59 protein-coding genes and 1 pseudogene (2 of these 60 only partly in view) are annotated in these 56,886 nt (G+C 60.9%); 13 read left to right on the forward strand and 47 right to left on the reverse strand.

Annotation, left to right across the window (positions count from 1 at the left end):
* Positions 1-172, reverse strand: partial view of an arylformamidase gene (gene kynB / locus J4D25_RS07155; RefSeq protein WP_057715846.1) — the 5' end (the start) only. It extends 494 nt beyond the left edge of the window; only the first 172 of its 666 coding nucleotides appear in the window; its start codon is at positions 170-172; its stop codon lies beyond the left edge, outside the window.
* A gap of 223 nt (positions 173-395) precedes the next feature.
* On the reverse strand, positions 396-836 hold the full coding sequence (locus J4D25_RS07160; protein ID WP_057715847.1) for a heme-binding protein: 441 nt from the start codon (positions 834-836) through the stop codon (positions 396-398).
* Between the two features lie 268 nt (positions 837-1,104).
* On the opposite strand from J4D25_RS07160, the gene gcl reads away from it, so the two are divergent.
* The 10 genes and pseudogenes from gcl to J4D25_RS07210 all read left to right on the forward strand — a co-directional run.
* Complete coding sequence (gene gcl / locus J4D25_RS07165; protein WP_057715848.1) at positions 1,105-2,880, forward strand: glyoxylate carboligase; 1,776 nt, start codon at positions 1,105-1,107, stop codon at positions 2,878-2,880.
* Positions 2,881-3,011: 131 nt separating this feature from the next.
* Positions 3,012-3,794 (forward strand): hydroxypyruvate isomerase, encoded by a 783-nt coding sequence (gene hyi, locus J4D25_RS07170; protein WP_057715849.1) that lies wholly within the window; start codon positions 3,012-3,014, stop codon positions 3,792-3,794.
* Positions 3,795-3,950: 156 nt separating this feature from the next.
* Positions 3,951-4,844, forward strand: a complete 894-nt coding sequence (locus J4D25_RS07175; RefSeq protein ID WP_057715850.1) for a 2-hydroxy-3-oxopropionate reductase — start codon at positions 3,951-3,953, stop codon at positions 4,842-4,844.
* Positions 4,845-5,006: 162 nt separating this feature from the next.
* Complete coding sequence (locus J4D25_RS07180) at positions 5,007-6,287, forward strand: glycerate kinase (protein WP_057715851.1); 1,281 nt, start codon at positions 5,007-5,009, stop codon at positions 6,285-6,287.
* Entirely contained in the window at positions 6,277-7,692 is a 1,416-nt protein-coding gene (pyk, locus tag J4D25_RS07185; protein ID WP_057715852.1) for a pyruvate kinase, read from the forward strand. The genes J4D25_RS07180 and pyk overlap by 11 nt, the downstream gene beginning before the upstream one ends.
* Positions 7,693-7,837: 145 nt before the next feature.
* Positions 7,838-8,752 carry an urea transporter gene (locus tag J4D25_RS07190; RefSeq protein ID WP_057715853.1) on the forward strand — a complete coding sequence of 305 codons (915 nt, stop codon included), beginning with the start codon at positions 7,838-7,840 and terminating at the stop codon, positions 8,750-8,752.
* 21 nt (positions 8,753-8,773) lie between these two features.
* The gene (locus J4D25_RS07195; RefSeq protein WP_057715854.1) at positions 8,774-9,598 is read left to right on the forward strand and encodes an ion transporter; all 825 of its coding nucleotides are present in this window, start codon (positions 8,774-8,776) and stop codon (positions 9,596-9,598) included.
* Between the two features lie 91 nt (positions 9,599-9,689).
* Positions 9,690-10,688, forward strand: coding sequence for a sulfate ABC transporter substrate-binding protein (locus J4D25_RS07200; RefSeq protein WP_057715855.1), 999 nt, complete (start codon positions 9,690-9,692; stop codon positions 10,686-10,688).
* 388 nt (positions 10,689-11,076) lie between these two features.
* Positions 11,077-12,282: an MFS transporter gene (locus J4D25_RS07205; RefSeq protein WP_057715856.1), complete on the forward strand. Its 1,206-nt coding sequence runs from the start codon at positions 11,077-11,079 to the stop codon at positions 12,280-12,282.
* A 60-nt stretch (positions 12,283-12,342) separates the two neighbouring features.
* A pseudogene (locus J4D25_RS07210) lies at positions 12,343-12,627 on the forward strand (LysR substrate-binding domain-containing protein); the annotation flags it as partial.
* A gap of 14 nt (positions 12,628-12,641) precedes the next feature.
* Here the strand turns inward: J4D25_RS07210 and phnN are convergent.
* The 11 genes from phnN to ccmA all read right to left on the reverse strand — a co-directional run bounded on the left by phnN (position 12,642) and on the right by ccmA (position 20,964).
* Positions 12,642-13,193: a phosphonate metabolism protein/1,5-bisphosphokinase (PRPP-forming) PhnN gene (gene phnN / locus J4D25_RS07215; protein WP_057715858.1), complete on the reverse strand. Its 552-nt coding sequence runs from the start codon at positions 13,191-13,193 to the stop codon at positions 12,642-12,644.
* 404 nt (positions 13,194-13,597) lie between these two features.
* Positions 13,598-14,005, reverse strand: coding sequence for a hypothetical protein (locus tag J4D25_RS07220; protein WP_079246789.1), 408 nt, complete (start codon positions 14,003-14,005; stop codon positions 13,598-13,600).
* A gap of 14 nt (positions 14,006-14,019) precedes the next feature.
* A complete protein-coding gene (gene ccmI / locus J4D25_RS07225; RefSeq protein ID WP_057715859.1) occupies positions 14,020-15,222 on the reverse strand; it encodes a c-type cytochrome biogenesis protein CcmI in 1,203 nt (400 codons plus the stop codon).
* Complete coding sequence (locus J4D25_RS07230; protein ID WP_057715860.1) at positions 15,215-15,688, reverse strand: cytochrome c-type biogenesis protein; 474 nt, start codon at positions 15,686-15,688, stop codon at positions 15,215-15,217. Before J4D25_RS07230 ends, ccmI begins: the two co-directional genes overlap by 8 nt.
* The gene (locus J4D25_RS07235) at positions 15,685-16,221 is read right to left on the reverse strand and encodes a DsbE family thiol:disulfide interchange protein (RefSeq protein WP_057715861.1); all 537 of its coding nucleotides are present in this window, start codon (positions 16,219-16,221) and stop codon (positions 15,685-15,687) included. Before J4D25_RS07235 ends, J4D25_RS07230 begins: the two co-directional genes overlap by 4 nt.
* Positions 16,218-18,206 (reverse strand): heme lyase CcmF/NrfE family subunit, encoded by a 1,989-nt coding sequence (locus tag J4D25_RS07240; protein ID WP_057715862.1) that lies wholly within the window; start codon positions 18,204-18,206, stop codon positions 16,218-16,220. Before J4D25_RS07240 ends, J4D25_RS07235 begins: the two co-directional genes overlap by 4 nt.
* Before the next feature lie 3 nt (positions 18,207-18,209).
* Entirely contained in the window at positions 18,210-18,665 is a 456-nt protein-coding gene (ccmE, locus tag J4D25_RS07245) for a cytochrome c maturation protein CcmE (protein ID WP_008052305.1), read from the reverse strand.
* Positions 18,662-18,838, reverse strand: coding sequence for a heme exporter protein CcmD (ccmD, locus tag J4D25_RS07250; RefSeq protein ID WP_057715863.1), 177 nt, complete (start codon positions 18,836-18,838; stop codon positions 18,662-18,664). The genes ccmE and ccmD overlap by 4 nt, the downstream gene beginning before the upstream one ends.
* The gene (locus tag J4D25_RS07255; protein WP_057715864.1) at positions 18,835-19,590 is read right to left on the reverse strand and encodes a heme ABC transporter permease; all 756 of its coding nucleotides are present in this window, start codon (positions 19,588-19,590) and stop codon (positions 18,835-18,837) included. The genes ccmD and J4D25_RS07255 overlap by 4 nt, the downstream gene beginning before the upstream one ends.
* A gap of 73 nt (positions 19,591-19,663) precedes the next feature.
* The gene (ccmB, locus tag J4D25_RS07260) at positions 19,664-20,332 is read right to left on the reverse strand and encodes a heme exporter protein CcmB (RefSeq protein WP_007983326.1); all 669 of its coding nucleotides are present in this window, start codon (positions 20,330-20,332) and stop codon (positions 19,664-19,666) included.
* Complete coding sequence (gene ccmA, locus J4D25_RS07265; RefSeq protein ID WP_057715865.1) at positions 20,329-20,964, reverse strand: cytochrome c biogenesis heme-transporting ATPase CcmA; 636 nt, start codon at positions 20,962-20,964, stop codon at positions 20,329-20,331. The genes ccmB and ccmA overlap by 4 nt, the downstream gene beginning before the upstream one ends.
* Before the next feature lie 199 nt (positions 20,965-21,163).
* On the opposite strand from ccmA, the gene J4D25_RS07270 reads away from it, so the two are divergent.
* The gene (locus tag J4D25_RS07270) at positions 21,164-22,738 is read left to right on the forward strand and encodes a flagellar hook-length control protein FliK (protein ID WP_057715866.1); all 1,575 of its coding nucleotides are present in this window, start codon (positions 21,164-21,166) and stop codon (positions 22,736-22,738) included.
* Positions 22,735-23,064, forward strand: a complete 330-nt coding sequence (locus J4D25_RS07275) for an EscU/YscU/HrcU family type III secretion system export apparatus switch protein (RefSeq protein WP_057715867.1) — start codon at positions 22,735-22,737, stop codon at positions 23,062-23,064. Before J4D25_RS07270 ends, J4D25_RS07275 begins: the two co-directional genes overlap by 4 nt.
* A 614-nt stretch (positions 23,065-23,678) precedes the next feature.
* On the opposite strand, the gene J4D25_RS07280 is transcribed toward J4D25_RS07275, so the two are convergent.
* From J4D25_RS07280 to flhA, 14 genes are all read right to left on the reverse strand, one after another.
* Positions 23,679-24,071: a DUF2802 domain-containing protein gene (locus J4D25_RS07280; RefSeq protein WP_057715868.1), complete on the reverse strand. Its 393-nt coding sequence runs from the start codon at positions 24,069-24,071 to the stop codon at positions 23,679-23,681.
* On the reverse strand, positions 24,072-24,557 hold the full coding sequence (locus J4D25_RS07285) for a chemotaxis protein CheW (RefSeq protein ID WP_007980742.1): 486 nt from the start codon (positions 24,555-24,557) through the stop codon (positions 24,072-24,074). It abuts the gene before it with no gap.
* A gap of 76 nt (positions 24,558-24,633) precedes the next feature.
* A complete protein-coding gene (locus tag J4D25_RS07290) occupies positions 24,634-25,575 on the reverse strand; it encodes a CheW domain-containing protein (protein ID WP_057715869.1) in 942 nt (313 codons plus the stop codon).
* A 126-nt stretch (positions 25,576-25,701) separates the two neighbouring features.
* Positions 25,702-26,490, reverse strand: a complete 789-nt coding sequence (locus tag J4D25_RS07295; RefSeq protein WP_008000390.1) for a ParA family protein — start codon at positions 26,488-26,490, stop codon at positions 25,702-25,704.
* A gap of 43 nt (positions 26,491-26,533) precedes the next feature.
* Positions 26,534-27,424: a flagellar motor protein MotD gene (gene motD, locus J4D25_RS07300; protein ID WP_056721611.1), complete on the reverse strand. Its 891-nt coding sequence runs from the start codon at positions 27,422-27,424 to the stop codon at positions 26,534-26,536.
* A 12-nt stretch (positions 27,425-27,436) separates the two neighbouring features.
* Positions 27,437-28,177: a flagellar motor protein gene (locus tag J4D25_RS07305; RefSeq protein ID WP_057715870.1), complete on the reverse strand. Its 741-nt coding sequence runs from the start codon at positions 28,175-28,177 to the stop codon at positions 27,437-27,439.
* Positions 28,177-29,301, reverse strand: coding sequence for a chemotaxis response regulator protein-glutamate methylesterase (locus J4D25_RS07310; RefSeq protein ID WP_057715871.1), 1,125 nt, complete (start codon positions 29,299-29,301; stop codon positions 28,177-28,179). Before J4D25_RS07310 ends, J4D25_RS07305 begins: the two co-directional genes overlap by 1 nt.
* 48 nt (positions 29,302-29,349) lie before the next feature.
* Complete coding sequence (locus tag J4D25_RS07315) at positions 29,350-31,614, reverse strand: chemotaxis protein CheA (protein ID WP_057715872.1); 2,265 nt, start codon at positions 31,612-31,614, stop codon at positions 29,350-29,352.
* Positions 31,615-31,660: 46 nt separating this feature from the next.
* Positions 31,661-32,449: a protein phosphatase CheZ gene (locus J4D25_RS07320; protein WP_008052267.1), complete on the reverse strand. Its 789-nt coding sequence runs from the start codon at positions 32,447-32,449 to the stop codon at positions 31,661-31,663.
* A gap of 21 nt (positions 32,450-32,470) precedes the next feature.
* Positions 32,471-32,842, reverse strand: a complete 372-nt coding sequence (locus tag J4D25_RS07325; RefSeq protein WP_003183998.1) for a chemotaxis response regulator CheY — start codon at positions 32,840-32,842, stop codon at positions 32,471-32,473.
* Between the two features lie 168 nt (positions 32,843-33,010).
* Positions 33,011-33,751, reverse strand: a complete 741-nt coding sequence (fliA, locus tag J4D25_RS07330; RefSeq protein WP_057715873.1) for an RNA polymerase sigma factor FliA — start codon at positions 33,749-33,751, stop codon at positions 33,011-33,013.
* On the reverse strand, positions 33,748-34,578 hold the full coding sequence (fleN, locus tag J4D25_RS07335; RefSeq protein WP_008001746.1) for a flagellar synthesis regulator FleN: 831 nt from the start codon (positions 34,576-34,578) through the stop codon (positions 33,748-33,750). Before fleN ends, fliA begins: the two co-directional genes overlap by 4 nt.
* Before the next feature lie 116 nt (positions 34,579-34,694).
* Positions 34,695-36,023, reverse strand: a complete 1,329-nt coding sequence (gene flhF / locus J4D25_RS07340; protein WP_057715874.1) for a flagellar biosynthesis protein FlhF — start codon at positions 36,021-36,023, stop codon at positions 34,695-34,697.
* Between the two features lie 11 nt (positions 36,024-36,034).
* Entirely contained in the window at positions 36,035-38,164 is a 2,130-nt protein-coding gene (flhA, locus tag J4D25_RS07345) for a flagellar biosynthesis protein FlhA (RefSeq protein ID WP_057715875.1), read from the reverse strand.
* 381 nt (positions 38,165-38,545) lie between these two features.
* Between flhA and J4D25_RS07350 the strand changes: the two genes are divergently transcribed.
* Complete coding sequence (locus J4D25_RS07350; protein WP_079246790.1) at positions 38,546-39,619, forward strand: RHS repeat-associated core domain-containing protein; 1,074 nt, start codon at positions 38,546-38,548, stop codon at positions 39,617-39,619.
* A 21-nt stretch (positions 39,620-39,640) separates the two neighbouring features.
* Here the strand turns inward: J4D25_RS07350 and flhB are convergent, their stop codons facing one another.
* The 20 genes from flhB to J4D25_RS07450 all read right to left on the reverse strand — a co-directional run.
* On the reverse strand, positions 39,641-40,780 hold the full coding sequence (gene flhB, locus J4D25_RS07355; protein ID WP_057715876.1) for a flagellar biosynthesis protein FlhB: 1,140 nt from the start codon (positions 40,778-40,780) through the stop codon (positions 39,641-39,643).
* A gap of 3 nt (positions 40,781-40,783) precedes the next feature.
* Positions 40,784-41,566 (reverse strand): flagellar biosynthetic protein FliR, encoded by a 783-nt coding sequence (fliR, locus tag J4D25_RS07360; protein ID WP_057715877.1) that lies wholly within the window; start codon positions 41,564-41,566, stop codon positions 40,784-40,786.
* A 3-nt stretch (positions 41,567-41,569) separates the two neighbouring features.
* Positions 41,570-41,839, reverse strand: a complete 270-nt coding sequence (gene fliQ / locus J4D25_RS07365; RefSeq protein WP_015096238.1) for a flagellar biosynthesis protein FliQ — start codon at positions 41,837-41,839, stop codon at positions 41,570-41,572.
* Positions 41,836-42,594 carry a flagellar type III secretion system pore protein FliP gene (gene fliP / locus J4D25_RS07370; RefSeq protein WP_057715878.1) on the reverse strand — a complete coding sequence of 253 codons (759 nt, stop codon included), beginning with the start codon at positions 42,592-42,594 and terminating at the stop codon, positions 41,836-41,838. The genes fliQ and fliP overlap by 4 nt, the downstream gene beginning before the upstream one ends.
* Positions 42,594-43,007 carry a flagellar biosynthetic protein FliO gene (fliO, locus tag J4D25_RS07375; protein WP_057715879.1) on the reverse strand — a complete coding sequence of 138 codons (414 nt, stop codon included), beginning with the start codon at positions 43,005-43,007 and terminating at the stop codon, positions 42,594-42,596. The genes fliP and fliO overlap by 1 nt, the downstream gene beginning before the upstream one ends.
* A gap of 30 nt (positions 43,008-43,037) precedes the next feature.
* Positions 43,038-43,484 carry a flagellar motor switch protein FliN gene (fliN, locus tag J4D25_RS07380; protein WP_015096241.1) on the reverse strand — a complete coding sequence of 149 codons (447 nt, stop codon included), beginning with the start codon at positions 43,482-43,484 and terminating at the stop codon, positions 43,038-43,040.
* A 65-nt stretch (positions 43,485-43,549) separates the two neighbouring features.
* Positions 43,550-44,518, reverse strand: coding sequence for a flagellar motor switch protein FliM (gene fliM, locus J4D25_RS07385; RefSeq protein ID WP_015096242.1), 969 nt, complete (start codon positions 44,516-44,518; stop codon positions 43,550-43,552).
* Between the two features lie 9 nt (positions 44,519-44,527).
* On the reverse strand, positions 44,528-45,031 hold the full coding sequence (fliL, locus tag J4D25_RS07390; RefSeq protein WP_057715880.1) for a flagellar basal body-associated protein FliL: 504 nt from the start codon (positions 45,029-45,031) through the stop codon (positions 44,528-44,530).
* A 233-nt stretch (positions 45,032-45,264) separates the two neighbouring features.
* Positions 45,265-46,617, reverse strand: a complete 1,353-nt coding sequence (locus J4D25_RS07395; protein ID WP_057715881.1) for a flagellar hook-length control protein FliK — start codon at positions 46,615-46,617, stop codon at positions 45,265-45,267.
* Positions 46,618-46,717: 100 nt separating this feature from the next.
* The gene (locus tag J4D25_RS07400; protein ID WP_057715882.1) at positions 46,718-47,068 is read right to left on the reverse strand and encodes an Hpt domain-containing protein; all 351 of its coding nucleotides are present in this window, start codon (positions 47,066-47,068) and stop codon (positions 46,718-46,720) included.
* A 30-nt stretch (positions 47,069-47,098) separates the two neighbouring features.
* Positions 47,099-48,805, reverse strand: a complete 1,707-nt coding sequence (locus J4D25_RS07405) for a fused response regulator/phosphatase (protein WP_057715883.1) — start codon at positions 48,803-48,805, stop codon at positions 47,099-47,101.
* A 5-nt stretch (positions 48,806-48,810) separates the two neighbouring features.
* Positions 48,811-49,110 (reverse strand): STAS domain-containing protein, encoded by a 300-nt coding sequence (locus J4D25_RS07410; protein ID WP_057715884.1) that lies wholly within the window; start codon positions 49,108-49,110, stop codon positions 48,811-48,813.
* 157 nt (positions 49,111-49,267) lie between these two features.
* Entirely contained in the window at positions 49,268-49,717 is a 450-nt protein-coding gene (fliJ, locus tag J4D25_RS07415; protein ID WP_057715885.1) for a flagellar export protein FliJ, read from the reverse strand.
* A gap of 6 nt (positions 49,718-49,723) precedes the next feature.
* Positions 49,724-51,082, reverse strand: a complete 1,359-nt coding sequence (fliI, locus tag J4D25_RS07420; protein ID WP_057715886.1) for a flagellar protein export ATPase FliI — start codon at positions 51,080-51,082, stop codon at positions 49,724-49,726.
* The gene (fliH, locus tag J4D25_RS07425) at positions 51,072-51,869 is read right to left on the reverse strand and encodes a flagellar assembly protein FliH (protein WP_057715887.1); all 798 of its coding nucleotides are present in this window, start codon (positions 51,867-51,869) and stop codon (positions 51,072-51,074) included. Before fliH ends, fliI begins: the two co-directional genes overlap by 11 nt.
* Before the next feature lie 4 nt (positions 51,870-51,873).
* Complete coding sequence (fliG, locus tag J4D25_RS07430) at positions 51,874-52,893, reverse strand: flagellar motor switch protein FliG (protein WP_007983391.1); 1,020 nt, start codon at positions 52,891-52,893, stop codon at positions 51,874-51,876.
* The gene (gene fliF, locus J4D25_RS07435) at positions 52,886-54,673 is read right to left on the reverse strand and encodes a flagellar basal-body MS-ring/collar protein FliF (RefSeq protein WP_057715888.1); all 1,788 of its coding nucleotides are present in this window, start codon (positions 54,671-54,673) and stop codon (positions 52,886-52,888) included. The genes fliG and fliF overlap by 8 nt, the downstream gene beginning before the upstream one ends.
* A 16-nt stretch (positions 54,674-54,689) precedes the next feature.
* Positions 54,690-55,016: a flagellar hook-basal body complex protein FliE gene (fliE, locus tag J4D25_RS07440; RefSeq protein WP_057715889.1), complete on the reverse strand. Its 327-nt coding sequence runs from the start codon at positions 55,014-55,016 to the stop codon at positions 54,690-54,692.
* Positions 55,017-55,250: 234 nt separating this feature from the next.
* Positions 55,251-56,636 (reverse strand): sigma-54 dependent transcriptional regulator, encoded by a 1,386-nt coding sequence (locus J4D25_RS07445; protein ID WP_057715890.1) that lies wholly within the window; start codon positions 56,634-56,636, stop codon positions 55,251-55,253.
* 5 nt (positions 56,637-56,641) lie between these two features.
* Positions 56,642-56,886: the final stretch of a PAS domain-containing sensor histidine kinase gene (locus J4D25_RS07450; protein WP_198530269.1), read on the reverse strand. The gene runs 949 nt beyond the window's last position; the window shows 245 of its 1,194 coding nt (coding positions 950-1,194); its start codon lies off the right edge, out of view — the gene reads right to left on this strand; its stop codon occupies positions 56,642-56,644.

The following is a 56,886-nucleotide window of genomic DNA, read 5'->3' on the forward strand; positions in this document are numbered from 1 at the left end:
CGTCGACATGGGCACCCGTATGAGGCGACAGGGTGATACGCCCGACATTCACCGGACACTCTGGTCCGAAGCTCCACACGCGCTCTTCCTGAAAAGGTGTGTCACCCGGCCAGGTAGGTGTAGTGGTGCTCAACGGCGGGCTGATATCCCACCACGACAGTGTTGTTTTCATTGCAAAGCTCTCGGACTGTTCCGAGAGAATGATACGAGTGATACCTGTGAATTTTCTTGCGAAAATCTTCGGTAACGCCCAAATGTTTCGCACAAAATTCTAAAAAAACGGAATTTACCGGATGGAAATCTCAACGAAAAAAGCAGACAGCTAGAAAGCTGTTTTCATCCGTAAGGCGCTTTCGCGAGCAAGCCCGCGAAAGCGGTAAATCAGACGCCGAAGATCAACCAGCCACCCCCGCATCCGCCCTCAGCCCCTGCCCCTCGATCGCGCGGATCGCACATTGTTCGTCAACATCTGACAGATCCCCGCTGATGCCCACCGCCCCCAGCACAGTCCCGTCCTGATCCCGAACCAGCACGCCGCCCGGCACCGGGACGACGCTGCCCTGCCCCAGGCTATTGAGCGCGGCGAAGAACGCCGGGCGTTGTTGCGCGTCCTGTGCCAGCAGGCGTGAGCCCTTGCCCAGCGCGATGGCGCCCCAGGCTTTGCCGATGGCGACGTGCGGGCGCAGCAGGCTGGCGCCGTCTTCGCGTTGCAGGGTGATCAGATGCCCGCCGGCATCCAGTACTGCGATGGTCAAGGGTGCCGCAGCGATTGCACGCCCGGCGGTGATGGCCTCGTTGACCAGGTTGACTGCGACTTTCAAGGTTAAAGCGCTCATGGTGCCGTCCTCATTTTGTTTTTCGGAAAGTCGGTGGACTGCGCCGTTGTGCCGCAGCCCGATGCAACAAATAGAACACAATGAATTATTTTTTTGTATACAATAATCATCGAAAGGCGCCACATGCGACGAAAAGCCACAGCAGAACCGGCTTCCGACGAATGAAACAAGCGCTTGAGAAAATGGATTGACCTGCGCCGTCCGCCGTGAATACACTCTGCGCAAAGCCACTTGTATACAATTACAAAACGTAAAGAGGCACAAAACCATGAGCAAAATGAGAGCAATCGAAGCCGCCGTTCTGGTGATGCGCCGCGAAGGGGTCGATACCGCTTTTGGCATCCCGGGTGCCGCCATCAACCCGCTGTACTCCGCCCTGCAAAAGGTCGGCGGCATCGATCACGTACTCGCTCGCCACGTTGAAGGCGCCTCGCACATGGCCGAGGGCTACACCCGCACCAAGGCCGGCAACATCGGCGTGTGCATCGGCACTTCCGGCCCTGCCGGTACCGACATGGTCACCGGGCTCTACAGCGCCTCGGCCGACTCGATTCCAATCCTCTGCATCACAGGCCAGGCACCCCGCGCCCGTATGCACAAGGAAGACTTCCAGGCTGTCGATATCACCACCATCGTCAAGCCAGTCACCAAGTGGTCGACCACCGTCATGGAACCGGGCCAGGTGCCTTACGCGTTCCAGAAAGCTTTCTATGAAATGCGCTCCGGCCGTCCGGGCCCGGTGCTGATCGACCTGCCGTTCGACGTGCAGATGGCCGAAATCGAATTCGACATCGACGCCTACCAGCCACTGCCATTGGCCAAGCCGAGCGCTACCCGCGTCCAGGTGGAAAAAGCCCTGGCCATGCTGGATCAGGCCGAGCGCCCATTGCTGGTGGCCGGTGGCGGTATCATCAACGCCGACGCCGCCGACCTGCTGGTGGAGTTCGCCGAACTGACCGGTATTCCAGTGATCCCGACCCTGATGGGCTGGGGCGCCATCCCGGACGATCACCCGTTGATGGTGGGCATGGTTGGCTTGCAGACCTCGCACCGCTACGGCAACGCCACCATGCTCAAGTCCGACGTGGTTCTGGGCGTAGGCAACCGCTGGGCCAACCGTCACACCGGTTCCGTTGACGTGTACACCGAAGGCCGCAAGTTCATTCACGTTGATATCGAACCGACCCAGATCGGCCGCGTGTTCACCCCGGACCTGGGCATCGTTTCCGACGCTGCCGCCGCGCTGACCGTGTTCATCGAAGTCGCTCGCGAATGGCAAGCCGCCGGCAAGCTGAAGAACCGCAGCGCCTGGTTGCAAGACTGCCAGCAGCGTAAAGCCAGCCTGCAGCGCAAGACTCACTTCGACAACGTGCCGGTCAAGCCGCAACGCGTTTACGAAGAAATGAACCAGGTGTTCGGCAAAGACACCTGCTACGTCAGCACCATAGGTCTGTCGCAGATTGCCGGCGCGCAGTTCCTGCACGTCTACAAGCCGCGTCACTGGATCAACTGCGGTCAGGCAGGCCCTCTGGGCTGGACCATTCCGGCAGCACTGGGCGTGGTCAAGGCTGATCCGAACCGTAAAGTCGTGGCCCTGTCGGGGGACTATGACTTCCAGTTCATGATCGAAGAATTGGCAGTGGGCGCGCAGTTCAAGCTGCCGTACATTCATGTGGTGGTAAACAACTCGTACCTGGGTCTGATCCGTCAGGCGCAGCGCGGTTTCGACATGGATTACTGCGTACAGCTGTCGTTCGACAACCTGAACGCGCCGGAACTCAACGGCTACGGTGTGGACCACGTCGCAGTTGCCGAAGGCCTGGGCTGCAAGGCACTGCGTGTGTTCGAACCGGCTCAGATCCAGCCTGCCCTGCGCAAGGCCCAGGAGCTGATCGAAGAGTTCAAGGTTCCGGTGATCGTCGAGATCATCCTGGAGCGCGTGACCAACATTTCCATGGGTACCGAGATCAACGCCGTCAACGAATTCGAAGACCTGGCGCTGGTCGGCGACGATGCACCGACTGCGATTTCGTTGCTTGATTGATCACCACCCCTGTGGGAGCGAGCTTGCTCGCGATGAGTCCGGCACATTCAACATCTATGTTGACTGACACACCGCTATCGCGAGCAAGCTCGCTCCTACAAGGGGCCTACACACATTTACAGGAGACCACCATGCCGCGTTTCGCAGCCAACCTGTCCATGCTGTTCACCGAACAGGACTTTCTTGCCCGTTTCGAAGCGGCCGCCAAAGCCGGCTTCAGTGGTGTCGAATACCTGTTCCCGTACGACTTCAGCTCCGCCGAAATCAAGGCCCAGCTCGATGCCAACGGTCTGACCCAAGTGCTGTTCAACCTGCCAGCCGGCGACTGGGCCAAGGGCGAGCGCGGTATCGCCTGCCTGCCGGACCGGGTCGAAGAGTTCCGTGCCGGTGTCGACCTGGCCATCGCTTACGCGCAAGTGCTGGGCAACACCCAGGTCAACTGCCTGGCCGGTATTCGTCCGCAGGGCTTTGACGATGCCACCGTGGAGCAAACCTTCGTCGCCAACCTCAAGTACGCGGCCGACAAGCTGCAAGCGGCGGGCATCAAACTGGTGATGGAAGCGATCAACACCCGTGACATTCCAGGTTTCTACCTGAACAACACGGCGCAAGCCCTGTCGATTCGCGAGCAGGTCGGCAGTGCCAACCTGTTCCTGCAATACGACATCTATCACATGCAAATCATGGAAGGCGATCTGGCCCGCACCCTGCAATCGCACCTGGGCGAGATCAACCACGTGCAGCTCGCGGACAACCCGGGGCGCAACGAACCAGGCACCGGTGAAATCAACTACCGCTTCCTGTTCGAACACCTGGACCGCATCGGTTACCAGGGCTGGGTCGGTTGCGAATACAAGCCGCTGACCACCACTGAAGCGGGCTTGGGCTGGCTCAAGACCCATAACGCAATCTGATGTAGATCCCTGTGGGAGCGAGCTTGCTCGCGATAGCGGTGGGACAGTCGACATCGATGCTGAATGTTATGGCCCCATCGCGAGCAAGCTCGCTCCCACAAAGAGCAGTACTCCCCTATTTGCTTGAAGCAGCAATAAAAACAAGAGGATTTTCTCATGGCTAAAATCGGATTTATCGGCACCGGCATCATGGGCCACCCAATGGCGTTGAACCTGCAGAAAGCCGGTCACAGCCTGTTCCTGTCGGCCCACCACGACCCTGCGCCTGCCGACCTGGTCGCCGCTGGCGCCGTTGCCCTGGCGAACCCGAAGGAAGTCGCCCAGGAAGCCGAATTCATCATCGTCATGGTGCCGGATACCCCACAGGTCGATGACGTACTGTTCCGCGCTGATGGCGTTGCCGCCGGTGTTGGCAAAGGCAAAGTGGTGATCGACATGAGCTCGATCTCGCCGACCGCCACCAAGGCTTTCGCAGCAAAGATCAACGAAAAAGGCGCGCAATACCTCGACGCCCCGGTCTCCGGCGGTGAAGTCGGCGCCAAGGCTGCGACCCTGAGCATCATGGTCGGCGGCGATGCCGACGCCTTCGAGCGCGCCCTGCCACTGTTCCAGGCCATGGGCAAGAACATCACCCTGGTTGGTGGCAACGGCGACGGTCAAACCGCCAAGGTGGCCAACCAGATCATCGTGGCCCTGAACATCCAGGCCGTGGCCGAAGCCCTGCTGTTCGCTTCGAAAAACGGTGCCGATCCGGCCAAGGTGCGTGAAGCACTGATGGGCGGTTTCGCGTCCTCGAAGATCCTCGAAGTGCACGGCGAGCGCATGATCAAGGGCACCTTCGATCCAGGCTTCCGCATCAGCCTGCACCAGAAGGACCTGAACCTGGCCCTGCAAGGCGCCAAGGAGCTGAACATCAACCTGCCGAACACCGCCAACACCCAGCAAGTGTTCAGCACCTGCGCGGCCATCGGTGGCAGCAACTGGGACCACTCGGCGCTGATCAAGGGCCTGGAACACATGGCGAACTTCTCGATTCGCGACAAGAAGTAAGCCCCTGCCCGAAACTGCATCAAACCTGTGGGAGCGAGCTTGCTCGCGATGAGGCCCTGACTATCAACATCCATGTTGACTGACACACCGCTATCGCGAGCAAGCTCGCTCCCACAGGAACCCGAGTTGCCCTTCAAATAACAAGAATTCCGGGAGCCCGCCATGTCGGTCGATCCGCAACAATTGCTGCGCGAGCTGTTTGCCACAGCCATCGATGCGGCGCATCCGCAACAAGTCCTCGAAGCCCATTTGCCTGCCGACCGCAGCGGTCGCGTGATCGTCATCGGTGCTGGCAAAGCCGCAGCCGCCATGGCCCAGGTGGTCGAGCGCTGCTGGCAGGGTGAAGTGTCCGGCCTGGTGGTGACCCGCTACGGTCACGGCGCACCTTGCGAAAAAATCGAAGTGGTCGAAGCCGCACATCCGGTACCGGACGCTGCAGGTCTGGCGGTGGCCAAGCGTGTGCTGGAACTGGTCAGCGACCTGAACGAATCCGACCGCGTGATCTTCCTGCTCTCCGGCGGTGGCTCTGCCCTGCTGGCACTGCCGGCCGAAGGCATCACCCTGGCCGACAAGCAGTCGATCAACAAAGCCCTGCTCAAGTCCGGCGCCACCATCGGCGAGATGAACTGCGTGCGCAAGCACCTCTCGGCGATCAAGGGTGGGCGTCTGGGCAAAGCCTGCTGGCCTGCCACGGTTTATACCTATGCGATTTCCGATGTGCCGGGCGACCTCGCCACGGTCATCGCCTCAGGCCCTACCGTGGCCGACCCGAGCACGTCGGCCGAAGCGCTGGCGATCCTAAAACGCTACGCCATCGAGGTTCCGGCTTCGGTGCGCGCCTGGTTGCAAAGCCCCGAATCGGAAACCGTCAAACCCGGCGACCCGAGCCTGGCACGCAGTCATTTCCAGTTGATCGCCCGCCCGCAGCAATCCCTTGAAGCGGCGGCGGTGAAATGCCGTCAGGCCGGGTTCAGTCCGCTGATCCTCGGCGACCTTGAAGGCGAATCCCGTGAGGTGGCGAAAGTCCACGCCGGCATCGCACGGCAGATCGTCCTGCACGGTCAGCCGCTGGCGGCGCCCTGCGTGATTCTCTCGGGCGGTGAAACCACCGTCACCGTGCGCGGCAATGGCCGTGGCGGGCGCAACGCCGAGTTCCTGCTCAGCCTGACCGACAGCCTCAAGGGCCTGCCCGGCGTCTATGCGCTGGCCGGAGACACCGACGGCATCGACGGTTCCGAAGACAACGCCGGCGCGATCATGACCCCGGACAGCTACGCCCGCGCCGCGGCAAAGGGCCTGAGCGCCAGCGACGAGTTGGATAACAACAACGGTTACGGCTACTTCGAGGCGCTGGACGCCCTGATAGTCACCGAGCCGACCCGTACCAACGTCAACGACTTCCGCGCCATTCTGATCCTTGAGAGCACTAAACATGACGCCTGATAAAAAGGTCAAAATCCTCGCCACGCTCGGCCCGGCCATCGACGGCATCGATGCCATCCGTGAACTGGTGCTGGCCGGGGTCAACATCTTCCGTCTGAACTTCAGCCATGGCGATCATGCTGACCACGCCCAGCGTTTCCAGTGGATTCGTGAAGTCGAGCGTCAGCTCAATTATCCATTGGGCATCCTGATGGACCTGCAAGGCCCGAAACTGCGGGTCGGCAAGTTCGCCGAAGGCAAGGTGCAACTGGTTCGCGGCCAGGCCTTGCGCCTGGACCTCGATGCCACGCCGGGCGATGAGCGCCGGGTCAACCTGCCCCACCCGGAAATCATCGCCGCGCTGGAGCCGGGCATGGACCTGCTGCTGGACGATGGCAAGTTGCGTCTGCGGGTGGTGACCAAGTACGCCGACGCCATCGACACCACCGTGCTCAATGGCGGCGAACTGTCGGACCGCAAAGGCGTGAACGTACCGCAAGCGGTGCTCGACCTGAGCCCGCTGACCGCCAAGGATCGCCGCGACTTGACCTTCGGGCTGGAGTTGGGTGTGGACTGGGTGGCGCTGTCGTTCGTGCAACGTCCCGATGACATCCGCGAAGCCCGTACCCTGATCGGCGACAAGGCCTTCCTGATGGCCAAGATCGAGAAGCCCTCGGCCGTCGAGCAACTGCGCGAGATCGCCGAATTGAGCGACGCGATCATGGTCGCCCGGGGTGACCTGGGTGTGGAAGTGCCGGCCGAAAGCGTGCCGCAGATCCAGAAGAACATCATCAGCACCTGCCGCCAGCTCGGCAAACCGGTGGTGGTCGCCACTCAGATGCTGGAGTCGATGCGCTTCTCACCCGCGCCAACCCGCGCCGAAGTCACCGATGTGGCCAACGCCGTGGCCGAAGGTGCGGACGCGGTGATGCTGTCGGCGGAAACCGCATCCGGCGAATACCCGCTCGAAGCCGTGCAGATGATGAGCAAGATCATCCGCCAGGTGGAAAACGGTCCGGACTATCAGACTCAACTGGACGTCAGCCGGCCGAAAGCCGAGGCGACTGTTTCAGATGCGATCAGCTGCGCCATTCGCCGTATCAGCAACGTGCTGCCGGTGGCGGTGCTGGTCAACTACAGCGAGTCCGGTGCGTCGAGCCTGCGTGCGGCGCGGGAGCGGCCGACGGTGCCGATCCTCAACCTGACACCGAACCTGCAGACCGCCCGTCGCCTGAGCGTGGCGTGGGGTGTGCACTCGGTGGTCAACGACCGCCTGCGTCAGGTCGATGAAGTCTGCTCGACGGCACTGGAAATTGCCCAGGCCCAAGGCATGGCGCAGCGTGGCGACACACTGCTGATCACCGCAGGTGTGCCCTTTGGCGAGCCGGGGTCGACTAACTCTCTGCGTATCGAGACATTGATCTAGCGCCTGTACCGGCCTTATCGCGAGCAAGCTCGCTCCCACATTGGTTTTGTGTCGTTCACGGAACCAAGACTGAACAAAGATTCAGTGTGTGAGCGAGCTTGCTCGCGATGCAGGCAACCCGGTCCCACTGACTTTCAGACCTGCCATGCCTGCCAACCATTTCAACACCCACTGCCCCGACTGGGCCGAAGCCTTGCTCAACGGCTTCAGCCAGATCTTTCTCCAGCGCAATCCGCTGTGCGGCCTGCTGTGCGTCCTGGCCATTTTGTTCACGGCGCCCGCCTTGCTCGGCGGCGCCTTGCTCGGTGGTGTCGCCGGGCTGCTCACTGCGCAACGCCGCAACTATGCCAAGGCTGATCGTCAGGCCGGGTTGTTCAGCTACAACGGCGTGCTGCTCGGACTGTTACTGAGCCTGTATTTCCCCTGGTCGGCGATGATGCCGCCACTGATTCTGGCCGCCGGTGGCCTGAGCGCGATGGTCACCCAACAGTGGCTCAAGCGCGTCCGGTTCAGCCAATACCTGCCGGCCTACACCGCGCCCTTCGTTGGGCTGGGCTGGTTGCTGCTGTGCTTCACCACGCCCTCGACAGAGCCGCACTTGATCGAAGTCAGCACCCTGAACATGCTCGCCGCGCCACTCAAAGGCCTCGGCCAGGTGATGTTCCTCGGTCATCCGCTGGCCGGTGCGATGATTGCCGCCGGTTTGCTGATCGCTGATCGCCGCGCATTCTGCTGGGCATTGTTGGCCTCAGTCGCGGGCATGGGCTGGAGCCTGCTGAACCACGATTTCTATACCGCACTGCTCGGCCTCGGTGGCTATAACGCCGTGCTGGTCGCCCTCGCCTTCAGCTCCCAGCGTCGCCAACCGTGGCTGCCGCTGGTTGGCATCGGCCTGGCGCTGCTGCTGACGCCGCTGTTTGCCGCCATCGGTCTGCCCACCCTGACCGCGCCGTTCATTCTTGCCGGCTGGCTGATTCGCAGCGTCGTGCAAATGCTCGGCAGAGCCACGGTCGAAAGCACGCCTTGCGCTACCGGGGAGAATCAACCTAGGCTGCGCTGATTTGCGGCCAAGGCGATGTGCATGATCAGCAACGACACGTGGCGAAATCGCCTGTACGTGATTATTTTCCAGACCGACACCGTCGCCGGTCGACGCTTCGACTCCACCCTGCTGCTGATCATCTTCGCCAGCCTGGTAGTCGTGATTCTGGACAGCATCGATGACGTTCACCAGCACTACGCCAGCCTGCTGGCGTACATCGAGTGGGGCTTCACGGCGATCTTCCTCGGCGAGTACATCCTGCGCCTATACTGCTCGCCCAAGCCCCTGCGCTACGCCTTCAGTTTCTATGGGCTGGTGGACCTGCTGGCCATCGTGCCCGGCATCCTCGCGCTGTACTACAGCGATGCCCAGTACCTGCTGATCATCCGGGTGATCCGGATGCTGCGGATCTTCCGCGTGCTCAAGCTCGGCCCGTACCTCAAGCAAGCTCATTACCTGCTCGATGCCCTGCGTGGCAGCAAGCAGAAGATCCTTGTGTTCCTGCTCAGCGTCTGCACCCTGGTGACGGTGTTCGGCACCCTGATGTATGTGGTCGAGGGCCCGCAACATGGCTTCACCAGCATTCCCAAGGGCATTTACTGGGCTATCGTGACGTTGACCACCGTCGGTTACGGCGACATCGTGCCCAAGACCGCACTGGGCCAAGTCATCTCGTCGATGGTGATGATCACCGGTTACTCGATCATCGCCGTGCCCACCGGGATCTTCACCGCCGAACTGGCCACGGCCATGCGTGGCGGCCAGTTGCAGCACGACTGCCCGGTGTGTGCGAAAAACAGCCACGAACAGGAAGCGTCGTTCTGTTCCCGTTGCGGTAATGCGCTATTCAGGAAACGGGAATAAGCAAAGAGCTTTTTAATCTTTAAAGGACTATACGAGCCCAGTTATAGTCGCTGGCAAATTGCCCCACTTTTAATAGAACAAGGAATGCGCAGTGAAAAAACTCTTTGGCGCCTCGCTTATCGCCGCTGGCCTCGCCCTGGGCAACATCGCCCAGGCTGCACCGACCCTGCTCAACGTTTCCTACGACGTGATGCGCGATTTCTACAAGGACTACAACACTGCGTTCCAGAAACACTGGCAAGCCGAGCATAACGAAAACATCACCCTGCAAATGTCCTTCGGCGGCTCCAGCAAACAGGCGCGTTCGGTCATCGACGGCTTGCCGGCCGACGTCATCACCATGAACATGGCCACCGACATCAACGCCCTGGCGGACAACGGTAAACTGGTCCCGGACAACTGGGTCACGCGCCTGCCGAACAACAGCGCGCCGTTCACCTCGGCCACAGTGTTCATCGTGCGCAAGGGCAACCCGAAAGCCCTGAAAGACTGGCCGGACCTGCTCAAGGACGGCGTTCAGGTCATCGTGCCAAACCCGAAAACCTCCGGTAACGGTCGCTATACCTACCTCTCGGCCTGGGGCTACGTGCTGAAAAACGGCGGCGACGAGAACAAGGCCAAAGACTTCGTCGGCAAACTGTTCAAGCAAGCGCCGGTACTCGACACCGGTGGCCGTGCCGCCACCACCACCTTCATGACCAACCAGATCGGCGACGTGCTGGTGACCTTTGAAAACGAAGCGGAAATGATCGCCCGCGAGTTCGGCCGCGATCAGTTCGAAGTCATCTACCCAAGCGTTTCCGCCGAAGCCGAGCCACCGGTATCGGTGGTCGACAAGACCGTCGACAAAAAAGGCACCCGTGCAGCGGCCGAGGAATACCTGAAGTACTTGTGGTCGCCGGAAGGTCAGGAAATTGCCGCGGCAAACTACCTGCGCCCGCGTGACCCAGCCGTGCTGGCCAAGTACACCGACCGTTTCCCGAAAGTAGACTTCCTGTCGGTCGAGAAGACCTTCGGCGACTGGCGCACCGTGCAGAAGACCCACTTCAATGATGGCGGGGTTTTCGACCAGATCTACAGCGGCAGGTAATCGACTGAAACACTGCAACTTCTATAGGAGCGAGCTTGCTCGCGATGACAATTGAACAGTCAGCATCGTCGTTGACTGCCATTACGCTATCGCGAGCAAGCTCGCTCCCACAGGTTCTGCGACATCCCGCTACATCGGCGGCGTCACGCCATCCTTGCCCGCCGAAATGGATTGGGCGGTGAGCGTGCTGTCAGCGCCCTGCGTCACAAAGGTCTTCACGAACAAGATGTAAGTGAATGTATCATTCACCCTCGATGTTCTGACGCAAGACACACGCGTTCGTCAGTCATTCCGCAATGGAATGATTGCTATCACTCCAATCCCACTTCCGCCGTTTCAGTCAGCCCATTAGCCTGCGCGCATTCCTTTCCGTACAGCGAGACCCGTTATGAACCCAGCGACCCAGGTGTCCCACGGCACCGCGACAATGACCCGAGGCATGGTGCTGCTGTTCGCCTTCTGCTGCGGCGCCATTGTCGCCAATATCTACTACGCCCAGCCGATCATCGGCCTGATCGCGCCGGACATTGGCCTGACCAACACCATGGCCAGCCTGATCGTTTCCTTGACTCAGATCGGCTATGCGCTGGGACTGTTTTTCCTGGTGCCGCTGGGGGATCTGCTGGAGAACCGCCGGTTGATGATCATCACCACGCTGGTGGCAATTGTCAGCCTGCTAGGTGCGGCGTTTACCGATCAGCCGAACGTGTTTTTGCTGATTTCGCTGTTGGTGGGGTTCAGTTCGGTTTCGGTGCAAATCCTGATTCCGTTGGCCGCGCACCTGGCACCGGAAGAAACCCGTGGTCGTGTGGTGGGCGGGATCATGGGTGGGTTGTTGCTCGGCATTCTGCTGGCCCGACCGGTGTCCAGCGTGGTGGCCGACCACTTTGGCTGGCGGGCGATGTTTGTGATTGCCGCAGTGTTGATGGCGGCCATCAGCATCGTGCTGGCCGTAACCATTCCCAAGCGTGAGCCTGATCACAGCGCGTCCTATGGCCAGTTGCTGGGCTCTCTGTGGACGCTGTTGCGCAAGCAACCGGTCCTGCGCCAGCGTGCGTTTTACCAAGGCTGCATGTTTGCCACCTTCAGCCTGTTCTGGACCGCCGTGCCGCTGGAACTGGCGCGCAATCACGGTTTGTCGCAAAGCGAGATCGCGATCTTCGCCCTGGTCGGGGCCATCGGCGCCATTGCTGCCCCGATCGCCGGTCGCCTGGCCGATGCCGGACACACCCGCATCGCATCGTTGCTGGCCCTGCTGTTTGCCAGCCTGAGTTTCATGCCGGCGTTTATCCATCCGGTCTACAGCGTTATCGGCCTGGCGGTGACCGGCGTGGTGCTCGACTTCTGCGTGCAGATGAACATGGTCCTCGGCCAGCGTGCGGTCTACGCCCTCGACGGCAAAAGCCGCAGCCGCCTGAATGCGCTGTACATGACCAGCATCTTCATCGGCGGCGCCTTCGGCTCTTCGGTGGCCAGCGCGGTGTACGAACACGGCGGCTGGTTGTGGATCGTGATCGTCGGCAGCGCGTTTCCGCTGTTGGCGTTGTTGCGGTTCTTGAGTGCTTCGCAGAAGGCTTCGCTGGCGACGGCGTAAGCCTCAAAACCCGGTCGGATCGCCGCCCGGAGCAGGCTCGCTCCCACAGTGGATCGGCCGTTCAACAAGGCCGGCGAGGAGCAATCGGTCATCGTCAGCGGCCGGATCCGCGTCAATGCCGCCGAAGGCCTGCGAGAAGCCGTGCTGGCCCACCAAGGGCTGGCCATGGCCTCGCAATGGATGTTTGCGCCGGAACTGGCCGACGGTTCGGTTCGGGAAGTGATGAAGGACTGGGCACTGCCGGACCTGGATTTGTGGACGGTTTTCCCTATGGGGAGAATGGCCAGTGCCAAGGCTCGGGCGTTCGTGAAGTATGTGCAGGGGTTGTTGGCCTGGAAGACCTGACAGGCAGCCCGGAGTTACTCGTCAATGCAGACCAGCAACCGTTCGACCGTTTGCTCAAGCGGCCCTGAGTTGTCGAGCATGTGCACGGCCGGGTCCTCCGCCAGCAATTGCTCGCAGAATCGGGCATTGCGTGCCAACCGCTGATCGATCTCGATCGGCGATTCCCGCCCGCGTTCCAGCAAGCGCTGGCGCAGTACTGCCTGATCCACAGTCAACAACAGCACCAACGCGTTCGGATAGCGCTGGCGCGTGTTCTGCAAATGCCCTCGAGAGCCATTGATCAGCACGTCCTGCCCGGCGGCCAGCCAATCGTCGATTTCCCGCGGGATGCCATAGGACAACCCGTTGGCGTGCCAGCTCAGGGCAAACGCGCCCTGGGCCTCCATTTCGGAGAACTGCTGTTCACTGACGCCCAGCGCCGCTTCGCCAACGGCTTCTGCCGAACGCGTGATGACCCGCCGCACGACGCGGCAGCCTCGTTCGGCCAACCGTGTACGCGCGGCATCCAGCAGGCTGTCCTTGCCCGAACCTGAAGGCCCGATGAGATAGATCAACCTGCCCGCCATCAAACCATCCTCTTCATTTTTCGACCTGTTTGCCGGCCCCACGGCAGACCATCCTGATTGCGCTTGCGCCAGATCAGCCCGCAGGCCCCGCGTATGATCCATCACCGACACCGGTTGCACCAGCGGGTTTTCCAGCGGGTCACGGTTACGCTGAGGGTGTCCTCGCAGCGCAGGTCAATCCGGCGTTGGAGGCTGTGGGTGCTTGGCTTGCCTGCGGTGGCGGAGTGTTTTTACCGGTGTACATATCCGTTTCTGCGGTCACGGCCATTTAGGGTTCCGCCCTTATGTATGGACTCATTCAGGCCGCCATCGCGAGCAAGCTCGCTCCCACAGAATTGAGCAGTGACCCACCCATCACATTCCAGCAGGCACAAAAAAGGCGACCCGAAGGTCGCCTTTTTGCGTTACTGCCCGAATTTCCGCCCCAGGCCACCCGGTACACCCTGGATGTCAGTATCTTCCCACGGCCCTTGCGGACTAATCGACCGACTCCAACCATTATCCCAGCGGTAATAGGTACGTTGGCGATAAAAGGTATTGGGCTGGTCATCAAGCACATACACCCCAAGCTTCGGATCCCAATGGCTATTGCCCCCCGGTGGTGGCGCGAAGCTGGCAGAAGTGCGTGGCAACGGCTTGGAGGGTTTGGCCGGGATGGTCGGCTTGCTCGGTACAGGCGACGTCGATGGCGTGGGGCTAGGCTGCGACGGCGGGAACGGTGGTGGTGCCTGATGTTCCGTTGGTTGCTGGACCGCACAAGCGCTTAACCCCAAAACAGCGCTGAGCAGGGCAATACGAGCAATGGCGGTCATGGTGGCGTTTCCTGTTATTTATCCGGGCTGTCGATGGTCAGTGTCTGCGGCGCGGTGGTGCTGCTGGCCAGGGGCTGGCTGCGACCAATCCATTCGCCGGCGGTCGGTTTGCCGGCACGGGAAATGCGCGCAACCAGTTGGACTTCAGGGAAGTTCGACAGTTTCAATTGCGGCATCATTGCGTCGGCGTCGCCCAGTTCGACGGTCACCGGCAGGTCGGCCACGGTCATGCGCTTGACCGCCAGCGGGGCCGGAGGACCGGAGATCGCACGGGCGAAGATGAACACGCTGTCGCCAGGCTGGACCTTGGATTTGAGGTCCGCGGCCAGATCGACACTGACCTTGAGCAACGCCGAGGCCTTTGCCGCCGGTGCTTGTGCAACCTTGCCGCCACTGGCCACCAGCTTTTCCGTGGCCCGGGTAATTCCGCCTTGCAGCGCCTCGCGGGACTTGTCCTCCGGCGGCAGCTGCGCCAACAGGCGATTCCAGTAATCGATGGCGTCCTGATAACGCTCGCTTTCAAACGCGGCAATGCCAAGCAAGCCAAGGCTAGTGACTTCTTTCGGATCGGTCTTGAGCGCTTCGTCGGTCAGGGCCTGGACCTTGTCCGACCACTTCTTGCCATCGGCGAAGTACTGGGCCTGGGCCCATTGACCGAGCAACTCGGGCTGGCGACCGGCCAGACTCACGGTGCGTTCGAACATTTTCGCCGCGTCCGCCGGGCGATCCTGAGCCATGTAGGTGCGACCGAGGAAATACATGCCTTCAGCGGAATCCGGTTGAGCGGCGACCGCACGTTCCAGGCGCCGCGTCATCTCTTCCATCGACTGGGGTGCCTGGGAGAATTCGCGGGTCAGTTCGACCTTGTCGCTGGCACCGAAATGCAGATACAGGCCCAGGCCCAGCACCGGCACCAGAATGGCCGCCAGCAACGGCAAGGGTTTGCCCAGACGCGACACCCGTGGCGCTTCAGCGCCTTCGGTGTCCGCCAGCAACTCACGGGCAGCTTCGGCGCGACCGGCGTCCATTTGCGCGGCATCGAGCACGCCCTCTTCCTGCTGAGTCTGCAACTCAGTCACGCGCTCCTGATACAGCGCGACGTTCAGGGCGGTACGATCCTCTTCGCGCTGGGCGCGACGGCTGCGCAGCACCGGGATCAACAGAAAACTCAGGGCAACCAGAAGCAGCAGACCTGCAGCGAGCCAGAAATCAATCATTCTTGGTTTTATCCAACAGGTGGTCGAGGCGCGAGCGCTCCTCGGCAGAAAGCGAGTCCGGGGTGCCGGCGCGTTGCACGCGACGACGGCGGACGATCACCGCGATGATCACGACACCGCCCAGCAGCAGGCCGGCGGGGCCGAACCAGAGCAAGGCGGTCTTGGCGTTCAGCGCAGGCTTGTAGCGGACGAAATCACCGTAGCGATCGACCATGAAGTCGATGATCTGCTGGTTGTCCTTGCCCTCGCCGAGCATGCGGTAAATCTCTTTGCGCAGGTCGGCGGCAATCGGTGCGTTGGAATCGGCGATGTCCTGATTCTGGCACTTGGGGCAACGCAGCTCCTTGGTCAACTCGCGGAAACGCTCGCGGTCTTCTTCCTTGGCGAACTCGTAGGTGTCGATGGCCGCGTGGGCCACGCCCGCCAGGCTCAAGCCCAGGACAACGGCAGCGAACCAGCGCTTCATGGCTTGACCTCGTCGACCAGCGCCTGGTACTTGCCCGCCAGTTTTTCACGCCAGACCTGCTCGTCGATCACGCCGACGAACTTGTCACGGATGATGCCTTTGGCGTCGATGAAGAAGGTTTCCGGTGCGCCATACACGCCGAGGTTGAGGCCCAACGAGCCTTCGTCGTCACGAATGTCCAGCGCATACGGGTTGTGGAAGTCCTTCAGCCACTTCAAGGCATCAACGTTGACATCCTTGTAGTTGATGCCGTAGATCACCACGCCCTGCTGGGCCAGTTTGTTCAACACCGGGTGCTCGACCCGGCAGGAAATGCACCAGGTGCCCCAGACGTTGACCAGCGCCGGTTTGCCCAGAATGTCAGCGCGGGTCAGGGTCTTGTCGCCCTGCACCGACGGCAGGGAAAACTCCGGGAACGGCTTGTTGATCATGGCCGAAGGCAGCTCGGCCGGATCCAGGTACAACCCACGGTAAAGGAATACCGCGACCACCAGAAAAATCGCCAGTGGCAGCAACATCAACCAACGCTTCATGCAGTGGCTCCCGACATGCCCAGTGCTTCGCGCACGCGGCTTTTGACCTTGACCCGATAACGCCGATCCAGCGCCGCCAGCAACCCGCCTGCACCTGTCAGCAAGCCGCCGAACCAGATCCAGCGCACGAACGGCTTGACGTGCACGCGCACGGCCCAGGCGCCGTTACCCAGTGGTTCACCGAGGGCGACATAGAGGTCGCGGGTGAAACCGGCGTCGATGCCCGCTTCGGTCATCACCGAGTTCTGCACGGTATAGAGGCGTTTTTCCGGGTGCAGCACGCTGATTTCCTTGCCGTTGCGGATCACCCGCACGGTGCCCTTGTCGGAGGTGAAGTTCGGTCCTTCGAAGTGTTTGGCGCCTTCGAAGACGAACTGATAGCCGCCCAGGTCCATGGATTCGCCGGGCGCCAGGCGCAGGTCACGCTCGGCACTGTTCTGGCTCGACAGCACGACACCCAGCGCACACACGGCGATGCCCAGGTGCGCGATCTGCATGCCCCAGTAGCTGCGGGTCAGGGTTGGCAGTCCTTTGATCAGGCCCTTGTGGCGAGTCTTGTCGAAGATGTCACGCACGCCGGCCAGCAACACCCAGGCAGCGAGCATGAAGGTCGCGAGCACGGCCCAGTTGAAATCGCCGTAGGCGATGCCGGCCACTACGGCCAGCGCGGCACTGCCGAGCAGGACCGGGGTGAGCATGCTTACCAGCCATTTCACCGGAGTGTCTTTCCAGCGCACGATCACGCCGACCGCCATCACCACCATCAGCAATGCCATCAACGGAATGAACAGCGCGTTGAAGTATGGCGGACCGACGGACAGCTTGGCGCCGGTCATGGCGTCCAGAATAAGCGGATACAAGGTGCCGAGCAGAATCATCGACGCGGCCACCACCAGCACCAGGTTGTTACCCAACAGCAGGGTTTCCCGGGACCAGAGGTTGAAGCCCACCTGGCTCTTGACCACCGGCGCGCGCAGGGCGAACAGCGTCAGCGAACCACCGACCACGAACAGCAGGAAAATCAGGATGAACACCCCGCGCTCCGGGTCGGACGCAAAGGCGTGCACCGAGGTCAGCACGCCGGAACGCACGAGGAAGGTACCCAGCAGGCTCAAGGAGAATGCGGCGATGGCCAGCAACACGGTCCAGCTTTTGAACACGCCACGTTTTTCCGTGACCGCCAACGAGTGAATCAGTGCGGTGCCCACCAGCCATGGCATGAACGAGGCGTTTTCCACCGGATCCCAGAACCACCAGCCACCCCAGCCGAGTTCGTAATAGGCCCACCACGAACCAAGGGTGATACCAATACCGAGGAACGCCCAGGCCACGATGGTCCACGGACGCGACCAGCGCGCCCAGGCGGCGTCCAGGCGACCGCCCATCAGCGCGGCGATGGCGAAGGCGAAGGCCACCGAGAAGCCGACGTAGCCCATGTACAGCATCGGCGGGTGAACGATCAGGCCGATGTCTTGCAGCAGCGGGTTGAGGTCGGCACCGTCGGTGGGCATTTGCGGCAGGATGCGCTTGAACGGATTGGAGGTCATGATCAGGAATAGCAGGAAACCGGTGCTGATCATGCCCATCACCGCCAGCACGCGGGCCAGCATGACCTGCGGCAATTGCCGGGAAAACACCGATACCGCAAAGGTCCAGCCGCCGAGAATCAAGGCCCACAACAGCAGGGAACCTTCGTGGGCACCCCACACGGCGCTGAACTTGTAGTACCACGGCAAGGCACTGTTGGAGTTGTTGGCCACATAGGCCACGGAGAAATCGTCGACCATGAAGGCGTAGGTCAGGCAACCGAAGGCGAACAGCAAGAACGCGAACTGCCCCCACGCGGCCGGCTGGGCCAGGCTCATCCAGAAGCGGTCACCGCGCCAGGCACCGACCAATGGCACCACGGCCTGAACCAGCGCGAAACACAGCGCCAGGATCATGGCCAGGTGGCCCAATTCGGGAATGAAGATTCCAGCTGTCATCAGTTAGCCCTCTTTCGCGGGAGTGGGTGCCGACTGGCCGCTGTCTTTCAACGCCTTGGTCACTTCCGGCGGCATGTACTTTTCATCGTGCTTGGCCAGCACTTCATCGGCCACCACGACGCCGTCAGCGTTGAGTTTGCCCAGGGCAACAATGCCCTGCCCTTCGCGGAACAGGTCCGGCAGGATGCCGCGATAAGTGATGGTCACGGATTTGTTGAAGTCGGTGACGACAAACTTCACGTCCAGCGAGTCGCCGGAGCGCTGCAAGGAACCGGCTTCGACCATGCCGCCGGCACGGATACGCGTGTCCTGCGGGGCTTCGCCGTTGGCGATCTGGGTCGGTGTGTAAAACAGGTTGATGTTCTGCTGCAGGGCACTCAGGGCCAGGCCAACGGCAGCGCCGACCCCGACCAAGATCGCGAGAATGATGATAAGACGCTTTTTACGCAGCGGATTCACTTGCCGTTCTCCCGGCGCAGACGGCGCGCCTCTTGTTGCAGATACCGCTTGCGGGCCAGGATCGGCGCCGCCACGTTGAGGGCCAATACCGCCAGGCAGATGCCATAGGCTGACCAGACATACAGGCCATGATGACCCATGGCGACGAAGTCGCCGAATGAAGCAAAACTCATCGAGCGACCTCCAGGCTGTTTTCGACTTCGGTTTTGACCCAACTGGCCCGGGCTTCGCGCTTGAGCACTTCAAGACGCATGCGCAGCAGCAGGACCGCGCCGAAGAAACAGTAGAAACCCAGCGCCGTCAGCAGCAGTGGCAGCCACATCTCGGCTGGCATCGCCGGTTTTTCGGTGAGGGTGAAGGTCGCGCCCTGGTGCAGGGTGTTCCACCACTCCACCGAGTACTTGATGATCGGGATGTTGATCACACCGACAATCGCCAGCACCGCACAGGCCTTGGCCGCGCTGTCACGATTACTGATGGCGTTGCCCAACGCAATGAGACCGAAGTACAGGAACAGCAGGATAAGCATGGACGTAAGGCGTGCATCCCAGACCCACCACGAGCCCCAGGTCGGCTTGCCCCAGATCGCCCCGGTGACCAACGCCACGGCGGTCATCCAGGCGCCGATGGGTGCCGCGCATTGCAGGGCGACGTCGGCCAGTTTCATCTTCCACACAAGGCCGACGATGCCGCACACGGCCAGCATCACGTAGATGGACTGCGCCAGCATGGCGGCCGGAACGTGGATATAGATGATGCGGAAGCTGTTGCCCTGCTGGTAGTCCGGCGGCGCGAAGGCCAGGCCCCAGACCACGCCAACGCTGATCAGCAGCAACGCCGCGACGCTCAGCCAGGGCAGCATTCTGCCGCTGATGCCGTAAAACCATTTGGGCGAGCCAAGCTTGTGAAACCACGTCCAGTTCATACTGTTTCCATCACGGTTGCTCTTTACTGTGAAGAGCCTGGGCCTTTACTGATCAAATTTTGACCAGACCTCATTATTCGCCGACGCTGATCTTCAAGCCAGCGGCTATTGCAAAAGGTGTCAGGGTTATCGCCAAGGCGGTCAGGCTGCCAAGCCATAGGAGATAACCGGTCGCCGGCATTCCCTGCAAGGCCGCCTGCAAGGCGCCACTGCCAAGGATCAATACCGGGATGTACAACGGCAGAATCAGCAGTGCCAGCAACAGGCCACCGCGCTTCAAGCCCACCGTCAGCGCCGCACCCACCGCACCGAGCAGGCTCAGTACCGGTGTACCGAGCAGCAACGAAAGCAGCAACACCGGCAGACAGGCGGCAGGCAAACCGAGCATCAGCGCCAGCAAGGGTGCGAGCAAAACCAGTGCCAGACCGGAAAAAGCCCAGTGTGCCAGCACTTTGGCCAAAACCAGAAGAGGCAGGGGGTGCGGCGAAAGGACCCACTGCTCAAGGGATCCGTCTTCGAAATCACTGCGGAAAAGCCCGTCCAGCGAGAGCAGAACCGATAAAAGTGCCGCGACCCAGACCAACCCCGGAGACAAGGTTTGCAACAATTGAGACTCGGGTCCGACCGCCAACGGGAACAAGGAAACGACGATGGCGAAAAACACCAGCGGATTGGCCAGCTCCGCGGGACGGCGAAACAGCAGACGGGCCTCACGGGCGACCAACAGGCCAAAAACACTCATACGGCCCAATTCCCCAGATCGATGTCGCGATAAGCGGCCGGCATCCGGCTCAGCGTGTGGTGGGTGGTCAACACCACCATGCCGCCACGTTCGCAGTGGCCGGCCAGGTGTTCTTCGAGTTGCGCCACGCCTTGCTTGTCGAGAGCGGTGAACGGCTCATCGAGAATCCACAACGGCGGGCTGTCCAGATACAAACGCGCCAGTGCGACGCGACGCCGCTGCCCAGCGGACAGAGTGTGGCAGGGAACATCTTCGAATCCGCGCAAGCCGACCGCCGCCAAGGCTTGCCAGATCGCCTCACGGGAGGCCGGTTGATGCAGGGCGCAGAGCCAACTCAGGTTCTCTTCCGGTGTCAGCAGATCCTTGATTCCCGCCGCATGGCCGATCCACAGCAGATTGCGCGCCAGCTCAGCGCGCTGCTCATCAAGGGGCTTGCCGTTGAGCAGCACTTGACCGGCGGTCGGATGCATCAGCCCGGAGAGCAGGCGCAACAGGCTGGTCTTGCCGCTGCCGTTGGGGCCACTGATTTGCATCATTTCGCCACTGGCCAGTCTCAAATCGAGATTTTCGAAGAGCAGCCGAAGGTCTCGCTCACAGGCAAGGGCAACGGTTTGCAGGACAGGACTGGTCAAGGGATCACGGGCCTTATACGGTTCAAGTCGGCTCTGGCGCGGCCGTTAAAGAGATGCAGCATAGATGCAATGGCGTCTTGTTCTAGAGAGCTGCGTCAAACAATTGCAAAGTTTTCGCCATTATTGGATACAACGGCGCGGCATTATACATGCCATACCTTACTCTAAAGAGTGCATTTTCCTCAGGTTGTGACCGCGTATGACAGGCGAAATGAACATCCTCCCGCTACCGCAAACCCTCCCGGCGACTTCGCGCCCGCAGGTGGTCAGCGGTGAGTTGCTCAAGTTGCTGACGCCGGTGGAGGGGCTGATCAGCGTCGGTCAAACCGCCCAGGCCGAAGTGTTGTCGCTCAAGCAGGCGGACCAGACTTTCCAGATGCTGCTCAAGGTCACCCTCGACAGCGGCCGCCAGACCACAGTCCAGACCACCAGCAATCAACCGCTGGCCCAGGGCACCACGCTGGTCGTCACCCAGCCCTCGGCGGGCAACCTGGCCGTGACGGTGCAGCAGGCCATTGCTTCCAACGTCGCCACCCTCACCCGCCTCGACACCGCGCAACTGCCCGTTGGCACCCTGCTGCAGGGCAAAGTGCTAACCTCGCAAGTGCTGCCCCAGGTGCCCGGCCAGCCCATGGTGTTTCGCTCGATGGTGGGCCTGCTAAACACCGTACTGAGCGGCAGTACCCTGAGCATCGACAGCCCGCAACCCTTGCGTATCGGCACCTTGTTGAGCGCACAGGTGCAGGACGCCCAGACCGTGAAGTTCGTGCCCCTGAGCAGCCGACAGGAACAACTGGCGGTGACCCAGCAACTGGTCGACCAGCAAAGCCGCCAGGGCTCGCTGGATAGCTTGCTCATGCGCCTGCAGAACCTTCCGCCCTCGGACCAGACATCCGTTGAATTGCGCAGCGCTGCTGCCCGTTTGCTCGCCGGCTTACCGGATGTTCAACAGTTGAGCAGCCCCAAGGGCCTGGCCCAGGCCCTGGCCAGCAGCGGCATGTTTCTCGAAAGCAAACTGCTGACCGGGCAAAACCCGACGCTCGCGCCGGACATGAAAGGCGATTTGCTCAAACTGGTTGCGCAGTTGAGTCAGGGCTTGCCAGCCAACACCAGCCTCGGCGCGATCATCGCCGCCAATACCCTGGCCCAGGCCATGCCGAATTTTGTCCGCAATGCCCTGGGCATGCTCGGTCAGGTCAGTGCCAAGCCGTCGCCGACCGGTTTCCCGCTGCCCGAACGTCTGTTAAAAGGTGCCGACGGTGAAAACGACCTCGAACACCTGCTTCGCCTGGCCGCCGCCGCGGTTTCACGCCTGCAAAGCCATCAACTGTCGAGCCTGGAACAGACCGGCGTAACCGCCGACGGACGGCTGATGAGCACCTGGCAGCTGGAAATCCCGATGCGCACAATGCAGGACATCGTGCCCTTGCAGGTCAAGTTCCAGCGCGAAGACGCCGCCGAAAAACAACAGCCAAAGGAGCGTCGCGAAGAACACGAACCCAAGCAACAGCTGTGGCGTGTGGAGCTGGCCTTCTCCATGGAGCCTTTGGGGCCGCTGCAAATCCAGGCGCAACTGGTCAAGGGCAGCCTCTGCGGCCAGCTCTGGGCCGAGCGGCCATACACCGCCAGCCTGATCGAAAGCAATTTGGCCGAGCTGCGTGATCGCCTGCTGTCCGCCGGCCTGAACGTCGGCGACCTGGACTGCCACCTCGGCACACCGCCCCAAGGCCCGCAAACCCGCCTCGAACAACGCTGGGTCGACGAAACCGCATGAAAAACCCCAACGCCCCACGCCAGGCCATCGCTCTCAAATACGACGGCACCCACGCCCCCACCCTCACCGCCAAGGGCGACGAAGAGCTGGCGGAAGAAATCCTGCGCATTGCCCGCGACTGCGAAGTGCCGATCTACGAAAACGCCGAACTGGTGAGACTGCTGGCGCGCATGGAACTGGGGGACAGCATTCCGCAGGAACTCTATCTGACGATTGCAGAGATCATTGCGTTTGCGTGGAGTTTGAAGGGGAAATTTCCGGCGGGGCAGGATACGGATGCGCTGATGGTCGAGAAGGATATTACCGAGCGCGGGGATGATTATTGAGTTTGCGAGTACGCCATCGCGAGCAGGCTCGCTCCCACAGGTGAACTCATGTTCCATGTCCGACATGGAACCATTGTAGGAGCGAGCTTGCTCGCGATGGAGGCATGAGCGCCGCGTTTCTCCAGGAAGCCCGCGTCATCGTTAACGTCCATCGCGAGCAAGCTCACTCCTACAGATGATCTGCGGTGAACACATGTTCTGTGTCCGACATGGAACCACTGTAGGAGCGAGCTTGCTCGCGATGGAGGCATGAGCGCCGCGTTTCTTCAGGAAGCCCGCGTCATCGTTGACGTCCATCGCGAGCAAGCTCGCTCCCACAGGTGATCTGCGGTGAACACATGTTCTGTGTTCGACATAGAACCATTGTAGGAGCGAGCCTGCTCGCGATGGAGGTATGAGCGCCGCGTTTCTTCAGGAGGTCCGCGTCATCGTTGACGTCCATCGCGAGCAAGCTCGCTCCCACAGGTGATCTGCGGTGAACATATGTTCTGTGTCCGACATAGAACCATTGTAGGAGCGAGCCTGCTCACGATGGAGGTATGAGCGCCGCGTTTCTTCAGGAAGCCCGCGTCATCGTTAACGACCATCGCGAGCAAGCTCGCTCCTACAGGCTGTCAGTTCTTGTGCAACTTGCTCATCAACTCCGCCTCAGCCTGGGTCAAGCCGCAGGACTGGGTCAGTTCGTTGACGCTGGCGCCCATCCCGACCAGTCGCGCCGCCTGGGCGAACGACAGGCTTGAAGGGTCGCGTTGTTCCAGCTGGGCGAGTTTGTCCGGCAAGGGCGCAACGATCGCCCGCAGTTCATGCAGGTCCTCGCCCATGCGCACATTGCCGTTCTGGTAATCCTCGACGCGCCTGGCCAGGTCCTTGATGCGCTGATCGCGCAGCGCATCACCCTGGGCCTGTTGCGCGGCGATCTGCTTTTGACCGCGAATGTACGCCAGGAACATTGCCAGCGTGCCTGCCCAAAACAGGAACAGGACAATGACCGCAACCTCGAGAATCAATCAGATACTCTCCAGTTCCGACCATTCTTCTTCGCTCATCATCTTGTCGAGCTCGACCAGGATGAGCAATTCGTTGTTCTTGTTGCATACGCCTTGAATGAACTTGGCGGACTCTTCGTTACCCACGTTCGGCGCGGTTTCGATTTCCGACTGACGCAGGTAAACCACTTCGGCCACGCTGTCGACCATGATCCCGACCACCTGCTTGTCGGCTTCGATGATGACGATACGGGTGTTGTCGCTGATCTCGGCATTCATCAGGCCGAAGCGCTGGCGGGTGTCGATCACGGTCACGACGTTGCCGCGCAGGTTGATGATGCCCAGCACGTAGCTCGGGGCACCCGGGACCGGGGCGATTTCGGTGTAACGCAGGACTTCCTGGACGCGCATCACGTTGATGCCGTAGGTCTCGTTGTCCAGCTTGAAGGTGACCCATTGCAGGATCGGATCTTCGGAACCTTTTGCCGCCGTTGCCTTGTCATTCATACCCTGCCCCCTCAAAAAACCGCCCTGGCGGTGTGTGTTCTGTGCAACATCATCAGAGTGACGTCGCCTGTTTTGTTTATTTGACTGATGTCGGTTTGTGGCCCGGCTTGTCGCCGGACATGTGCCGGGCTCCGCCGCTGGCGATCAACTCGGCCAGTGAGGCGACATCGAGCAAGGCGCACATGTGTTCAATTACCGTGCCGGCGAGCCATGGCCGCTGACCTCGGTGACTTCTCCATTTGATTTCATTCGGGTTCAGGCGCAACGAGCGGCTGACCTGATGCACTGCCAGCCCCCACTCGTAGCCTTGCACCGAAATCACGTATTGCAGACCTTGCTTGAAATCGTCGCGGTATCGGTCGGGCATGACCCAACGCGCGGTATCGAGCACCTTGAGATTGCCGGCCTGGCTCGGCAGGATGCCCAGGAACCATTCGGGCTGGCCGAACAATGGGGTCAACTCGTGGCCGGCCAGGGAGTAAATCGACCCCAGGCACACCAGCGGCACCGCCAGGGTCAAGCCGGCGACATCGAACAGCAGGCATTCGAAGGGCTCGGCAGCCCAGGACGGACGACCGTCGGTTTCCACCGGTGGCGGCGTATTGCTTGGCGGCAGATGAACTTCGACGACTGGCGGCACCAGTGCCTGAGGCACTTCGACAACAGCTGGCTCCGGTGCTGGTTGCACTTCGATGGCCTGCGGCACCAACGCCTGGAGCAACGGTGCGATGGTCGATACCGGCGCCAGCATGGGTGCCGGTGCTTCGACCACGGCTACTGGAGCCTTCGCTACCGGCGTGACCACAGGAGCGGGAGCAACTACAGTTTTTTGCGCATCGTGGGCCTGTTCTTCGAGCACTGCCGCCTGGAATTCGTCCAGCGCCGCTTCAACCTCGACCACCCGGGGAGGCGCTTCGATTTGTGGCGCAAATTCCTCGGTGATGTCCTGCAGCAAGCTGTCCAGATAAGACTGAAGCGCCAGTTGCGGGCGCGAGGTGGTCTTAAACGGCCGGTTCATGGCTGCCCCCCTGCAGGAGCGAGCTTGCTCGCGAAAAACTGTCGGGAAACGCGATCATCCAGACAGCGCACGTAATCGTTGTCGTCCATCGCGAGCAAGCTCGCTCCTACAGGGATTGGTTTCATCTCATGCCACCTGCGGCACAAGTTGCGCCGCCAGCAAATGCTTGAGCAACGCACGGTAAGCGAGAACGCCACGGCTCTTGCCGTCGAATTGTGAAGGCGTCAGACCGGCGCGGCTGGCATCGCGCAGGCGCGTGTCCACCGGGATATAGCCTTGCCAGATTTCGTCGGGGAATTTGTCGCGCAGCACGCGCAACGTTCCGAGGGACGCCTGGGTGCGGCGGTCAAACAGGGTCGGCACGATGGTGAAGGGCAGCGCCTGTTTGCGAGAGCGATTGATCATCGCCAGGGTGTTGACCATGCGCTCAAGGCCTTTGACCGCCAGATGCTCGGTCTGCACCGGGATCACCAGTTGCTGGCTCGCCGCCAAGGCATTGACCATCAGCACGCCGAGCAATGGCGGGCTGTCGATCACGGCGTAATCGAAGTCCTGCCACAGTTGCGCCAGGCTCTTGGCAATCACCAGGCCCAAACCGCTCTGCCCCGGCGACTGGCGCTCAAGGGTGGCCAGTGCGGTGCTGGAGGGCAACAGGGAGATGCGCTCGTCACTGGTCGACAGCAGCAGTTGACCCGGCAGGCCTTGGGGCACGTTGCCTTTGTGCAGGAACAAATCGTAGCTGCTGTGCTCCAGGGCGTCGGGATCGTAGCCGAAGTAGCTGGTCATGGAGCCGTGGGGGTCGAGATCGACCACGACCACACGCTTGCCCGCCTCCGCCAGTAAACCGGCTAAAGCGATGGAGGAAGTGGTTTTACCGACACCACCCTTTTGATTGGCGACTGCCCAGACTCTCATTCGGATTGTTCCTCCCGGCCGAACGGATCGACCGAGAAATAGCTCAACGTGTTAATGCGGGTGACGGAGAATTGACGGCGTTCTCTCGTACCGGCGACTTGACCGGGGTCGGTGCAGTTTGTGTGCCAGCACGCTTCAAAGCGGCATCCGGTTGCGCATGGGCGGTTCCGGTGCCGGTCAGGCTGCGGCGAACATCGAGGTTGCGCGACACCACCAGCACCACGCGACGGTTGCGGGCGCGGCCTTCGGCGGTGGCGTTGTTGGCCACCGGCTGAAACTCGCCGTAGCCCACCGAAGCCAGGCGACCGGGGTTCACCCCTTGCATCGCCAGCATGCGCACGATGCTCGCCGAGCGTGCCGAGGACAGCTCCCAGTTGGTCGGGTACTGCGCGGTACGGATCGGTTGATCGTCGGTGAAACCTTCGACATGGATCGGGTTGTCGAACGGCTTCAGGATCGCCGCGACCTTGTCGATGATGTTGAACGCGATGTCGCTGGGCATGGCGTCGCCGCTGCCGAACAACAGGCTGGAATTAAGCTCGATCTCGACCCACAACTCATTGCCGCGTACGGTCATCTGGTTGGAGCTGATCAGGTCACCGAACGCCGCACTGATGTCGTCGGCGATGCTCTTGAGCGGATCGCTGGCGCCGGAGACGCCGGCATCGACCTGGTCACTGTCCTTGACCAGCGGCTTGGCCGGGGTCACGGTCTTCGGTCGCTCGTCACCGATCGGGATCGGCTTGAGCGAACGATCGGAATCGGTAAAGACCCCGATCAGCGCCTCGGAAATGACCTTGTACTTGCCTTCGTTGATCGACGAGATGGAGTACATCACCACGAAAAAGGCGAACAGCAAGGTGATGAAGTCCGCGTAGGACACCAGCCAGCGCTCGTGGTTAACGTGTTCTTCCTGATGTCGACGACGGGCCATGAGCTTATTCCCTTAATCCATGAAGCCCTGAAGCTTCAACTCAATGGAGCGAGGGTTTTCACCTTCGGCGATCGACAGGAGCCCTTCCAGCAACATCTCGCGATAACGCGACTGACGTAACGCGATGGATTTGAGTTTGGCGGCAATCGGCAGCAGCACCAGGTTGGCACTGGCCACACCGTAGATAGTGGCGACGAACGCCACGGCAATACCGCTGCCCAGTTGCGATGGATCAGCGAGGTTGCCCATGACATGAATCAGGCCCATGACCGCACCGATGATGCCGATGGTCGGCGCGTAACCGCCCATGCTTTCGAAGACTTTGGCCGCTTCGATGTCGCGGCTTTCCTGGGTGTAGAAGTCCACTTCCAGAATGCTGCGGATCGCTTCCGGCTCGGCGCCGTCAACCAGCAGTTGCAGGCCTTTGCGTGCGTAGTTGTCCGGCTCGGCGTCGGCGATGCCTTCAAGGCCCAGCAGGCCTTCCTTGCGGGCGGTCAGGCTCCAATTCACCACGCGGTCGATGCCACCGGCCAGATCGACACGGGGCGGGAACAGGATCCAGGCGAGGATCTGCATGGCACGCTTGAAGGCACTCATCGGCGATTGCAGTAGCGCGGCGCCAATGGTGCCGCCGAGCACGATCAGCGCTGCCGGGCCGTTGGCCAGGGCGCCGAGGTGACCGCCTTCAAGGTAGTTGCCGCCGATGATCGCGACAAAGGCCATGATGATGCCAATCAGGCTTAGGACATCCATCAGATACAGGCCTCGACCAGGTGCTTGCCAATGTCGTCCAGGCTGTACACCGCGTCGGCGAGCTCGGCTTTGACGATGGCCATCGGCATGCCGTAGATCACGCAACTGGCTTCGTCCTGGGCCCAGATCGAACTGCCGCCCTGCTTGAGCAGGCGCGCGCCTTCGCGGCCGTCGGCGCCCATGCCGGTCAGGACCAGCGCCAGAACTTTGTCACCGTAGGTCTTGGCTGCCGAACCGAAGGTGATGTCCACGCACGGCTTGTAATTGAGACGCTCGTCACCCGGGAGGATTTTCACCGCGCCGCGGCCGTCGATCATCATCTGTTTGCCACCCGGTGCCAGTAGCGCCAGGCCCGGACGCAGGATATCGCCATCCTCGGCTTCCTTGACGCTGATGCGGCAGAGCTTGTCCAGGCGTTCGGCGAAGGCCTTGGTGAAGGCCGCCGGCATGTGTTGAACCAGCACGATCGGGGCCGGGAAGTTGGCCGGCAATTGAGTCAACACTCGCTGCAGGGCGACCGGGCCGCCGGTGGACGTACCGATGGCCACCAGTTTGAAGGCTTTGCGTTTCGGCGCGGGCGACGACGCAGTGGCCGCATGCGTACGCGCAGGGATCGGTGCCGGACGCGCGGGCGCGCTGCTGCCGTAACTGCCGACGCTCGAAGGCGCAGCTGTTGGAGCAGGTGCGGCCACAGGGGCCGGAGCGCTGTAAGTGCTGACGCGACGATTGCTGCGCGAGATGCTCAGGATCTTCTCGCACAACAGTTGTTTGACCTTCTCGGGGTTGCGCGAGATGTCTTCGAAATTCTTCGGCAGGAAGTCCACCGCGCCGGCATCCAGCGCATCGAGGGTGACCCGGGCGCCTTCGTGGGTCAGCGAGGAGAACATCAGGACCGGGGTCGGGCAGCGTTGCATGATGTGCCGCACGGCGGTGATGCCGTCCATCATCGGCATCTCGTAGTCCATGGTGATCACATCCGGCTTGAGGGCCAGCGCCTGATCGATCGCCTCTTTGCCGTTGGTCGCCGTGCCGACGACCTGGATATTGGAATCCGCTGAAAGAATTTCCGAGACGCGGCGGCGGAAAAACCCCGAATCGTCCACCACCAGGACTTTGACTGCCATAAACACTCCATTAGATGGAGCGAGGCCAGGCGCCTCGCTCCACCAGAATCAAATACGCCGTGTGGCGTAACGCTTGAGCATGCTCGGAACATCGAGAATCAGCGCGATGCGGCCGTCACCGGTGATGGTGGCGCCGGACATGCCCGGGGTTCCCTGGAGCATTTTGCCCAATGGCTTGATGACTACTTCTTCCTGGCCCACCAGTTGATCGACGACAAAGCCGATCCGCTGCGTGCCCACCGAAAGGATCACCACATGGCCCTCGCGCTGCTCTTCGTGAGCGGCGGAGCTGACCAGCCAGCGTTTGAGATAGAACAATGGCAGCGCCTTGTCCCGCACGATCACCACTTCCTGGCCGTCCACAACGTTGGTGGTCGACAGGTCGAGGTGGAAGATCTCGTTGACGTTCACCAGCGGGAACGCGAACGCCTGGTTACCGAGCATGACCATCAGCGTCGGCATGATCGCCAGGGTCAGCGGCACCTTGATGACGATCTTCGAACCCTGGCCCTTGGCCGAGTAGATGTTGATCGAGCCGTTGAGCTGGGAAATCTTGGTTTTCACCACGTCCATGCCCACGCCACGACCCGATACGTCGGAAATCTCGGTCTTGGTCGAGAAACCCGGGGCGAAGATCAGGTTGTAGCATTCGGTGTCGCTCAGGCGATCGGCGGCGTCCTTGTCCATCACACCGCGTTTTACCGCGATGGAACGCAGCACGTTCGGGTCCATGCCCTTGCCGTCGTCGGAGATCGACAGCAGGATGTGGTCGCCTTCCTGCTCCGCCGCCAGGATCACCTTGCCACCCCGGGCCTTGCCCGAGGCTTCACGCTCTTCCGGTGACTCGATGCCGTGGTCAACCGCGTTGCGCACCAAGTGGACCAGCGGGTCGGCCAGGGCCTCGACGAGGTTCTTGTCGAGGTCGGTTTCTTCGCCGACCAGCTCCAGGTTGATCTCTTTCTTGAGCTGGCGGGCCAGGTCGCGAACCAGGCGCGGGAAGCGCCCGAAGACTTTCTTGATCGGTTGCATCCGGGTCTTCATGACCGCGGTTTGCAAGTCGGCGGTGACCACGTCGAGGTTCGACACGGCCTTGGACATGGCTTCGTCGCCGCTGTTGAGGCCCAGGCGGACCAGGCGGTTACGCACCAGCACCAACTCGCCGACCATGTTCATGATCTCGTCCAGACGCGCGGTATCGACACGTACCGTGGTCTCGGCTTCGCTCGCCGGTTTTTCCGCCGGTGGCGCGGCCGGGGCACGGGACGATGCCGGTGCAGCAGTTGCCGGGGCCGGCGCTTCGGCTTTTGGCTCGGGGGCCCTGGCCACCGGTTTCGGCGCGGCTGCCTTCGCGGCAGGTGCCGCCACCGAGGCGTTGGCGCCGGTTGCCGTTCCAACCGTCGCGCCCACTTCAGTGAACTTGCCTTTGCCGTGCAATTCGTCGAGCAGCGCTTCGAACTCGTGATCGGAAATCAGATCGCTGCCGGCCGCCACCGCGCTTGGTGCCGCGGGTGCAGGCACAGAAGCAATGGCCGACTCCAGCGCCTCGACAGCAAAATTACCCTTGCCGTGCAGCTGGTCGAGCAGTGCTTCGAATTCGTCGTCAGTAATATCGGAACTGTCGCCAGCCGCTTTCGGGGCTTCTGGCGCAGCCGGTGCCGGGACCACCGCGTCAACGGCGAACTGGCCTTTACCGTGCAGTTGATCGAGCAACGACTCGAACTCGGCATCGGTGATTTCGTCGCTGCCAGCGGCATTGCCGGCAGGCGCTGGAACAGCCGCCGGGGCCTCGGCCTGGGCCTTGACGGCGTTCAGCGAGTCCAGCAGTTGTTCGAATTCATTGTCGGTGATATCGCCCGATTCGCTTTCAGCCACAGGCGCTTCGACCACGGCGACGACAGGTGCGGCAGCCGCCTCGTCAGCCGATTGCGGCTCGGCCAGACGGGCCAGTGCCGCGAGCAGTTCCGGTGTCGCGGCCGTGATCGGGCTGCGTTCGCGGACTTCGCTGAACATGCTGTTCACCGCGTCCAGCGCTTCGAGAACCACGTCCATCAGTTCCGAGTCGACGCGACGCTCACCCTTGCGCAGGATGTCGAACACGTTCTCGGCGATGTGGCAGCACTCCACCAGCTCGTTGAGCTGGAGGAAGCCGGCGCCCCCTTTTACAGTGTGAAAACCGCGAAAAATTGCATTGAGCAAATCCGCATCATCCGGGCGGCTTTCCAGCTCGACCAGTTGCTCGGACAGTTGCTCTAGAATCTCGCCGGCCTCAACCAGGAAATCCTGAAGGATCTCTTCATCGGCGCCGAAGCTCATTAAGGGGGTGCTCCTAAAGGTCTAAAAACCTAAAATGCCTAAAATTCTAAAACCCTAGGCTGGATAGCAAATCGTCCACATCGTCCTGACCGGACACAACGTCTTCTCTTTTATCGGCATGAATCTGCGGACCTTCACCCTGAGAGAGATGTTTTTGTGGATCTTTTTCAGCAAGCATCGCTTCACGGTCATGCTCGATGCCCGCAAAGCGGTCCACCTGACTGGCCATCAGCACGAGCTTGAGCAGGTTGCTTTCAACTTCGGTGACCAACTGGGTCACACGCTTGATCACCTGGCCTGTGAGGTCCTGGTAATCCTGGGCGAGCAGGATGTCGTTCAGGTTGCCCGACACCGCGCGATTGTCCGTGCCGCTGCGCGTCAGGAACCCGTCGACCCGCCGGGCCAGTTCACGAAACTCTTCGGCGCCGACTTCGCGACGCATGAAGCGCCCCCAGTCCGCGCTCAACACCTTGGCTTCATCGGCCAGGCCATTGACCAGTGGTGTGGCACTTTCCACCAGATCCATGGTGCGGTTGGCCGCAGCCTCGGTCAGCTTGACCACATACCCCAGGCGCTCGGTGGCGTCGGTGATCTGCGACACTTCTTCGGCCTGCGGCATGTGCGGGTCAATCTGGAAATTGACGATCGCGCTATGCAGTTCGCGGGTGAGCTTGCCCACTTCCTGATACAGGCCGCGGTCACGGGTCTGGTTGAGCTCATGGATCAATTGCACCGCGTCGCCGAACTTGCCTTTTTCAAGGCTCTCGACCAATTCGACGGCGTGTTTTTTCAGGGTCGATTCAAAATCGCCCAATGAAGTTTCGTTATTGCCCATAGCTCCCCCGTGGCGCACTCATCAACCGATGCGTTCGAAAATCTTCTCGATTTTTTCTTTCAACGCCTGGGCCGTGAAGGGCTTGACCACATAGCCGTTAACGCCGGCCTGGGCCGCTTCGATGATCTGCTCGCGCTTGGCTTCAGCGGTCACCATCAGCACCGGCAGGTGCTTGAGCTTTTCATCGGCACGCACGTGGCGCAGCAGATCGATACCGGTCATGCCAGGCATGTTCCAGTCCGTTACCAGAAAGTCGATGCTTCCGCTGTTGAGCACCGGGATGGCGGTAGTGCCATCGTCGGCCTCGACGGTGTTGGTGAACCCAAGGTCACGCAGCAGGTTCTTGATGATCCGCCGCATCGTTGAGAAGTCATCAACGATGAGGATTTTCATGTTCTTGTCCAATTCGACCTCCAAGCAGTCTTAAACGCGCCCAGCACCTGGACACGCCATTTCAATCAATCCGGCAAAGCACTCAATGACTGTCTGGAGCACAACAGATCGCGACCGGCGCAGTTCAACACCACACCAGCCTCGTTCGCAGTGTCCCCCACACTGCCTTCAGCGCGCTCGCCACTCCCCCAAACGCCCCCGCAAACGGGCCGCGCACTGGCTGTGTAACTGGCTGACCCGCGATTCGCTGACCCCCAGGACCTCACCGATTTCCTTGAGATTCAACTCTTCGTCGTAGTACAGCGCCAACACCAGTCGCTCACGCTCCGGCAAATTGGCAATCGCATCCGCCAGCGCAGCCTGGAAGCGTTCATCCTCCAGGTCGCGTGACGGCTCGACATGAGCACTCGCGCCATCCTCGTGCAGCCCTTCGTGTTCGCCGTCCTGCAACAGGTCGTCGAAACTGAACAGCCGGCTGCCCAGGGTGTCGTTCAAAATCCCGTAGTAATCGTCGAGACTCAATTGGAGTTCGGCCGCAACTTCGTGATCTTTAGCGTCACGGCCGGTTTTAGCTTCAATCGAGCGAATGGCATCGCTGACCATGCGCGTATTGCGGTGGACCGAACGTGGCGCCCAGTCCCCCTTGCGCACTTCATCGAGCATGGCGCCGCGGATTCGTATGCCCGCGTACGTCTCGAAACTGGCGCCTTTGCCGGCGTCATATTTGGTCGACACTTCAAGCAGGCCAATCATCCCGGCCTGGATCAGGTCTTCGACCTGGACACTGGCCGGTAAACGCGCCAGCAAGTGGTAGGCAATGCGTTTAACCAGCGGCGCGTAACGCTCGATCAGCTCGTACTGCGCATCACGTGCCGACTTCTTGTAGAGGTTGTAGCCGCTGGCTGTCATAGAACAGGTCCTGCTGTCTGCTGCACGAGGCGCTCGACGAAAAACTCCAGGTGCCCGCGCGGGTTGGCAGGCAGCGGCCAGGTATCAACCTTCTGCGCGATGGCCTTGAACGCCAGCGAGCACTTGGAACGAGGGAAGGCCTCGTAGACGGCGCGCTGCTTCTGCACGGCCTTGCGCACGCTTTCGTCGTAAGGCACCGCACCGACGTATTGCAGGGCGACGTCGAGGAAGCGATCCGTGACCTTGGTCAACTTGGCGAACAGGTTGCGTCCTTCCTGCGGGCTCTGGGCCATGTTGGCCAGGACGCGGAAGCGGTTCATGCCGTAGTCGCGATTGAGCAACTTGATCAAGGCGTAGGCATCGGTGATCGAGGTCGGCTCGTCGCACACCACCAGCAGCACTTCCTGGGCTGCGCGGACGAAACTGACTACCGAGTCACCAATGCCCGCAGCGGTGTCGATCACCAGTACGTCGAGGTTATCGCCGATATCACTGAAAGCCTGGATCAGGCCGGCGTGTTGCGCGGGGCTCAGATGCACCATGCTCTGAGTGCCGGATGCGGCCGGAACGATACGGATGCCGCCTGGTCCCTGCAGCAATACATCGCGCAGTTCGCAGCGGCCCTCGATCACGTCGGCCAGGGTACGTTTGGGTGTCAGGCCCAGCAGAACGTCGACGTTCGCCAGTCCCAGGTCGGCGTCCAACAGCATGACGCGCCGGCCAAGTTCGGCCAAAGCCAGGGACAAGTTCACTGACACATTAGTTTTCCCGACGCCACCTTTGCCGCCGGTCACCGCGATCACCTGTACGGGATGCATGCTGCCCATGTTATTTCTTTACCTTGTCTTGCATAGACGGAGGCCACATTACTGGCTGCGCGTTCACAAACGGAACAATGCATGGCAGACCATCGATGTAGGTACAAAAACTGTTCATTATTACCTCAGCCAACCTGCTTGGTCGGGCTGTGGTAGATGTCAGCGAACATGTCAGCCATGGCTTCTTCGCTGGGTTCTTCCTGCATTTGCACGCTCACGGCGCGGCTGACCAATTGATGACGGCGCGGCAGATGCAAATCATCCGGGATCCGCGGGCCATCGGTCAGGTAAGCCACCGGCAGTTCATGGCTGATGGCAAGGCTCAACACCTCACCCAGACTAGCCGTTTCATCCAGTTTAGTCAGAATGCAGCCGGAGAGCCCGCAGCGCTTGTAACTGTGATACGCGGCCGTTAGAACCTGTTTCTGGCTGGTGGTTGCCAGGACCAGATAATTTTTTGATTTGATGCCGCGACCGGCCAGGCTTTCGAGCTGCATGCGCAGCGCCGGATCGCTGGCCTGCAGGCCCGCGGTATCGATCAGCACCACGCGTTTGCGCAGCAACGGCTCCAGGGCCTGCACCAGGGACTGGCCGGGATCGACGTGGGTCACCGACACATTGAGAATGCGCCCTAGGGTCTTGAGCTGTTCCTGGGCGCCGATGCGGAAGCTGTCCATGCTCACCAACGCAATGTTCTGCGCGCCGTACTTGAGCACGTAACGGGCGGCCAGCTTGGCCAGGGTGGTGGTCTTGCCCATGCCGGCAGGGCCGACCATAGCGATCACTCCGCCCTCTTCCAGCGGCTCGACTTCCGGAGTAACGATCATGCGCGCCAGGTGCGCCAGCAACATGCGCCAGGCCTGACGAGGCTCTTCGATTTCGGTGATCATTGCCAGCAGGTCGCGCGACAGCGGGCCAGACAGGCCGATACGTTGCAGGCGACGCCAGAGGTTGGCCTGGTCCGGACGGCTGCCTTGCAGCTGATTCCAGGCCAGGGAGCCGAGTTGTACTTCCATCAGTTCGCGCAGGCTGTTGAGCTCGAAACGCATCGAGTCGAACGCGCGCGGGTCCACGCCACCGGACGCTGGCGCAGCGGCCGGCGCGGGACGACGGGGTTCGGCGTAGGTCGGCTCGATCAGCGGCTCGGCGGCAGTCAACGGCAATCCGGCGAACAGTTGGCGATTGGTTGCATTGTCGCTCTCGCCATCGCCACGCAGGCTCAATTCGGCCTGGGCGGTGACGATCCGCGACTGAGTCTTGCGCAATTCGTCTTCGAGTTCCATGTTCGGAACCCGCGGCGCCAGCGCCGACAACTTGTAATCCAGCGCAGCTGTCAGTTCGACCCCCCCGGCGATCCGGCGGTTGCCAATGATGGCGGCATCAGCGCCCAGCTCATCGCGAACCAGCTTCATGGCCTGACGCATATCGGCGGCGAAAAAACGCTTAACTTGCATAAACCACTACCTCAGCCGTTGGGCCCTACTGTCGCAACGATGGTCACTTGCTTGTTGTCAGGGATTTCCTGGTAAGCCAACACATGCAAACCCGGGACTGCGAGCCGGCCAAATCGCGAGAGCATCGCGCGAACCGGACCGGCCACCAGCAGAATCACCGGCTGACCTTGCATCTCCTGACGCTGCGCCGCGTCGATCAACGAACGTTGCAGCTTCTCAGCCATGCTTGGCTCCAGCAGAACGCCCTCTTCCGAGCCTTGTCCTGCCTTTTGCAGACTATTGAGCAATATCTGTTCCAACCTTGGCTCCAGCGTGATAACTGGCAGCTCCGACTCAGTACCTACAATGCTTTGGACGATTGCGCGGGATACGCCAACCCGCACGGCAGCCACCAGCGCGGCGGTATCTTGACTCTTGGCGGCATTGTTGGCGATCGCCTCGGCAATACTGCGGATATCGCGAACAGGCACCTGTTCGGCCAACAGCGCTTGCAACACCTTGAGCAACTGCGACAGCGAAACCACGCCCGGCACCAGCTCCTCGGCCAGTTTCGGCGAGCTTTTGGCCAGCAATTGCATGAGTTGCTGCACTTCTTCGTGACCGATCAGCTCACTGGAATGCTTGTAGAGTATCTGGTTCAAGTGAGTAGCCACTACTGTACTGGCATCGACCACCGTATAACCGAGGGATTGCGCCTGGGCGCGCTGGCTGATTTCGATCCAGACCGCCTCCAGGCCGAAAGCCGGATCTTTGGCGGTAATGCCGTTGAGCGTGCCGTAGACCTGCCCCGGGTTGATCGCCAGCTCGCGATCCGGGTAAATCTCCGCTTCGGCCAGGATCACTCCCATGAGGGTCAGGCGATAGGCACTCGGCGCCAGGTCGAGGTTGTCGCGGATATGCACCGTGGGCATCAGGAAGCCCAGATCCTGGGACAGCTTCTTGCGCACGCCCTTGATTCGCGCCAGCAACTGGCCGCCCTGGTTGCGGTCCACCAGCGGAATCAGCCGATAACCCACCTCCAGGCCGATCATGTCGATCGGTGTCACGTCATCCCAGCCAAGCTCCTTGGTTTCCTGGGCGCGGGCCGGCGACGGCAGCAACTCCTGCTGGCGCTTGACCTCTTGCAGGGCGTGAACCTTGGCCACGTTCTGCTTCTTCCAGAACAGGTAAGCGCCACCGGCCGCCAGGGCCGCCATGCTCAGGAACGAGAAGTGCGGCATGCCGGGCACCAGGCCCATGACCGCCATCAAACCGGCTGCCACCGCCAGCGCCTTGGGCGAAGCGAACATCTGGCGATTGATTTGCTTGCCCATGTCTTCCGAACCGGACGCACGGGTCACCATGATTGCCGCTGCTGTCGATAACAACAGTGATGGCAATTGCGCCACCAAACCGTCACCGATGGTCAGCAGCGCATACACCTTGCCGGCGTCGCCGAAGGTCATGCCGTGCTGGAAGATACCGACCGCCATGCCGCCGATCAGGTTGATGAACAGGATCAACAGGCCGGCGATGGCGTCGCCGCGGACGAATTTGCTGGCGCCGTCCATGGAACCGTAGAACTCGGCTTCCTGGGCCACTTCCGAACGACGGGCCTTGGCCTGGGCCTGATCGATCAGACCGGCGTTGAGGTCGGCGTCGATCGCCATTTGCTTGCCGGGCATCGCATCGAGGGTGAAACGCGCGCTCACCTCGGAAATCCGCCCCGCGCCCTTGGTCACCACGACGAAGTTGATGATCATCAAAATCGCGAAGACCACAATACCGACCACGTAGTTACCGCCGATCACCACCTCACCGAAGGCCTGGATCACCTTGCCGGCCGCCGCATGACCATCCTGGCCGTGGAGCATCACCACCCGCGTCGAAGCCACGTTCAATGCCAGGCGCAACAACGTCGCCACCAGCAGAATGGTCGGAAACACCGCGAAATCCAGCGGGCGCAGGGCATAGACGCACACCAGCAGCACGACAATGGACAGGGCAATGTTGAAGGTGAAGAACACGTCCAGCAGGAACGGCGGCACCGGCAACATCATCATCGCCAGCATGACCAGCAGCAACAGCGGCACGCCCAGATTGCCGCGACTCAAATCGGCAACGTTTGTGCGAGCAGTGTTGAATAACTGAGAGCGATCCACCGGTTTTCCCCGTTCCTTTAAAGCAAACTTTTGACGCCTGAAGCAGGCTCGGGGCGGCTACTGCAAGAAGCTTTCCAACTTTTGCGTGGAGGGAAATTGAGGGTGTGGAGTAAGCCTGTGCAGCTTCAGAAAAAGGCTAAATTTCAAAACAGCGGAGAACCCTGTGGGAGCGAGCTTGCTCGCGATGACGTCGGCACAACAAACATACTTGCTGGCTGACCCACCGCTATCGCGAGCAAGCTCACTCCCACAGGAATTGCGGCGCTCCGGACTGCCCACCCGCCGCAAAGACCACTGAACCTATCAGTTCTGCTAGTACCCACCTGCGACTGACTCACCGATACTCAATCGCCCTCCCTTTGAGAATCTGGAGCGACCTCCATGGAATCCACACAACCCATCCTGCGTTGCCGCTACAGCTATGACCCTCTGGATCGCCTGATCAGCCAGCTTCAACCGGATGTACCCGCTCACCAGCGTTTTTACTGCAAAAGCCGCTTGGCGACCGAAATTCAGGGCGCGACGAGGCATTCAATTTTTCAAAACGACGACCTTTTATTGGCTCAGCAGCAACGCGAGGGCGACGCACTCGATACCACGTTGCTGGCTACCGACTTGCAACGCTCGGTATTACACACCGTCAACAAGGGCCTCCAACCGCCCCCCATCGCTTACTCCCCTTATGGCCATCGCCCGGCACTCAACGGCTTGCTCAGCCTGCTGGGTTTTAACGGCGAACGGCTGGACCCGGTGACCGGGCATTATTTGTTGGGAAATGGCTATCGGGCGTTTAATCCGCATTTGATGCGGTTTAATAGTCCGGATAATTTAAGCCCATTTGGGAAGGGAGGGCTGAATACCTATGCTTATTGTTTAGGCGATCCAATAAATCGTTACGATCCAAATGGACATATTTCTATAACAAAATTGTTTCGCACGCTTTTTTCACGCTTTGAAACCAATCCTGTTCGACCCGCCTATAAAAGCGGACCTGAAACGCTATTCACAACAGCTAAAAATGTGAAAACACTTAAACCTGATAACTCTTGGCAAGAATTGACTACCTGGAAATGGAGCGACGATGATTATCGAATTAAAGCCGTGATAGCTGACGAAACAACAATATCAACAAAAACCGAGCATAGCACATGGACAACTACAAAGCGCAACCCCACTCTTCAAGAACTAATCTACTCAACACTAAATCATGAACAAATGAGTCAACTTCCTCCACCGCTCCCTTACCGCATAGATAGGTACGTGGATTTATACAACATGAAAAATGCAGCAGGAAATATAAGACCTGCACTTAGAGCAAATAACCTTTCAGGCAGAAATATTGTTCACGAAAGCCTTAACGTAACAGCCGTAAAAGCAACAGAAGGCGTATTAACCGGAGTTCATCCAGAAAAAGCCCGTTTACTAATCAGGGATGGAATCTATCCAATTTATTAACTCGCACGTGCAGCATCCAATCTAGGAGTCGCGCCTCAAATCCGGCGGAATCGGCAAATCATCCTTAAGCGGATCAGGCCGCTTGCCCTTGCCCGCCCGATACTGTCGAATCTGATAAACGTAAGCCAGCACCTGCGCGACCGCCAGGTAGAGACCGCCGGGAATCTCCTGCTCCAGTTCCGTGGAGTAGTAGATCGACCGCGCCAGCGCCGGAGACTCCAGCAACAGAATCTCGTTGGCCGCCGCGATCTCACGGATTTTCAGGGCCAGGAAGTCGCTACCCTTGGCCAGCAATACCGGCGCATTACCCTTTTCCGGGTCGTACTTGAGGGCCACGGCGTAGTGGGTCGGGTTGGTGATGACCACGTCGGCCTCGGGAATGGCGGCCATCATCCGCCGCTGGGACATCTCGCGCTGCAGCTGTCGAATTCGCTGCTTGACCTCCGGTCGCCCCTCTTGATCCTTGTGCTCGTCACGCACTTCCTGCTTGGTCATCAGCAGCTTCTTGTGGCTTTCCCAGAGCTGCACCGGCACATCCACCGCAGCGATGAGGATCAGCCCGCAGGCCATCCACAAGGTACTCCAGCCCACGACTTGCAGGCTGTGAATGATCGCCATGTCCAAGGGCTCATGGGCGATGCGCAGCAGGTCGTCGATGTCCGACGACAGCACCGCCAGCGCCACGAACAGGATGATGATGAACTTGGCCAGAGCCTTGAGCAGTTCGACCAGCGACTTGGTCGAGAACATGCGTTTGAGGCCGGGACCGGGGTTCAAGCGGCTGAATTTGGGCGCCATGGAACTTGCCGCGAACAGCCAGCCACCCAGGGAAATCGGACCGATGATGGCAGCCAGCACCAACGTGATCATCACTGGCTGGATCGACCACAGGGCAATTTGCCCCGAGCGCATCAGGTAGGTGGCCATGGAGCGCTGATCCAGAATCACCTCCCGCGGCAGCGAGAAGTTGATGCGCATCAGCTCCATCATGTCCTGCGCCATGGCGCCGCCAAAAATCAGCAGCGCCGAGGCACCGACCAGCATGATCGCCAGGGTGTTGAGTTCCTTGGACCGCGCAACCTCACCCTTTTCACGGGAGTCCTGCTTGCGCTTCTCCGTGGGGTCTTCTGTTTTATCCTGACCGCTTTCGCTCTCGGCCATGACTCAGCTCGCCCGCGCCATTTCGCGTAACAACTGCAAGGCCTCGGAGGCCAGCGGTTGATACTGGTTGAGAATGTCCGCCAGGCCGACCCAGACAATGAACAGCCCAAGCACCAGGATCAGCGGGAAGCCGACAGAGAAAATATTGAGTTGCGGCGCCGCCCGGGTCATGACGCCAAACGCGATGTTGACCACCAGCAACGCGGTGATCGCCGGCAGTACCAGCAACAGCGCCGCACCGAGCACCCAGCCGAGCTTGCCGGCCAGTTCCCAGTAGTGGTTGACCATCAGGCCGCCCCCCACCGGCAACGTGGTGAAACTCTCGGTGAGGATCTCGAACACCACCAGATGACCGTTCATGGACAGGAACAGCAGCGTCACCAGCATGGTGAAGAACTGCCCGATCACCGCCGTCGATACGCCGTTGGCCGGGTCGATCATGGAGGCGAAGCCCATGCCCATCTGGATGGCGACGATTTGCCCGGCCACCACAAAGGCCTGGAAGAACAGCTGCAAGGAAAAACCCATCACCGCACCGATGAGAATCTGCTCGGCAATCAGCAATAGCCCGCTCAAATCCAGGGCATTGACCGGAGGCATCGGCGGCAGGCCCGGCGCGATGACCACGGTGATGGCCAACGCGAAATACAGGCGGATGCGCCGGGGCAGCAAGGTCGTGCCAAACACCGGCATGACCATCAGCAAGGCGCCGACGCGAAACAGCGGCAACATGAACGTCGCCACCCAGGTGCTGATCTGGGTATCGGTCAGTGCAAGCAGTGACATGGCTTAGCCGATGACCTGCGGAATACTGCCGTACAACTGCAGGATGTACTCCATGAAAGTCTGCACCAGCCATGGACCGCCAACGATCAGCGTCACCAGCATCACCAACAGGCGCGGCAAAAAGCTCAGGGTCTGTTCGTTGATCTGCGTGGCGGCCTGAAACATCGCCACCAACAGGCCCACCAGCAAACTCGGAATCACCAGCACGGCGACCATCATGGTGGTCAGCCACAGCGCTTCGCGAAAGATGTCGACCGCAACTTCCGGGGTCATGGCGAGACACCGCCGAAGCTGCTGGCCAGCGTGCCGATGATCAGCGCCCAGCCATCCACCAGCACGAACAACATGATCTTGAACGGCAGGGAAATGATCAGCGGCGACAGCATCATCATACCCATGGCCATCAATACGCTAGCCACGACCAGGTCGATGATCAGGAACGGAATGAAGATCATGAAGCCGATCTGGAATGCCGTTTTCAGCTCGGAGGTCACAAAGGCCGGCACCAGGATGGTCAATGGCGCCTGATCCGGCGTCGCGATGTCAGTGCGCTTGGACAGGCGCATGAACAGTTCCAGATCGCTGGTGCGGGTCTGGGCGAGCATGAAGTTCTTGATCGGCACCTGGGCCTTGGCGACCGCATCCTGGGCCGTCAGTTTTTCCGCCAGATACGGCTGCAAGGCGTCCTGGTTCACCCGGTCGAACACCGGCGCCATGATGAACAGGGTCAGGAACAGCGCCATGCCGGTGAGGATCTGGTTCGACGGTGTCTGCTGCAGGCCCAGGGCCTGGCGCAGGATCGAGAAGACAATGATGATCCGGGTGAAACTGGTCATCAGCATGACAAACGCCGGGATAAAACTCAGCGCGGTCATGATCAGCAGGATTTGCAGGCTGACCGAGTATTCCTGCGCACCCTGCGCATTGGTGCCCAGGGTGATGGCCGGGATCGACAACGGATCGGCGGCGAATGCCAGCGGCGCGGCCAGCATCAGGGTCAGCATCAAGGCGATGCGCAGCGCACCCATTACTTCTTATCCTTCTGATCTTTACCCAGCATCTCCAACAGGCGCTGGGCAAATTCCGGCGTCGGCTTCTCGGTACTCGGCACTTGCACCGACTCCTTGAGCACATGCAGCGCAGTGATGTTGCCGGGGCTCAGGCCCAACAGGATCTGCTCGTTGCCGACCTGCACCAGCATCAGGCGGTCGCGAGGCCCCAGCGCGCGGGAACCGACAATCTCGATCACCTGCCCCTTGCCAGCCGGACCGGCCTGCTGGACCCGACGCAGCAACCAGGCGAGGAGGAAGATCAACCCCAGCACCAGCAGCAAGCCGAACACCAGCTGCGTCAGTTGCCCAGCCACACCGCTGCTCACTGCCGGCGCGGCAGCCGTGGTCGCCGTAGCGACAGGCTCAGCCGCCAGCACGCTGAACGGCATCGCCAATACAAACCCGAGAACCCTTTTCACTCAGCGCAGCTTCTTGATGCGTTCGCTCGGGCTGATCACGTCCGTCAGGCGGATGCCGAACTTCTCGTTGACCACCACCACTTCACCGTGGGCGATGAGCGTGCCATTGACCAGCACGTCCAGCGGCTCGCCGGCCAGGCGATCAAGCTCGATCACCGAACCCTGGTTCAGTTGCAGCAGGTTGCGGATGTTGATGTCGGTGCTGCCCACTTCCATGGAAATCGACACCGGGATATCGAGGATCACGTCCAGGTTCGGGCCTTCGAGGCTCACCGGATCGTTGTTTTTCGGCACGCTGCCGAACTCTTCCATGGGCAGACGGTTGGACGCGGAATTGCCGGAATCGGCGGCCAGCAAGGCATCGATATCGGCCTGCCCGGCATCACCGGTTTCTTCCAGGGCTGCTGCCCACTCATCGGCCAGAGCCTGGTCGTCTTGCGTGTTCATTTGTCAGTGTCCTCGGCGAGCAAAAATTCAGAATTCGTTTAATCGCGAATGGGTACGAGCGCCGGTCAACGGCGCTCGATCGGCTCGATCACTTGCAACGCCAGATTGCCCTTGTGCGAGCCCATCTTGACCTTGAAGGCCGGCACGCCGTTGGCGCGCATGATCATTTCTTCCGGCATGTCGACCGGGATCACATCCCCCGGCTGCATGTGCAGGATGTCGCGCAGGCGCAACTGACGACGAGCCACCGTCGCACCGATCGGCACGTCGACGTCCAGCACGTCCTGGCGCAGGGCGTTGACCCAGCGCTCGTCCTGATCGTCGAGGTCCGACTGGAAGCCGGCGTCGAGCATTTCGCGCACTGGCTCGATCATCGAGTACGGCATGGTCACGTGCAGGTCGCCGCCACCGCCATCGAGTTCGATGTGGAAGGTCGACACCACAATGGCCTCGCTCGGGCCGACGATGTTGGCCATGGCCGGGTTCACTTCCGAGTTGATGTACTCGAAGTTGACTTCCATGATCGCCTGCCAGGCTTCCTTCAAATCGACGAACGCCTGCTCCAGCACCATGCGTACCACACGCAGTTCGGTCGGCGTGAATTCACGCCCTTCGATCTTGGCGTGGCGGCCGTCGCCGCCGAAGAAGTTGTCCACCAGCTTGAACACCAGTTTGGCGTCGAGGATGAACAGCGCGGTGCCGCGCAGGGGTTTGATCTTGACCAGGTTGAGACTGGTCGGCACGTACAGCGAGTGCACGTATTCGCCGAACTTCATCACCTGCACGCCGCCGACCGCCACGTCCGCCGAGCGACGCAGCATGTTGAACATGCTGATGCGTGTGTAGCGGGCGAAACGCTCGTTGATCATTTCCAGGGTCGGCATGCGTCCACGGACGATGCGATCCTGGCTGGTCAGGTCATAGCTTTTGACGCTGCCGGGTTCGGCAGCGTTTTCGGTCTGTACCAGACCATCGTCGACGCCATGCAACAGCGCGTCGATCTCATCCTGGGACAGCAGGTCCTGCACGGCCATGTCGTGTTCCTACTGCAGTACGAAATTAGTGAAAAGCAACTGTTCGATCACCACTTTACCGAGCTCTTTCTGCGCCACTTCCTGGACACTGGCGGTAGCTTTCTGCCGCAGCATTTCCTGGCCGACCGGCGAGGCGAGGGTCGCGAAGTCCTGCCCGGAGAACAGCATCACCAGGTTATTGCGGATCACCGGCATGTGGACCTTGAGCGCCTCCAGATCCGCCTGGTTGCGCGCGAGCATGGTGATGCTCACTTGCATGTAGCGCTGGCGACCGTTCTGGTTGAAGTTGGCCACGAAAGCCGGCGCCATCGCCTCGAAAATCGCTGGCTGCTTGCCGACAGGAGCGGTTTGTTCCACTACGGCGGCAGGCTTGCTCTGAGCGCTGTGCATGAAGTACCAGGTCGCCCCCACGGACACACCGATCGCCAGCAGCAGGGCCAGCACGATCACGATAATCAGCTTGAGTTTGCCTTTGGTTGCGGGGTCTTTTACTGCTGCGTCGCTCTTCGCCATGCCAATAATCCGTCACTATTCGGGTTTTCACAGTCGCACGGCAAGGCAAGAGCAAGTGTTATGCCAGAAGTATCGGGAAGAGCTGGGCGGACCGGCTTCGATCGGAAGATCACCACGAAGCCACTGTGGGAGCGAGCTTGCTCGCGATGGCATTTTAACAGTCAACATTTTCATCGACTGTTACACCGCTATCGCGAGCAAGCTCGCTCCCACAGGGTTAGGTGTTCGTTTGGTCAGGCGTAGTAATCGACCGCGCTGGAGCCGATCACGCTGGTGGTATTGACCGCCGCTTCAGCGACGCTTGGGGTGATGTCATCATCCATTGAATCGAGGCGACCGCCGCTGGCACTGGTCCGCCCGCTCTGACCTTGCCGGGCTTGTTCCTGCCCCTGCTGCGAACCACGGGACTGGTCCGAAACGTTGACATCGACCTGCCCCATGCCCTGCTGCGCGAACATGTCGCGCAAGCGATGGACCTGCCCATCCAGCGCCTCACGGACGCCCGGATGCGCACTCATGAACGTGACCTGGGTCTGTTGATCGGGAACCATGTTCACCCGAATGTCCAGACGCCCGAGCTCTGCGGGCTGCAACTGGATGTCCGCCGCCTTGAGATTGGCGCTGGACAGGTACATGACCCGGTTCACCACCTCTTCGGTCCACCCGCTCTGGTGCATGGCGATCGGCTGGTTCACCGGCAAGGCATTGGCTGTCTTCGGTGTGGCCGCCTGGGTCAGCGCTGCCAGACGGTTGGCGAAATCATCGACACGGGTGTCGCTGCTGGCGGACTTGAGATCCTTCAGGCCGTCATCGATCAAGCCGCTGAAAGCCTTGTCTTCACCCGGGCTGGTGTCGCTCTTGTCACCCTTAACATCCAACAGGGTCGCCATGCCGGCGGCAAAATTTTGCTCTGGCGTCAGCTCTGCGTCAGCCTGGGCTTGCGCCTGTGTCGGTGCAGCCTTGGGCTGCGCCTGGCTGGACGCCGATACGTGACCGCCCTGCTCCATCGCCAGGCGCACCGCCGGCAATGCGTCGAGCGGATCGGTCGAGGGATCGAAATCGCCCTCGGCAGTGGCCAGCGCTGGAGCGAGTACAGCCGTAGCCGTTGCCGTAGCGGCAACCGGCGCATCAACGACAGGTTGCACGGTGTCGACCACGGCGGGGGCTACCGGTGCCGATACGATGGATTGCAATGTAGGATCAAGCGCCGGATCCAGCAGTGCGGCGTCAACGACCGGAGCCGGGTCGGCATCTGACGCATCATCGCCAGCGACCTTGTCGCCAGCCGGCACCGAACTCTTGGCAGGCAAGGATTTGCCGCCATCGGCAACCACCGGTTCCTCGGCGGCAGACTTGTCGTCACCAGCGTCTTTGGTTCCGGCAACATCGCTGGTTTTGTCGCGACCCGGCTTGAGCGACGCATCCGCCAACGCAGTGGGCTTGCTTTGCGCCTGATCGGCGTAGACATCAGCGAAGCTTGCGGCCTTGCCCCCGGGCTCAGAGGTCTGCGCCGGAGGATTGGCGGAGCCAGCTTGAGTCTTGGCCTGTCTGGAGGCCTGAAACAGAATATCGGGGGTAACGGGCATGAAACGGTCTCCGCTGCACGGGGCTCGTAAGTACAGTTGGATGAGTTTACTGCAAAAGTCGAGCCAGTTTCACTCGAATAGGACCAAATGCAGCGTGTGCTCAGATTTTCGCCGGGCAACGCTGTCGTTCAGCTTCGTACAGAGGCCGGATATCGGCGAATTCGCGGTCGATTTCGCCGACCAACTCCTGAACGGCGGCCCATGGCAAATCTTTGGCCTGCTGTTCAAGTTGACGGCAGAGCTCTGTCAGCCGGAAGGCGCCCATATTGCTGCTGCTGCCCTTGAAGCTATGGGCGGTTTCAACGAGCCGTGCGGCACTGTCGGCTGTTCTCAAGACTTTCAGGCGCTCTTCGGAGTCTGCAAGAAAGACAACCAGCAGATCCGGATAGCCCTCTTCCATCACTTCCTGCAATGCGCTCAGCACGTCGCGATCCACATGTGTGTCGTCCACTTGCTCACTCCTTGATCAAGAATGCGCGGATTATGCCAGAGCCTCCCAGATAAACTCCACGCGTGCACTTCGACCATTGTCGGTCCAGCGGGCATTACGCCCCAACTGGCGGATCAGACTGACCCCACGCCCCGACAGGCGGACGTCTTCCAAAGGTCTTGCGATCACCCGTTCGACATCGAAACCCTTGCCGCTGTCTTCAATGTGAATGGTCAGGCAACCGCCATCGTCCGTTGGCGTCACCTGCAAATGCAACCGTACATAGCCATCCAGTAGCTCGTCCAGCCGGGTATTGCGCTCTTGATAATATCGCGCAAAACCCGAGGCATCGCGCTTGAGACTCGAATCCAGCCCCAGCACGCCATGCTCCAGCGCATTGGAGTAGAGCTCCGCCAGCACGCTGTAGAGCGCACCGCTCTGAGCCCGAAGACCATGGACCTCAAGCAACAACTGCAACAGATAGGGTAACGGATTGAAGCGTTTGAGCGTGGCGGCGCGAAACTCGAAACTTACCGACCAGTCCAGCGGGCAGGACTGGCCGCTGTCGGAGTAGACCAACGCCGGCGGAGTGATTTGCGTCGACTCCAGCAGGCTGACTTCGACCATACTGACATCGTCACGCGCTTCACCGCCGAAATGACGCAGCGCCTGCTCGATCTCTTCGAACAGCGCATCCGGATGCCGATTGGCGGCAAACACCTGCTGCAATCGCTGCGCGCCAAACAGTTGATCATTGGCGTCGCAGGTATCGATCACCCCATCGGACAGTAGAAACACCCGATCCCCGAGGGCCATGGGATACACGTCGGTACGCTCATCGAAGGATTCCGGGCTCAGCACACCCAAAGGCAGGTTCCGCGCCGGCAGAGGCGTTCGCTCGCCACTGGCAACGCGATGCAGGTAACCGTCCGGCATGCCGCCATTCCAGACTTCCACCGAACGACGCTGAAAACTCAGGCACAGCAACGTGGCACAGCAGAACATGTCCACCGGCAGGATGCGCTTGAGCTTGGCATTCATCTCGCGCAGGATTTCCGCCAGGCCATAGCCCTTGGCGGTCATGCCGTAGAAGACCTCGGCCAAGGGCATCGCACCCACTGCCGCTGGCAAACCGTGGCCGGTGAAATCGCCCAGCAGCACGTGCATGTCTCCGGCCGGGGTGAATGCGGCCAGCAACAGGTCGCCGTTGAACAGCGCATAGGGCGATTGCAGATAACGGATATTCGGAGCGGCATTCAGGCAGCCGGAGTGCGCCACCTTGTCGAAAACGGCCTTGGCCACACGCTGTTCGTTGAGCAGGTAGTCGTGGTGCCGGGCGATCTGGTCACGCTGTTGCAGCACGGTGTCCTGCAAGCGCCGCAAGCGATCCATCGCCTTGATCTTGGCAGCGAGAATCACCTGGTTGTAGGGCTTGGCCAGAAAGTCGTCACCGCCGACTTCCAGGCAACGGGCCAGGGCTTCGCTTTCGGACAACGACGTGAGGAAGATGATCGGCACCAGGGTTTCCCCGGCCAGAGCCTTGATCTGCCGGGCCGCCTCGAAGCCGTCCATCACCGGCATCAGCGCATCCATCAACACCAGGTGCGGTGATTGCTGGCGAAACACCTCGACCGCTTCGGCACCGTTGGCCGCCGTCAGCACTTCGTGCCCCTGGCGGCGCAGAATGCTCGACAACAGCAGGCGATCGGCGGCGCTATCCTCGGCAATCAGGATCGTCAGCGGCTCCAGTGGCTGCATGGCAATCAACTGATGTCGAACAGCTTGTCGAAGTTGGAGATGGCGAGGATCTTGCGCACGTCGGTACTGCTGTTGACGACGCGGACATCGGAGTCGTCGCCACCGGCGTGATCACGCAGCAGAAGCAGCATGCCCAGTGCCGAGCTGTCGAGGTAAGTGGCGTCTTTCAGGTCGACCACAACCGCCGATGGCTGTTTATCTTCGTAGGACTGACGAAACTCCTGATGCTTGGCGAAATCGAATCGTCCCTTGACCGATATCGTCAGTTTTTGCCCATCCGGAGAGAGTTCTGTAACGACTGACATTTCATGGCTTCCTTGTCATTGGTAAACCCGCTTGCACAAGGTTTAGCATTTGGTAGAGGTTGGAGCAAGGCGGTAGGTTGTGGTGACTGTCGAATCGTTATCGCTGTAAACCTGACACCCCCGTGCGCTCACAGGTTCATCGCGAGCGAGTTCGCTCCTACAGGTGATCCTGCCGTGGCAGGCGTTGGGACAATTCATCCAACAGTTTTTGTTCGCGCCGGTCCTCAAGCGCCCGCGCCTCATCGGCATAGCGCTGAACCAGCTTGCGCAAGCCTTCGACCCGGGCAAACGCCTGCTGCCAGGTGTCCCGGGCCTTGTTCAGGTTGTTCTGATGCCAAGCCAGGCTTTGCCGCTGCTGGTCGATGGCCGTGCCCAGTTGCGCGAGAAAGCCCTGATAGCCCAGCAACCATTGGCCCGAGACGCCGCCGCTGCCCCGCACGATCCATTGCTCCTGATAATCGAGACGGAAGGCTTCGAGGTCGGCGAGTTTGCTTTCGGCCAAACGCACTTGCCCCTGAAAGTGCCCCAGGCGCTGGACTGCGGTTTTCTCGGCCTTTTCGGCCATTTCCACCACGGGGGCCAGGCGCCCTGCCCGAGTCTGGGCCATGGCCGGTTAGCCGCCCGCCGCGGGCGCGAAGATCGACGCGAGGTAAGCTTCGCTTTCGCCCAGGCTGATGCTGTCGTTGAGCCCCTGGCGCAGGTATTTGACCAGCTGCGGCTGCAAGGAAATCGCCAGGTCGGTCTCGCGGTCGCCGCCAGCGACGTAGGCGCCGACGCTGATCAGGTCGCGACTCTGCTGATAGCGCGACCACAATTGCTTGAAATACTGTGCTCGCATCATGTGCTCCGGCGACACCACCGCCGGCATCACCCGGCTGATGGATGCCTCGATATCAATGGCCGGGTAATGCCCTTCCTCGGCCAGTCGCCGAGACAGCACGATGTGCCCGTCGAGCACGCCCCGCGCCGAGTCGGCAATCGGGTCCTGCTGGTCATCGCCTTCGGACAGCACGGTGTAGAACGCGGTGATCGAACCACCGCCCTTCTCGGCATTACCGGCCCGCTCCACCAGCTTCGGCAGCTTGGCGAATACCGACGGCGGATAGCCTTTGGTCGCCGGCGGCTCGCCGATGGCCAAGGCGATTTCCCGCTGGGCCTGGGCGAAACGGGTCAGCGAATCCATGAGCAACAGGACGTTCTTGCCCTTGTCGCGGAAATATTCGGCGATGCGCGTGCAGTACATGGCGGCGCGCAGTCGCATCAGCGGCGCATCGTCCGCCGGGGACGCCACCACTACCGAACGCTTGAGCCCTTCTTCACCGAGGATGTGCTCGATGAATTCTTTAACTTCACGCCCCCGCTCACCGATCAGCCCGACGACGATAATGTCGGCCTCGGTAAAGCGCGTCATCATCCCCAACAGCACGGATTTACCGACACCGGTACCGGCGAACAGGCCGAGCCGCTGGCCGCGGCCGACCGTCAACATGCCATTGATGCAACGGATGCCCACGTCCAGCGGTTCGCTGATCGGTTCGCGCTTGAGCGGGTTGATGGTCGGGCCGTCCATTGGCACCCAGTCTTCGGCCTTCATCCCGCCCTTGCCGTCCAGCGCACGACCGGCGCCATCCAGCACCCGCCCGAGCATGCTCATGCCCATGGGCAGGCGACCGGTATCGGCCAAGGGCACCACTCGGGCACCGGGCGCGATGCCGGCGACACTGCCGACTGGCATCAGGAAGACTTTACTGCCGGAGAAGCCCATCACCTCGGCTTCGACCTGCATCGGGTGATAGCTGTCGTCGTTGATGACCATGCAGCGGCTGCCCATGGCGGCGCGCAGGCCTTCGGCTTCAAGGGTCAGGCCGACCATGCGCAGCAAGCGGCCTTCGAGGATCGGTGCGCCCTCCAGTCCCGTGGCCTCGGCATAGCTGCCCAGGCGCTTGGCGAAACTGGTGCGTTCAAGGCGCATCGGGAACATCCTGAGCCGGTGCGACCGCAGGCTTACTTTCGATCGGCAGTTCCAGGCTCAGGTCCGGCGCGGCCGGGTGCAAGGCCTGCTCGTGCAACTGATCGAACAGCTTGTCCATCACCCGCGCGACACGGGTTTCGACCGTGGCGTCGATGCGGCTGTGTTCTGTCTCGACCCGGCAACCGCCAGGCAACAACGCTTCGTCCTCGACGATGCGCCAGGTTTCTTCATGACGTTCGCGCAGGGCTTTGACCTGTTCGAAATCCTGCGGATTGATGTACAGCCGCACATTGCCCACGCCCAGCGGCAAGAGCTTGAGCGCCTCGCGCATGACGTGTTCGATCTGCGTCGAGTCGATGGCCAGTTCGCGCTGAATCACCTGTCTGGTGATGTGCTGCACGAGGTCGACCAGGGACTTTTCAATCTCGGTGTCCTGTTCGGCAATGGGCTCGAACAGGTGCGTCATCAGTTGCTCCAACGCCGCAATTTTGGCGGTCAGGGCCACCTCGGCTTCCTGACGGACCTTGAGCGTGGTGCTGTGGAAACCTTCCTTCTCACCCACCGCGAAGCCTTCGTTATAGGCTTCCTGGCGAATGCTTTCGAGCTCTTCGAGGGTCAGTGGCTGGACTTCCTCCAGCGGCACTTCCTCCATTTCCGGCGGTTCGGGTTCAGGCTCAGGTTCCGGCTCGGGTTCCGGCGGGTCGAAACTGGGCAGTGCCCAGGTATCGAAACCACTGACATCCCTGGCCCGGATCAGGTCAGTGGGTGCATCATCATTCTTGACCATGGTGTTAGATCATTTCCTCGCCGCCCTTGCCGCCGAGAACGATTTCCCCGGCTTCGGCCATACGGCGGGCGATGGTGAGGATTTCCTTCTGCGCGGTTTCCACGTCGCTGACGCGCACCGGGCCCTTGGCTTCCAGGTCGTCGCGCAACAGTTCGGCGGCACGCTTGGACATGTTCTTGAAGATCTTCTCCTTGACGCCTTCGTCCGACCCTTTGAGGGCCAGCACCAGCACATCGGAGGACACCTCGCGCAGCAGCGCCTGAATCCCACGGTCGTCGACATCGGCCAGGTTGTTGAACACGAACATGAGGTCTTCGATCTGACCGGACAGGTCTTCGTCGACTTCGCGGATCGAGTCCATGAGCTGGCCTTCGATCGAGCTGTCGAGGAAGTTCATGATGTCCGCCGCGCGTTTGATGCCACCCAGGGTAGTGCGCGAGGCATTCGAGTTGCCGGAGAACTGCTTCTCGAGAATCTGGTTGAGCTCTTTCAGGGCCGCTGGCTGTACGGTGTTCAGCGAAGAGACCCGCAGGATGATGTCGAGCCGCACCTTGTGGTCGAAGTTGCCGAGCACTTCACCGGCCTGGTCCGGATCGAGATACGCCACCACGATCGCCTGGATCTGCGGGTGTTCATAACGGATCACGTCGGCGACGGCGCGCGGCTCCATCCACTTCAGGCTGTCGAGGCCGCTGGTGTTGCCACCGAGCAGGATACGGTCGATCAGGCCGTTGGCCTTGTCTTCGCCAAGAGCCTGGGTGAGCATCTTGCGCACATAGTCGTCGGAGCCGACGCCCAGGCTGGTCTGGTCGCCGACGATATCGACGAACTCGCTCATCACCTGTTCGACCTGCTCGCGGTGCACATTACCCATCTGGGCCATGGCCACACCCACGCGCTGAACCTCTTTGGGGCCCATGTGGCGCAGCACCTGGGCAGCGTCGGTGGACCCCAGGGACAGCAACAGGATTGCGGCTTTGTCGACCTTGGACAGTTTGGCGGCAACGGCTCGGTTATCACTCATCTGCGTTAATCCACTCTTTCACGACCTGGGCCACACGACCCGGGTCTTCTGCCACCAGACTCTTGATTGCGTTCAACTGAGCGTCATAGCCTTCGCTCGGGCTCGGCAACAGGATGCTGGTCGGGCCACCGAGGCTGACACGGTCGTTGGCCAGTTCGCCATCCAGACCGCCCATGCCACCCAACTCGACGTCGCTGCCGATACCGGCCAACTGCTTGCCCTTGCCACCACCGGTAATATTGTTGAGCACCGGACGCAGCACACCGAATACCAGCACCAGAATGAACAGCACACCCAGCACTTGCTTGACGATGTCCCAGAACCACGGCTGGGAGTAGAACGGAATTTCGGCAATCGCTTCACCGCGCTCGGCGGAGAACGGCATGTTGATCACACTGACGCTGTCACCACGGCTGGCATCGAAGCCGACCGCGTCCTGAACCAGGCGAGTGAAGCGCGCCAATTCATCGGCGCTCCATGGCGCACGGGTGGTTTCGCCGCTGGCCGGATTGATCTTGACCTGATCATCGACCACCACCGACACCGACAGGCGATTCAACCGGCCCTGCTGCTGCTTGGTGTGGCTGATGGATCGGTCGAGTTCGAAGTTCTTGGTCGATTGTTGACGCTTGTCCGCCGGGTACGGAGCGAGCATCGGCTGACCGGTGGCCGGGTCCATGATTTGCTGGCCATTGGCATCAACCAGCGGTTGGCCCGGCTGCACCATGCCGGCTGCACCCGGAGTGCCGCCGGTGGTTTGCGGCGCGGAGGCCGGCGCTGGAGGCTGGTTGCTCAAGGCACCCGGCACGCCTTGCGGGCCATTGCTGGCGGTACGTTGTTCGTTGACCGACTGCTCGCTGCGCAACGCCGGTTGATCCGGGTTGAATTGCTCGGAAGTCGATTCGACCGCACTGAAGTCCACGTCGGCCGAGACTTCGGCCTTGTAACGGTCGTTGCCCAGCACCGGCTGCAGGATGTTGTGCACGCGCTGAGTGAGCATGCTTTCCATGCGACGGCTGTAGTCGAACTGCTTGCCAGCCATGGTCAATTCGGAGTTTTCCGCCTGATCGGAGAGCAGGTTGCCCTTCTGGTCGACCACGGTGATCTGCGACTTGCTGAGCTCGGGAACGCTGGTCGCTACCAGATTGATGATAGCCACGACCTGGCCAGGCTCGAGGGAGCGACCGGAATAGAGTTCAACCAGAACAGAAGCGCTTGGCTTGCGTTCGTCGCGCACGAACACCGAACTTTTCGGGATCGCCAGGTGTACGCGGGCGCCCTTGACGTTGTTCAGGCTGGAAATGGTGCGGGCCAGTTCGCCTTCGAGGCCGCGACGGTAGCGGGTCGCTTCCATGAACTGACTGGTGCCAAGCCCCTGCTCCTTGTCGAGGATTTCAAAACCGATGTTGCCGTCGCTGGGAGTGACACCAGCGGCCGCGAGCTTGAGCCGCGCTCGGGACAGGTCATCGGCCTTGACCAGCAAGGCACCGGAATTGGGTTCGACGGTGTACGGGATATCGGCGGAGGCCAGGGTATCCATGACCTGCTTGGCGTCCATGCCGGCAAGGCTGCCGTACAGAGGCCGGTAGTCCGGTTGCTGGGACCACAACACCACGGCAAAACCAATCGCCACGCTCGCCGCCAGGCCGACCAACAGGCCCACCTGACGCAACATGGTCATCTCGGAGAGGTTTTCCAGGAAAGACAACCCGAACAGCGGCGGTTTGCCGTCTATTGGAGTGGCCTTGGCCGGAACGTTATCGGCGACTGCTTCTGCCATGACTCAATCTCGTCCTTTAAACCGGCATCTGCATGATGTCTTGGTAGGCCTGAACCAGTTTGTTGCGCACCTGGGTCAATGCCTGGAAGGACACGCTGGCTTTCTGCGATGAGATCATCACGTCTGTAAGATCGACGCCGCTTTTGCCGATTTCGAACGCACTGGCCAACTGCGTGGAAGCCTGTTGGGTGTCGTTCACTTTATTGACGGCCTGACCGAGCATGTCGGAAAAGCTGCTGCCCGACACTTCAGGAACGGCAGTCGATTTCGGCGCAGACATGGCATCCATTTGCATGGCGCGCATATCCAGCATCAACCGATTGAATTCAATACCTTGGCTCATGGTTTCTCTCTTTGACGACCCGCAATTTTTTGACACTCACTCGGCGGGTCATGAGGTGTTAGCAACAAGGGTGCCAGCTCCATGGCCTTGTTTCACAAAAGCCCTTCTCATCGCCGCTAGCCGCTGTAGGAGCGAGCTTGCTCGCGATGAACTAAAGAACGCCGCATTTATCCTGACGCCCCGCATTATCGTTAACGACCATCGCGAGCAGAGCTCGCCCCTACAGGAACAGGATCATGTGGCGAACAGATAGGCTTCCACATCCATGCCGGCATCGCGCATTTGCGCCAGCTTGTAGCGCAGGGTCCGCGGGCTGATACCCAGGCGCTCGGCCGCCTCTTTGCGACGACCGCGTTCGGCGCGCAGGGTATCGATGATCATCTGGAACTCTCGGCGACGCAGATCATCACCCAGCGCACCGGCCGACTCGGGCTGGACCTCCACAGGACGCACCGGCGCCTGCGCCAATGCAGGCAGCGGCGCGCAAGCCACCGGCCCGGCCAGGCAGAAATCCTGCGGCTGGATCAAGCCACCCTGCTGCAGAATCAACGCACGCTGAATCGCGTTGTCCAGCTCACGCACGTTACCCGGCCACGGATAAGCGATCAGGCACGCCTGGGCCTCGAGGGACAATCTGGCCGGTGAATGCTTCATTTTATTGACGTGCCTGGCCAGCAGACGCTCGGCCAGCGGCAGGATGTCGGCGGTACGCTCGCGCAACGGACGCCAGGCCAGGGGAAACACCGACAGGCGATAGTAAAGATCTTCACGGAAGCGCCCCGCTGCCACTTCACCCGCCAGGTCGCGATTGGTGGTGGCAACCACGCGAATGTCCAGTGTGATCGGCTTGCGCGCCCCAACCCTTTCGACCTCACGTTCTTGCAGTACGCGCAGCAATTTGGCCTGGAGCCCCAGGGGCATTTCGGAAATTTCGTCGAGCAGAATGGTGCCGCCGTCGGCCTGCTCGAACTTGCCGGCTTGCGCGGCAATGGCACCGGTGAAGGAGCCCTTCTCGTGCCCGAACAAGGTCGCTTCGAGCATGTTGTCCGGGATCGCCGCACAGTTGATCGCAATGAATGGCTGATTGGCGCGATGAGAATGCTGATGAATGTAGCGCGCCAGCACTTCCTTGCCCGTGCCCGACTCACCCGAGATCAACACCGTGGAATCGCTGCGTGCGACCCGCGCTGCCAATTCGAGCAACTGCGCGCTCGCCGGCTCGAATGCTATCGGCCCTTCACCCTCAGCCAGGCCGAGACTGCCCAGGGCATGACGCCCCACCAGATCGAGCAACGCCTTGGGCTCGAAAGGTTTGACCAGATAGTCCACCGCACCTTGGCGCATCGCATCGACCGCACGCTCGACCGCGCCGTGAGCCGTCATCAGCAACACCGGCAATTGCGGCTGCCGCGCTCGCAACAGGCCCAGCAACTGGTGGCCGTCCATACCCGGCATGTTGACGTCGCTGATCACCAGGCTGAAGGCCTCGCCGCCGACGGCAAGCAACGCCTCCTCTGCCGAACCCACCGCCTTGTAATCGTGCCCCGCGAGCAATAGCGTATCGGCCAGCGCCTCGCGCAACGCGCGGTCGTCCTCGACCAGCAGAACCTTGATACCCATCTGTGTCACTCCGCTCCTTGAGCGCTGCTGAACAACGGCAGGATAACCTGCGCGCAAGTGCCGCGACCGAGTTGCGAGCGCAACTGCAATTGTCCCTGATGAGCACGTGCCACTGCCTTGACCACGGTCAGGCCAAGACCTGTACCAGTGGCCTTGGTGGTAAAAAAGGGTTCGCCCAATCGCGCCAGAACGGCGGCATCGATACCGGAGCCACTGTCGCTGACGCACAGGCGCAGGTAATTGCCACGGG

The organism is Pseudomonas sp. GW456-L13 (genome assembly GCF_017350115.1).
GTDB lineage: Bacteria > Pseudomonadota > Gammaproteobacteria > Pseudomonadales > Pseudomonadaceae > Aquipseudomonas > Aquipseudomonas jessenii.

Coding starts and splice junctions, on each gene's coding strand:
- fliQ (WP_015096238.1), bottom strand. CDS start 41,839: ATGACCCCGGAAGTTGCGGTCGACATCTTTCGCGAAGCGCTGTGGCTG.
- J4D25_RS07180 (WP_057715851.1), top strand. CDS start 5,007: ATGTCGGTCGATCCGCAACAATTGCTGCGCGAGCTGTTTGCCACAGCC.
- flhF (WP_057715874.1), bottom strand. CDS start 36,023: ATGCAAGTTAAGCGTTTTTTCGCCGCCGATATGCGTCAGGCCATGAAG.
- J4D25_RS07195 (WP_057715854.1), top strand. CDS start 8,774: ATGATCAGCAACGACACGTGGCGAAATCGCCTGTACGTGATTATTTTC.
- J4D25_RS07445 (WP_057715890.1), bottom strand. CDS start 56,636: ATGGGTATCAAGGTTCTGCTGGTCGAGGACGACCGCGCGTTGCGCGAG.
- ccmI (WP_057715859.1), bottom strand. CDS start 15,222: ATGATTGATTTCTGGCTCGCTGCAGGTCTGCTGCTTCTGGTTGCCCTG.
- fliA (WP_057715873.1), bottom strand. CDS start 33,751: ATGACAGCCAGCGGCTACAACCTCTACAAGAAGTCGGCACGTGATGCG.
- J4D25_RS07395 (WP_057715881.1), bottom strand. CDS start 46,617: ATGCCCGTTACCCCCGATATTCTGTTTCAGGCCTCCAGACAGGCCAAG.
- J4D25_RS07270 (WP_057715866.1), top strand. CDS start 21,164: ATGACAGGCGAAATGAACATCCTCCCGCTACCGCAAACCCTCCCGGCG.
- gcl (WP_057715848.1), top strand. CDS start 1,105: ATGAGCAAAATGAGAGCAATCGAAGCCGCCGTTCTGGTGATGCGCCGC.
- fliR (WP_057715877.1), bottom strand. CDS start 41,566: ATGTCACTGCTTGCACTGACCGATACCCAGATCAGCACCTGGGTGGCG.
- motD (WP_056721611.1), bottom strand. CDS start 27,424: ATGGCCCGTCGTCGACATCAGGAAGAACACGTTAACCACGAGCGCTGG.
- J4D25_RS07160 (WP_057715847.1), bottom strand. CDS start 836: ATGAGCGCTTTAACCTTGAAAGTCGCAGTCAACCTGGTCAACGAGGCC.
- J4D25_RS07275 (WP_057715867.1), top strand. CDS start 22,735: ATGAAAAACCCCAACGCCCCACGCCAGGCCATCGCTCTCAAATACGAC.
- phnN (WP_057715858.1), bottom strand. CDS start 13,193: ATGGCGGGCAGGTTGATCTATCTCATCGGGCCTTCAGGTTCGGGCAAG.
- flhB (WP_057715876.1), bottom strand. CDS start 40,780: ATGGCCGAGAGCGAAAGCGGTCAGGATAAAACAGAAGACCCCACGGAG.
- J4D25_RS07295 (WP_008000390.1), bottom strand. CDS start 26,490: ATGAGAGTCTGGGCAGTCGCCAATCAAAAGGGTGGTGTCGGTAAAACC.
- J4D25_RS07220 (WP_079246789.1), bottom strand. CDS start 14,005: ATGACCGCCATTGCTCGTATTGCCCTGCTCAGCGCTGTTTTGGGGTTA.
- fleN (WP_008001746.1), bottom strand. CDS start 34,578: ATGGGCAGCATGCATCCCGTACAGGTGATCGCGGTGACCGGCGGCAAA.
- fliF (WP_057715888.1), bottom strand. CDS start 54,673: ATGGCAGAAGCAGTCGCCGATAACGTTCCGGCCAAGGCCACTCCAATA.
- J4D25_RS07405 (WP_057715883.1), bottom strand. CDS start 48,805: ATGCAGCCACTGGAGCCGCTGACGATCCTGATTGCCGAGGATAGCGCC.
- fliJ (WP_057715885.1), bottom strand. CDS start 49,717: ATGGCCCAGACTCGGGCAGGGCGCCTGGCCCCCGTGGTGGAAATGGCC.
- ccmD (WP_057715863.1), bottom strand. CDS start 18,838: ATGAGTTTTGCTTCATTCGGCGACTTCGTCGCCATGGGTCATCATGGC.
- J4D25_RS07315 (WP_057715872.1), bottom strand. CDS start 31,614: ATGAGCTTCGGCGCCGATGAAGAGATCCTTCAGGATTTCCTGGTTGAG.
- fliM (WP_015096242.1), bottom strand. CDS start 44,518: ATGGCCGTGCAGGACCTGCTGTCCCAGGATGAGATCGACGCGCTGTTG.
- J4D25_RS07175 (WP_057715850.1), top strand. CDS start 3,951: ATGGCTAAAATCGGATTTATCGGCACCGGCATCATGGGCCACCCAATG.
- fliN (WP_015096241.1), bottom strand. CDS start 43,484: ATGAACACGCAAGACGACCAGGCTCTGGCCGATGAGTGGGCAGCAGCC.
- J4D25_RS07290 (WP_057715869.1), bottom strand. CDS start 25,575: ATGAACCGGCCGTTTAAGACCACCTCGCGCCCGCAACTGGCGCTTCAG.
- pyk (WP_057715852.1), top strand. CDS start 6,277: ATGACGCCTGATAAAAAGGTCAAAATCCTCGCCACGCTCGGCCCGGCC.
- fliP (WP_057715878.1), bottom strand. CDS start 42,594: ATGGGTGCGCTGCGCATCGCCTTGATGCTGACCCTGATGCTGGCCGCG.
- J4D25_RS07255 (WP_057715864.1), bottom strand. CDS start 19,590: ATGAACTGGACGTGGTTTCACAAGCTTGGCTCGCCCAAATGGTTTTAC.
- ccmB (WP_007983326.1), bottom strand. CDS start 20,332: ATGAGTGTTTTTGGCCTGTTGGTCGCCCGTGAGGCCCGTCTGCTGTTT.
- fliO (WP_057715879.1), bottom strand. CDS start 43,007: ATGCCGTTCAGCGTGCTGGCGGCTGAGCCTGTCGCTACGGCGACCACG.
- J4D25_RS07310 (WP_057715871.1), bottom strand. CDS start 29,301: ATGGCAGTCAAAGTCCTGGTGGTGGACGATTCGGGGTTTTTCCGCCGC.
- hyi (WP_057715849.1), top strand. CDS start 3,012: ATGCCGCGTTTCGCAGCCAACCTGTCCATGCTGTTCACCGAACAGGAC.
- J4D25_RS07285 (WP_007980742.1), bottom strand. CDS start 24,557: ATGAATGACAAGGCAACGGCGGCAAAAGGTTCCGAAGATCCGATCCTG.
- J4D25_RS07305 (WP_057715870.1), bottom strand. CDS start 28,177: ATGGATGTCCTAAGCCTGATTGGCATCATCATGGCCTTTGTCGCGATC.
- fliG (WP_007983391.1), bottom strand. CDS start 52,893: ATGAGTGATAACCGAGCCGTTGCCGCCAAACTGTCCAAGGTCGACAAA.
- J4D25_RS07350 (WP_079246790.1), top strand. CDS start 38,546: ATGGAATCCACACAACCCATCCTGCGTTGCCGCTACAGCTATGACCCT.
- fliI (WP_057715886.1), bottom strand. CDS start 51,082: ATGCGCCTTGAACGCACCAGTTTCGCCAAGCGCCTGGGCAGCTATGCC.
- fliE (WP_057715889.1), bottom strand. CDS start 55,016: ATGAGCCAAGGTATTGAATTCAATCGGTTGATGCTGGATATGCGCGCC.
- J4D25_RS07325 (WP_003183998.1), bottom strand. CDS start 32,842: ATGAAAATCCTCATCGTTGATGACTTCTCAACGATGCGGCGGATCATC.
- J4D25_RS07235 (WP_057715861.1), bottom strand. CDS start 16,221: ATGAAGCGTTGGTTGATGTTGCTGCCACTGGCGATTTTTCTGGTGGTC.
- J4D25_RS07190 (WP_057715853.1), top strand. CDS start 7,838: ATGCCTGCCAACCATTTCAACACCCACTGCCCCGACTGGGCCGAAGCC.
- fliL (WP_057715880.1), bottom strand. CDS start 45,031: ATGGCGAAGAGCGACGCAGCAGTAAAAGACCCCGCAACCAAAGGCAAA.
- J4D25_RS07205 (WP_057715856.1), top strand. CDS start 11,077: ATGAACCCAGCGACCCAGGTGTCCCACGGCACCGCGACAATGACCCGA.
- J4D25_RS07240 (WP_057715862.1), bottom strand. CDS start 18,206: ATGACAGCTGGAATCTTCATTCCCGAATTGGGCCACCTGGCCATGATC.
- J4D25_RS07230 (WP_057715860.1), bottom strand. CDS start 15,688: ATGAAGCGCTGGTTCGCTGCCGTTGTCCTGGGCTTGAGCCTGGCGGGC.
- J4D25_RS07320 (WP_008052267.1), bottom strand. CDS start 32,449: ATGGGCAATAACGAAACTTCATTGGGCGATTTTGAATCGACCCTGAAA.
- fliH (WP_057715887.1), bottom strand. CDS start 51,869: ATGGTCAAGAATGATGATGCACCCACTGACCTGATCCGGGCCAGGGAT.
- J4D25_RS07410 (WP_057715884.1), bottom strand. CDS start 49,110: ATGTCAGTCGTTACAGAACTCTCTCCGGATGGGCAAAAACTGACGATA.